Source organism: Streptomyces sp. Q2, assembly GCF_056820935.1.
The window spans coordinates 56531-112325 of record NZ_JBXEJE010000009.1 but is presented as its reverse complement, the minus strand read 5'-3'; the positions used below and the strand labels follow the sequence as shown (position 1 = coordinate 112325).

The window sequence follows — 55795 nt, the reverse complement described above, 5'->3', positions numbered from 1 at the left end:
CCAGTGCCTGGAGCAGCTCGGCGAACCGGCGGCGGCGCTCGCGGAGTACCGAGCGCTGCTGCCGTACTACGAGAACCAGTACGTGGCAGGCGACCCCGAGCTCGCCCACGACGTCCGCCGCCGCATCGGCCACCTCCTCCTCGCCCTCGGCGACCGCGCCGCCGCCCACGACACGCTGGTGCGGCTGCTGCACGACGCGGAACGGCTGCGAGGCCCCGGTCACCCCTTCGCGGCGGAGATCCGCCGGACCCTGGAGTGGCTGGGGCAGGTGCGCGGCTAGATGTGCCGCCAGGCGGGCGGCGCGATTTTGCCAGGCCCTGAGAGATCCTTGTGAGCCTCCGGGGGCGACGTTTTCCGAACACGTAGGCGGGCGGGATAGGTTGCGATCCGCTTCACACGCGCCGCGCGCGCCCTCTGCGCGCGCCCGTCACGAGGAAACTCGTCACACAGCTCGGCGCACATCGCACAGCCAGTCGGTACAGCCCATTCGCACAGCCAGTTCGTACAACCAGTTCGGTACAACCAGGGGTGGGGTCACACATGTCCGGCCATCGTCAGTCCAAGAAGCGCAGATATCTCACGTGGGCCGTCGCGGGAGCCGCCGTCGTCGCCGGAGCCGGCATCGCCGCGCAGACCTCGATGGCCGCCACGACCTGGCCCGCGCAGCGCACCTACACAGGCCGGGCCTTCGACACCTGCGCCGCACCGTCCCTCGCCGCGATGAAGGCCTGGCACACCGGCTTCTACGGCGCCGCCGCGGTCTACATCGGCGGCAAGAACCGGGGCTGCTCGCAACCCAACCTCACCGCCTCCTGGGTGAAGTCCGTCAGCACCGTCGGCTGGAAGCTCATCCCGCTCTATGTCGGCGCCCAGCCGCCGTGCCAGACGGGCTCCAGCCCCGAGAAGATCACCGCGAGCACCGCCGCCTCCCTCGGCGCGAGCGACGCCGCCGACGCCGTGGCCAAGGCTTCCGCGCTCGGCATGAAGGCGGGCAGCCCGGTCTTCCTCGACATGGAGTCGTACGACATCACGAACAAGGCGTGCAACGACGCCGTCCTCACCTACGTCCGGTCCTTCGACAAGGCGCTGCGCGCCAAGACGTACCGCACCGGCTACTACGGCTTCACCAGCTCCAGCGCGAAGGCGATCGCGAAGGCGACCGACAAGACCGATCTCCCCGGCAACATGTGGTACGCGCTGTGGGACAAGCAGAACACCACGACCGCGGACTGGCCCTTCGGCGCGACCCAGTGGACGAACCACAGCCGCGGTCACCAGTACATGGTCAACAGCAAGGAGAGCCGAGGCGGCTACACGATCACGGTGGACCGGGACGCCTGGGACGGGCCGGTGGCCATCACCGGCTGACGGTCGCCGTGGCCCCGGAGCCGCGGCGGTGCCCGAAGTCCTGGTGAATCGTTGGTCGAATGGGTTGGCCAGAGCTTGCCCACTGCCTACCATCGATCACCGCAAGACCTTGTGCACCGCCGCACAAACTCCTCGGGAGGCTTCCTTGCACCGCCGCCGTCGCACCGCGCTCCTCCTCTCCGCCGCGATCGCCGCGGCCCCTCTCCTCACCGCCTGCGGAAACGATGCGCATCCCGGCGCAGCGGCCGTCGTCGGCGGCCAGCGGATCACCGTCTCCCAGCTGGAAACCCGGGTGAGCGAGGTGCGCGCGGCGCAGCGGGCGGCGGTGCCGGACGACGCACAGTACGAGCAGGCCATCGCCAAGACCGGCACGCTCACCCGCGACACCCTGCACAACATGGTCCTGGAGCGGGTGCTGCAGCGCGCCGCCGAGGACGAGGGCGTGACCGTCAGCCGCAAGGAGATCCAGCAGATGCGCAGCGGCCTGGAACAGCAGACCGGCGGCGCCGAGGCCCTGGAAGCGGCCTGGCTGCAGCAGTACGGCATCGCCCCCGAGCGCCTCGACGAGAACCTCCGCCTCCAGCTGGAGGCCCAGAAGCTCGCCACCCAGCTCGGCACGAACACCGGCGACCCCGCCTTCTGGAACGCACTGGCCAAGGCGTCCAAGGAACTGAACGTCGACCTCAACCCGCGCTACGGCGCCTGGGACGTCGACAAGAGCAGCCGCGTCGACACGAAGACGCCATGGCTGCGGGAGGTCACGGCGACGGGAACGCAGCAGACGGCATGAGCGGGGACGCGGCGGGCGGCATGACCCCACCACCGGGTCGTTCATACGATCGCACTACGCCCCCCTGCCCTGTGGATAACTGATCGCCTCGTCGGCGAGGTGCGTTAGCTTCGAATCGTGAACGCAACCAGCTCCGAAGCCGCCACCGGCCGCATCGTCCTCCTCACCACCAGCCACCGCGTCGCGCCCGGCCTGCTGTCCTGGCCCGCCTGGCAGGCGCTGCACGCCGCCGACCGGGTGCTGTGCGCGGACGGCGCGCACCCGCAGCTGCCGTATCTGCGCGAGGCCGGGACAGCGGTCGACGAGACGTCGCCGACCGCCGAGGAGCTGGTCGACGCGTGCGCCGGAGGGCGGACGGTGGTCGTGGTCGCCACCGGCGAGGGCGAGCCGGCCCTGACGGACGGCCTGGCACGCCTCGCGGGCTCCGGCCGCGTCCACATGCCCGAGCTGGAACTGCTCCCCGCCTCCTACGACCTGCCGGGCGCCCGCCTCCTCGACCTCGTCCAGGTCATGGACCGCATCCGAACCGAATGCCCCTGGTCGTCCCAGCAGACCCACAAGGGCCTGGCGAAGTACGGCATCGAGGAGGCGTACGAACTCGTCGAGGCCATCGAGGAGGGCGACCGCGACGAACTGCGCGAGGAACTGGGCGACGTCCTGCTCCAGGTCGTCTTCCACGCCCGTATCGCGGAGGAGGACCCCGACGCCCCCTTCTCCGTCGACGACGTCGCCGGCGGCATCGTCACCAAGCTCATCCACCGCCACCCGCACGTCTTCGGCGACGAGACCGCCACGACCCCCGAGGAGGTCAAGGAGCACTGGCTGCGCACGAAGGCGATAGAGAAGCAGCGCGAGTCGGTGACGGACGGCGTCCCCCTCGGCCAGCCCGGCCTCGCCCTGGCGGCGAAGCTGGCATCGAGAGTGCGCACGGCGGGCCTGGACGTGCCGCTGCCCCGGTCCGAGGGCATCGGCTACGACCTGCTCGCCCTGGCGGTACGGGCGGAGGCGGAGGGGGTGGATCCGGAGGCGGCCTTGCGGGCGGCGGCTCGGGTCTATCGGGATGCGATCAGGGAGACGGAGGGCTGACGCCCATCAAGCGGAGGTGAACCGGACGGGGAGGTCCCGAAGTCCACGCATGATGAGCCCGCCCCGCCAGCGCAGGTCGGCAGGGTCGGCCGCGAGCCGGAGGTCGGGCAGGCGGCGCAGGAGTGTCGTGAGCGCGGTACGGCCTTCGAGGCGGGCCAGGGGCGCGCCCAGACAGTAGTGGATGCCGTGGCCGAATCCGAGGTGCTGGTTGTCACTGCGGGACAGGTCGAGCGTGTCCGGCTCGGCGAACCGTGCAGGGTCACGGTCCGCGGCAGCGAGGACGACCAGCACCGGGTCACCGGTGGCGATGCGCTGCCCGCCGATGCTCAAGGGCTCGACGGCGTAACGCCAGGTGGCCAGTTCCACAGGGCCGTCGTAGCGGAGCAGTTCATCGATACCGGTGTCCACCAGTTCGGTCTCACCGCGCGCGATCGACTCCTGGAACCGAGTCAGCTGTCCGGGGTTGCGCAGAAGTGCGTATGTGCCATTGCCGATGAGGTTGATGGTGGTCTCGAAACCTGCGAACAAAAGCACGAAGCACATCGCGGCGGCTTCGTTCTCGGTGAGGTGTTCTCCATGATCGGAGGCGCGGATGAGATCAGAGATCAGGTCGTCGCCGAGGTCGTTGCGCTTGCGGTGGATCAGGTCGGCGAGGTAACCGCGGATCTTCTTGACGGAGCGGGCGACGCCACCGCGCGGACCTCCTCCGTGCCGGATCATCATCCCGGCCCAGTCCCGGAAGTCGTCCTGATCCTCGCCGGGGACGCCGAGCAGGTCGCAGATCGCGTAGATAGGGAGGGGAAAGGCGAAGTCGTGGATGAGGTCGGCCTCCCCCCGCGGCGCGAACTGATCGATGAGATCGTCGGTCAACTGCTGCACGCGGGGCGCGAATTCCGCCACACGGCGTGGGGTGAACGCCTTGGAGACGAGGCGGCGCAGCCGGGTGTGGTCCGGCGGGTCGATATTGAGCAGATGTGTCATGAGATTGGCGCTGCGCTCACCGGGGATACCGGTCCGGCTCTTGCCGTGGGCGTCTTCGGCGTGATGAGCGGGGTTCTTCGAAAGGCGCCCGTCCGCGAGAGCTTGGCGCGCATCCGCATAGCGGGTCACCAGCCACGCCTCGACTCCGCTGGGAAGCCGTGTCCAGTGCACGGGGGAGTGCTCACGCAGCCAGGCATAGGCAGGGTACGGATCGGTGGCGAACTCCCAGGTGAAGAGTTCGGGGGCGGTGTTCGGGACGTTCACCTGATGACCGTATCGGGAGCCGGGGCGTGGACGCGCCGCCGCCGAGACGCGGGAGGACGGGGGAGGGAGGTATCGGGATATGGGCGAGGACGTGCGCGGCGCCAGGGAACTGCTCGCCAGGGGGAGAGAGGCCCTTGCGGGACAGGAGGAAGCGGAACCGGACACCATGGACGTCTCGGACCTCACCTTGATCGCCTGGGAGGAACTGCGGGACTTGGCTCTCCCGCAGATGGCATACGTGATCGACCTTCTGGACATCACGGTGAAGCCGCTCGGAGAGGTCCGGAAGCGATCCGGGGTCACGTGCAGGGTGACGGAATGGCACGCGCGGACCGGGACGCCGGTTCCCATGGAAGTGCCGGAGCTGGCGTGGCCTGCCGTCGAGGAACTGATGGCCGCTCACTTCCAGCGTCGCCAGTTCGCGAGAAGTGCGGTGGACGTGCGGACGCAAGTGAACGGAACCCTCTACCGGTTGCGTACCGGTTGCCTCTGGGACGAGCTTCCCGAGCGATACGGCCCATGGGCACTCGCCAAGGACAGGCAGAACGCATGGTTCAAAAAGGGCTTTTGGCCCGTCCTCGTGAACCATCTGAATCTCAGCGGCGGAGCCACGCCGGTTCGGCACGAGCCACTCGTCCCGGCCACCGAGGTCACGGGCCGCATCACTCGGGAACTGGTCAAACGTGACGCGCCCTCAACTCTGTGACTTTCACGTGATCTACGCGGCATTAACTTGTGACAAGTGTTCGACTGCCTATACGTTCACGGATCAGCGCGGCGCCGAGCCTCACCCGCCGCCTGATCACCGTTGTCTTGCGAAAGGTTTCCGCATGCTCTCCGGGAACGGCCGCCATCGTCGCCCCCGCCAGGCTCCGGCCATCCTCGTGGCGGCAGGAGTGACCGGCTCCGCCATCGCCATTCCGCTTCTCGGCGCCACCGGCGCGAGCGCGGCGACCGGCACCACGTGGGACCAGGTGGCGAACTGCGAGACGGGTGGCTCCTGGAGCGAGAACGCCGGAGACGGGTACTACGGCGGACTCCACATCGCACAGGAGGACTGGGAGCAGTACGGCGGTCTCGACTTCGCCTCGCGCCCCGACCAGGCCAGCCGCAACCAGCAGATATCGGTCGCCGAGAAGATCCTCGCGGACCAGGGTGTCGGCTACTGGTCCACCTGCGGACTGCTCAACGGGCTCAGCAAGGACTCCGCGGCGGCAGACGTCGACACGGGCGTGGCGGACGGCGCGACGTCGGACAGCGGCGAATCATCCGACTCGCCGGGGTTGTCGGACTCGTCCGAAGTGTCGACGGGCCCGTCGACGGACGCGTCGCCCAGTCCGTCCGGCTCCGGTGCCCCGTCGGATGATTCCGGCAAGACCGACGAGACGGGCAAGATCGGCAATTCGGCCAAGTCCGACTCGTCGCCCGGTTCCGGCTCGGGTTCGGGTGACTCGCAGGACTCGCGGGGTTCCGACAGCTCCGTCACGGACGCGACGAAGCAGGGCGACTCGGACAAGTCATGGCAAGAGGGCGGCTCTTCGGCCCTCGTCGACACCGGCTCCCTCAGCGCCGGCCGGCACCGTGGCGGCAGCGCCGACGAGACCGTCGCCGACACAGGCACCGGCGAGGCCGGCAGTGACACCTCCACGGGCCGTCACGCCGTCCGCGCCGACTCGTACACCGTCCGCGCCGGAGACACTCTCGCGTCCATCGCCGACTCCCTTGGCCTCCAGGGCGGGTGGCGTGAGCTCTACGCGGAGAACAGGCAGGCGATCGGTGCCGACCCGAGCGTCATCGCGCCCGGTCAGACCCTCTCTGTCGGTGTCGAATCGGGTGAAAACTAGCGGGAGTTCGCGTCACACTTCGCACTGAATGTCCGCTTTGGTGAAAGTGTGGGATGACTCTCAGAAGCCCTGATCGTCTTTGAAATTCCGCGGATCGCGTGTCTACCGTCGTCACCGCTCGCCAACACGAGCCCCGGCTGCCGCAACGCCGAATCCTGCCAGCGGCCGTACGGGAACAGTCGTCGCGTCAAGCGCCGTAGGCAGGAGCGGGGGACCCAAGGTAAGTGCCGGGACCAGCAGTTGAGCTGGATCCGGCTTGGGGTGAAGCCGTGCCGCGCACGAAACAGCGCGAGGCACGGCCGGGCAACTCAACCGGCCCGAACCCGACAGCTCACCTCGCAGGCGTCGGTGAGGGGATCCACCATGCTGTTTTCCGCCAAGGGCAAGCACCGCCGTCCGTCCAAGGCCACCCGGGCCATCGCCATCGCCGGTGTCACCGGCGCCGCCGTCGCCGCCCCGCTGATGGCGGCCGGCAACGCCTCCGCCGCCACCGCCTCCGAGTGGGACACCGTCGCCCAGTGCGAGTCCGGCGGCAACTGGTCCATCAACACCGGCAACGGCTACTACGGCGGTCTGCAGTTCTCCGCCTCCACGTGGGCCGCGTACGGCGGCACGCAGTACGCCGCGCAGGCCAACCAGGCCTCCAAGGCGCAGCAGATCGCCGTCGCCGAGAAGGTCCTCGCCTCCCAGGGCAAGGGCGCCTGGCCGAGCTGCGGCGTGAACCTGTCGAGCTCCGCCTACAACGGCAGCACCGACACCTCGTCGAACAGCTCCAGCAGCTCCAGCGGCTCGAGCAGCGACTCCTCGGAGACCACGACCCGCTCTTCGGAGCAGCAGGCGTCCCGTTCCACGGACCGTCCGGCCGCGAAGAAGACCGTCACCACCCCGACCGGCAAGAAGGTCAAGAAGGGTGACGGCGAGTACAAGGTCGTCAAGGGCGACACCCTCAGCTCCATCGCCGAGGAGCACGACGTCAAGGGCGGCTGGGCGAAGCTGTTCGAGCTGAACAAGGACATCGTCGAGGACGCCAACCTCATCTACCCGGGCCAGCAGCTGCACCTGAAGTGACACGCGGCTCGTAGCCGAACCACAGCGCTCTCATGGACGAGGCCTCCACAGTGGAGGCCTCGTGAGGGCCACCCCCGTCCCCACGGGCTCCCCGCTCCGGTGCGTCTTCCCCCGTACGCACCGGGGCGGGGCTTTTTTGACCCCTCGCTTTGTTCCGTTCGGAAACAATTTCCTCTCGGTCTGCCCAAGAGGTGGTCGGGCGGCTGGCCGATCGCCCCGGGGCGGTTAGGCTCGTCTCGCGGAGCCGACCGCGGCTCCCCGCACCACGGGCCCCACGGCCCGCGTAACCGCGTCACATCCCAGAAGGAGATGCTCGTGCCGTCCATCGACGTCGTCGTAGCCCGGGAAATCCTGGACTCCCGAGGCAACCCCACGGTCGAGGTCGAGGTCGGCCTCGACGACGGCAGCACGGGTCGTGCCGCCGTTCCGTCCGGCGCCTCCACGGGTGCCTTCGAGGCCATCGAGCTCCGCGACGGTGACCCGAACCGCTACCAGGGCAAGGGTGTCGAGAAGGCCGTCCTCGCCGTCATCGAGCAGATCGGCCCGGAGCTCGTCGGCTACGACGCCACCGAGCAGCGTCTGATCGACCAGGCGATGTTCGACCTGGACGCCACCGACAACAAGGGCTCGCTCGGCGCCAACGCCATCCTCGGCGTCTCCCTCGCCGTCGCCCACGCCGCCTCCGAGGCCAGCGACCTCCCCCTCTTCCGCTACCTGGGCGGCCCGAACGCGCACCTGCTGCCCGTTCCGATGATGAACATCCTGAACGGCGGCTCGCACGCCGACTCCAACGTGGACATCCAGGAGTTCATGATCGCGCCGATCGGCGCGGAGTCCTTCTCCGAGGCCCTGCGCTGGGGCACCGAGGTCTACCACACCCTCAAGAAGGTGCTGAAGAGCAAGGGCCTGTCCACCGGCCTCGGCGACGAGGGCGGCTTCGCCCCGAACCTCGGCTCCAACCGCGAGGCCCTCGACCTCATCCTCGAGGCCGTCAAGGAAGCCGGTTACACCCCCGGTGAGCAGATCGCCCTGGCCCTGGACGTCGCCGCCTCCGAGTTCTACAAGGACGGCGTCTACTCCTTCGAGGGCAAGGACCGCTCCGCCGCCGAGATGACGGAGTACTACGAGGAGCTCGTCGCGGCCTACCCGCTCGTCTCCATCGAGGACCCGCTGTTCGAGGACGACTGGGCGGGCTGGAAGGTCCTCACCGACAAGCTCGGCGACAAGGTCCAGATCGTCGGCGACGACCTGTTCGTCACCAACCCGGAGCGCCTGGCCCGCGGCATCGACGAGGGCGCGGCCAACGCCCTGCTCGTCAAGGTCAACCAGATCGGCTCGCTGACCGAGACCCTGGACGCCGTCGAGCTGGCCCAGCGCAGCGGCTTCAAGTGCATGATGTCCCACCGCTCCGGCGAGACCGAGGACGTCACCATCGCCGACCTCGCCGTCGCCACCAACTGCGGCCAGATCAAGACCGGCGCCCCGGCCCGCTCCGAGCGCGTCGCCAAGTACAACCAGCTGCTGCGCATCGAGGAGATCCTCGACGACGCCGCGGTGTACGCCGGCCGCAGCGCGTTCCCGCGGTTCAAGGGCTGAACGTAAAGGGCCAAGGCTCGAGTGAGCCCTAGCCAGTCGTACGTACGTCCCCGTACCCGGTCCCGTACCGTGTCCGGGGACGTACGTGCGTGTGAGACGGGAGGCGGGGGAACATGGCCGTGAAGGACCGGGACCGTTTCTCCACCGCGACCAGGATCAAGCTGCTCGGCGAGCAGACCGCGGCCCGTGTCTACCGCTCCCAGACCAAACGGCAGGCCCGCCGCTCCCGGCTCACCGGCCGGGCCGCGCTGCTGGCCATGGTCCTGTGCACGCTGATCGTGGCGCTCGCCTATCCCATAAGGCAGTACGTCTCCCAGCGCGCCGAGATCGCCGACGTGCAGCGCCAGCGGGAACAGGCCCGGCAGCGGGTCGAGCAGCTGCGCGACCTCAAGGCGCGCTGGCAGGACGACGCGTACGCGGAACAGCAGATCCGGCAGCGGCTGCACTACGTCATGCCGGGCGAGACTGGTTACATCGTCATCGACCCGGACGCGGCCAAGCAGTCGCGCGCCGACCTGGGCGCGGCCGACCGCCCCTGGTACGCGAACGTCTGGGACGGCGTCGACAAGTCCGACGCCTCCGACCAGTGAACCGACCGATGGAAAGACAGGCATGCAAACGCCCCCGCCGACCACCCCGCGCACCGAGCCCACCGACGCCGACGTCGAGGCATTCAAGCAGCAGCTCGGGCGTCCGCCGCGCGGTCTGCGCGCGATCGCGCACCGCTGCCCGTGCGGCCGGCCGGATGTGGTCGAGACGGCCCCCCGCCTCCCCGACGGCACGCCGTTCCCGACGCTGTACTACCTGACGTGCCCCAAGGCGAACTCCGCCATCGGCACGCTCGAGGCGAACGGCGTGATGAAGGAGATGACCGAGCGGCTGGAGACCGACCCGAAGCTCGCCGCCGCCTACCGCGCCGCGCACGAGGACTACATCCGCCGCCGCGACGAGATCGAGGAGCTGAAGAGCTTCCCCAGCGCGGGCGGTATGCCGGACCGGGTGAAGTGCCTGCACGTCCTGGTCGCCCACTCCCTGGCGGCCGGCCCCGGGGTCAACCCGCTGGGCGACGAGGCGCTGGAGATGCTGCCGGAGTGGTGGCGCAAGGGGACGTGTGTGACGTCCGTACCAGACGCGCAGGACGCTCAGGACGTTGATGACGTCCAGGACGCTCAGGCTCGCGAGGAGGCAAAGTGACCCGGGTCGCCGCCGTCGACTGCGGTACGAACTCCATCCGGCTCCTCGTCGCCGACGCCGACCCGGCCACCGGCGAGCTGGACGAACTGGACCGCCGTATGACGATCGTCCGCCTCGGCCAGGGCGTCGACCGCACCGGCCGGCTCGCCCCCGAAGCCCTGGAGCGGACCTTCGCCGCCTGCCGCGAGTACGCGACGGTCATCAAGGAGCACGGCGCGGAGCGGATGCGTTTCGTCGCGACCTCCGCCTCCCGGGACGCGGAGAACCGGGACGAGTTCGTACGCGGGGTGCTGGACATCCTCGGAGTCGAGCCGGAGGTCATCACCGGCGACCAGGAGGCGGAGTTCTCCTTCACCGGCGCCACCAAGGAACTGACCGGCCGCGACGACCACGCCAAGCCCTACCTCGTCGTGGACATCGGCGGCGGCTCGACCGAGTTCGTCGTCGGCGACGACCACGTCCGCGCGGCGCGCTCGGTCGACGTGGGCTGCGTCCGGATGACCGAGCGGCACCTGGTGCGGGACGGGGTGGTGAGCGACCCGCCCTCGCAGGAGCAGATCGCGGCGATGCGGGCCGACATCGAGGCGGCCCTCGACCTCGCCGAGCAGACGGTCCCGCTGCGGGAGGCACGCACCCTGGTGGGCCTGGCCGGCTCGGTGACGACGGTCTCGGCGATCGCCCAGAACCTCCCCGAGTACGACTCCACGGCCATCCACCACTCCCGCGTCACCCTCGACAAGGTCCGCGAGATCACCGAGTGGCTGCTCGCCTCCACCCACGCCGAGCGCGCGGCGGTCCCCTCCATGCATCCGGGGCGCGTCGACGTCATCGGGGCGGGCGCCCTCGTGCTGCTCTCGATCATGGAGCGGATCGGCGCGGAGGAGGTCGTCGTGAGCGAGCACGACATCCTCGACGGGATCGGCTGGTCTTTGGCCTGACCGCCTACAGGTTGCGGTACACGTCCCGCCGGTCGCCTACCTTGACGACGAGGATGACGAGCTCACCGTCGTTGATCTGGTAGGCGACCCGGTAGCTGCCGACCCTGAGCCGGTAGAGCCCGGACGGGCCGGTGAGTTTCCTGATGTCGGCGTCCTGGCGGTACGGGTCGTCACCGAGTGCGGTCAGCGCGGTCAGGATGCGCATGGCGTCGGGCCGGCTGACAGCCCGGAGTTGCCGCTGCGCCGCCGTGGTGAACCGGAAGGCGTACTTCACGCCGCATCGTCGTCCTGCTCGGTGAACAGGTCCGCCAACAGCTCGGCCATCGTCACTGTGGGACCGCCCTCGGCCAGCACCGCTTCGGCTTCGCGCGCCAGCATGACGTCGGCCGCTTCCTCCAGTGCCTCGAAGTCGGCGATCGGAACCACGGCTGCCACCGGAGCGCCGTTACGCGTGATGACGGTCGGAACGCCTTCCTCGGCCCGGTTGATGTGGTCGGCGAGGTGGGCGCGGGCTTCCCGCACGGTCACGGTGTTCTCAGTCATGGGATCAGTGTACGCGAATGCGTGTACACGCGACCATGTTCGGGGAGTCGCGTTCGTGGGCGATGCTCGACGGCATCGCGTGGTCCCTCGCCTGATTCCCGACTCCCCTGGCTCGACGACCTCTACGACCGGCTGGCGCCGGTCGTGCTGTCCTGGAGCGGCGAGACCCGCGCGACATTCGTCGACAAGCTCGAGGAGTGGGATCGTTCCGCGCAGGAACTCCGGGCGGCGCAGAAGTGGCTGCACGAGGTCGTCACCACCGGCCACACCACCTACTCGGCCGCGCACCGGGCGGTGCTGCGCGGCTGGGGAGCGGCCTGATGGGCACCCGCCGCCGTCCGGCGGCGGCACCATCGACGTCAAGCCGTCCCACCTGCGTCAGGTGGCGGGCGGCTTCGCGGGTCAGCAGACCCCGTTCGACAAGGCGGCCAAGGACCTCGTCACCGCTCTCAAGGAGTATCCGGAGGACGCCGGCGGACAGGGCACGGCGGCCCAGGCGTTCGCGACCGCGTACCTTCCCGGACGGACAGCCGTCGGCGAGCGAGGCTGGAAGCGGAAAGGAGCAGCGGCCGGCCGTGACTACCTACACCGGTGCCGTCTTCGACAACGGGATCGTGGCGGGCCTCCTGGAGGTCCTCGCCTCGGCCCGCGAGCGAGGCGGGACGGCACCGTTCGCCGACGAGATCGCCCGCGTCAACCGCACACTCGACAGCTGCGCCGCCGCACGGTGGGCCATGCCGAACGCCACCTTGGCAGCCCTTCTCGATCTCCTCGCCGAGGATCTGCGGGCCGCTCCGGGCCGGGACCTGCCGCCGGGCTTCCTCCAGAGGCTCGACGAGGCCGCGGGGGGCCGGAACCGGTCGGATTTCCTCACGGACACGGCCCTCCGGCTGCGTACCTCGCAGCGCGAGGGGATCGCCCGGTTCGAGGACCTCCCGATGTCCGCTTGGGAGGCGGAGTTGCGGTACGCCCACCTGCGGGACTTCTCCTGGTGGGTCGAGTCGGACGAGTACGGGACCTTCGAGGAGGGGGTGCTCGCGGGCGTGACCAGCGAGCACCCGGGCGGCTGCGCGCACCTGCTTCCCGCGCTGATCGCGGAGTCGCACGCGGCTCTGCTCCTCGACGCGGACGCGCGGTCCGTCGCCGGTCTGCGCTCCGTGGTCCCGTGGGCCACTCCGCCGATCCTGCGCGATGTGCTGCGACTCGCCTCCGCGCATCTGCTCGACGCGCACTGAGCATCGGCTCGGCGCACGCGAATGAGAGGGCGCCGCGCACCGGTCGCCGCTGCTCGGTGGCACTCTGCTGAGCAGGTCGGATGCCCGTTTGAGCATGGCTGAGGGGCCGTCGTGGGGCACTCCGTGCCACCCCGCCGAGAAAGTTCGTGAAGTTCTTCACAAGGAATTCGGCCCTGCTGAGGGACGAAGATGCCGCCGTTGACCCTTCCGGGGCCCCAACGCCCGTCTGAACGTGTTCAAAAGGGGCGGGCGTGGGTGTGTGACGGAGGTGCTTGAGGGGTGCGTTTCGGGGGTCTCACGGAGTGGGTTCAGGGTCAGAGAGGCAGCTCACGCGGCATTGACAACGCCGCGCCCTACACGCTGGTTCCTACTCGGCGCCATGACGTGGATCACGCGAGCGGCGGAGGATAGCACACACGGCCAGGAAGCTTGTGAAGGGGCGCACGAGCGACCCCCCTGGGACGGGTGGATACTCGATGGCATGAGCACCACGGAGCGTCCCAGGATCCTCGTAGTAGGCGGTGGGTACGTAGGCCTGTACGCAGCTCGGCGCATCATGAAGAAGATGCGCTACGGCGAGGCGACCGTCACGGTCGTCGACCCCCGGTCGTACATGACCTACCAGCCCTTCCTCCCCGAAACCGCCGCCGGCAGCATCTCCCCGCGCCACGTCGTCGTCCCGCTGCGACGCGTGCTGCCCAAGGCGGAGGTCCTCACCGGTCGGGTCACCACCATCGATCAGGACCGCAAGGTCGCCACGATCTCCCCGCTGGTCGGCGAGGCGTACGAGCTGCCCTTCGACTACCTGGTCATCGCGCTCGGCGCGGTCTCCCGCACCTTCCCGATCCCCGGCCTCGCCGAGCAGGGCATCGGTATGAAGGGCATCGAGGAGGCCATCGGCCTGCGCAACCACGTCCTCGAGCAGCTCGACAAGGCCGACTCCACGAACGACGAGGAGATCCGCCGCAAGGCGCTCACCTTCGTCTTCATCGGTGGTGGCTTCGCGGGCGCGGAGACCATCGGCGAGGTCGAGGACATGGCCCGCGACGCGGCCAAGTACTACAACAACGTCTCCCGCGAGGACATGCGGTTCGTCCTCGTCGACGCCGCCGACAAGATCCTGCCGGAGGTCGGCCCCAAGCTCGGCCAGTACGGCAAGGAGCACCTGGAGGGCCGTGGGGTCGAGGTCTACCTCTCCACCTCCATGGACTCCTGCGTCGACGGCCACGTGGTGCTGAAGAACGGCCTGGAGGTCGACTCCAACACCATCGTGTGGACGGCCGGCGTCAAGCCGAACCCGGCCCTCGGTCGCTACGGCCTCCCGCTGGGCCCCCGCGGTCACGTCGACTGCGAGCCGACCCTCCAGGTCAAGGGCACGGACTACATCTGGGCCGCGGGCGACAACGCCCAGGTCCCGGACATCGCCGCCCGCAAGGCGGGCAACGAGAACGCCTGGTGCCCCCCGAACGCGCAGCACGCCCTCCGTCAGGCGCGCGTCCTCGGTGACAACGTGATCTCCGGTATGCGTGGCTTCCCGCAGAAGGACTACTCGCACTCCAACAAGGGTGCGGTCGCGGGTCTGGGCCTCCACAAGGGCGTCGCGATGATCGTCATGGGCAAGATGAAGATCAAGCTCAAGGGCCGTCTCGCCTGGTACATGCACCGTGGCTACCACGGTCTGGCCATGCCGACCTGGAACCGCAAGATCCGCGTCTTCGCCGACTGGACGCTCGCCATGTTCCTCAAGCGCGAGGTCGTCGCCCTCGGTGCCCTGGAGACTCCCCGCGAGGAGTTCTACGAGGCCGCCAAGCCGGCGCCGGTCGCCGCCGCGAGCAAGGCCGAGGAGAAGCCCAAGGCCGAGCAGGCCAAGGCCTCCTGACCTCCGGTCACTGAACGCCCCGAAGGGGCCGCCCGCCATCCGTGGTGCGGGCGGCCCCTTCGGCGTTCCCGGCCCGCGACCCGAGCCGACCCGACCCGACCCGACCTGACGCGGGGTGGGCGACGGGCGGCCGGCGAGCAAAGTCCATGCGGTGTGCACGCATTTTGCGAAGCCGTAACGCGAACGGGGGACTGCGTCCCGGCCCCATAGGTGTTTACGTGGGTGTTGGACATTCCGGGATTTCCTCGTCACGGAGGTGTACGCCATGGCAGACGCCGCGCTGCGGCTCAAGAGCCTCGTCGAACAATTGCTGGGTGTGCCGCTGCACGTGCGCATTCGCGCCTGGGACGGTTCGCAGGCGGGGCCGCCGGGCGCGCCGACACTCGTCGTGCGCAATCGCCGGGCCGTGCGTCGGCTGCTGTGGAAGCCGGGCGAACTGGGTCTGGCCCGCGCCTGGGTCGCCGGGGACCTGGACGTCGAAGGGGACCTTTACGCCGCCCTCGACCTGATCTCGGGCCTCGTCTGGGAGCGCGACGGGGACGCCCGCGGGGTCGTCCGCTCCCTGCGCGACCCCGAGGTGCGGGCCGCCGTACGCGGACTCGTCGCCCTCGCGGGCCCCCCGCTGCCGCCCGCCCCGCCCCGCGAGGAGGTCCGCAGACCCCGCCGCCACCTGCACACCAAACGCACCGACAAGCGGGCCATCAGCCACCACTACGACGTCGGCAACGACTTCTACGAGATCGTCCTGGGGCCCAGCATGGTGTACTCCTGCGCCTACTGGCCGGCCCCCGAGGCGGACGGCGGCACCCTCGAAACCGCCCAGCGCGACAAGCTCGAACTCATCTCCCGCAAGCTCGGCCTGGCACCCGGCCAACGGCTCCTCGACGTCGGCTGCGGCTGGGGTTCGATGGCCATCCACGCGGCCCGCGAGCACGGCGTGAGCGTCGTCGGCATCACGCTCTCCCAGGAGCAGGCCGCCTACGCCCGTAAGCGCGTCGCCGACGGGGGACTCACCGACCGAGTCGAGATCCGGGTACAGGACTACCGGGATGTGGACGACGGACCGTACGACGCGATCTCCTCCGTCGGGATGGCCGAACATGTCGGGGCCGAGCGGTACCTGGAGTACGCCGAGGTGCTCCGCCGGCTCCTCAAGCCCGGAGGGCGGCTGCTCAATCATCAGATCGCCCGCCGGCCCGAACGGGACGACGAGGCGGCGTACAGCGTCGACGAGTTCATCGACTCCTATGTCTTCCCGGACGGCGAACTCGCCCCCGTCGGCACCACCGTCACCCAGCTCGAACGCGCTGGTTTCGAGGTGCGGGACGTCGAGTCGATCCGTGAGCACTACGCCCTCACCCTGCGCCGCTGGGTCACCAACCTGGAGGGGGAGTGGGCGCGTGCGGTCCGGCTCGCCGGTGCCGGGCGGGCCCGGGTCTGGCGGCTGTACATGGCCGCCTCCGCGCTCGCCTTCGAGCACAACCGCATCGGCGTCAACCAGGTCCTCGCCGTCCGGACTCCCGAGTCCGGTGTCTCGGGGCTGCCGTTGCGGTCCCGTACCTGGAACTGAGCGCACGCACGACCGGGGCCCCGTCCTGGTGAGAAGGACGGGGCCCCGACTGCCGTACCGCTACTCCGACTTGATCGCCGTCAGCATGTTCAGCCGGCCCGCCCGCCGGGCCGGCCACAGCGCCGCGAGAACGCCGACCGTCGCCGCCAGGAGCAGGAAGAGCGCCATCCGGGCCCACGGCAGGACGAGTTCGTACGTCGCCAGGCTCGTGCCGAGGAGTTCCCCGGCCGCCCAGCCGAAGAACACGCCGAGGCCGATGCCGAGCACCCCGCCGAAGAGGGAGATGACCAGGGACTCCAGGCGGACCATCCGCTTGATGCCCTTGCGGTCCAGTCCGATGGCGCGGAGCATGCCGATCTCCTGGGAGCGTTCGAAGACCGACATGGCCAGGGTGTTGATGACGCCGAGGACCGCGACGAGCACGGCCATGGCCAGGAGGCCGTAGAGCATGTTCAGCATCAGCGTGAACATCTGCGCGATCTCGTTGGAGAGGTCCTTCTTGTCCTGGACCTTGATGGCCGGGTTGGAGCCGAGGGCCTTCTCCAGTTCGTCCTTCGTCGCGCTCGACGCGCCGTCGGACGTCTTGACCATCACCTGCATGTCGGCCGGGTCGGTCTGGTGCGGGGAGAGCGTGGCGTTGTCCAGGATGATGCCCTGGATCATCTCGTTGCCCTCGTAGACCCCGGCGACGCTCAGTTCCTGCTTCTTGCCGTCCTCGTAGGCGACGGTGAAACGCGAACCGGCCTTCCAGCCGTGCGACGTGGCCGTCCTGTCGTCCACGACGACCTGTGTGCCCCCCACCTTGAAGGTGCCGCTGTCCACCTTGAGTTCGGTCAGCTCGGTGATCGCGCTGCCGGTGACGCCGGTGAGGTACTCGGTCTCGCCGTCGATCCGGGAGGGCGCGTTGCGCAGCGGGCTGGTGGCGGTGACGTCGTCGACCCGGCCCAGCTTCTTCTCGACGTCCGGGGACAGCTCGTTGCCGTTCGCCATGGACACCACGTAGTCCGCGCGGATCGCGGCCGAGGCCATCTTGTCGATCGCCTTCTGCAGACTGCCCGCCATCACCGTCATGCCGGTGATGAGGGTGAGGCCGATCATCAGGGCGGAGGCCGTGGCGGCCGTACGGCGCGGGTTGCGCACCGAGTTCTGGCGGGCCAGCTTGCCCGAGACGCCGAACACGCGCAGGACCGGTGCCGCGGCCGCGATCAGCGGGCGGGACAGCAGCGGGGTCAGGATGAAGACGCCGATGATCAGGAGGACGGCGCCCAGACCCATGGGGGCCTGGCCGTCGGAGCCGGACATCGTCGTGGCCGCGAGGACGACCGCGATGCCCGCCCCCGAGAACAGCGCGCCCAGCGTGTTGCGCAGCACCAGCGACTTGCCGGTCGCCGGTGCGTGCACGCTGCTCATCGCCGCCACCGGTGGGATCTTCGCCGCCCGGCGGCCCGGCAGCCAGGCCGCCAGCATGGTGACCAGGACACCGACCGCGAGGGCCGTGAGGACCGTGCCGGGCGTGACGAGCAGTGGCCCGTCGGGGACGGTCGCGCCGAGCGAGCCCATCAGCGACCGCAGCCCGGCCCCGATGCCGACACCGGCGGCCAGGCCGGTCACCGCGGCGACCACGCCGACCACGAACGCCTCGAGGAGGACGGAGCGGGTGACCTGCCGGCGCGAGGCACCGACGGCCCGCAGCAGGGCCAGTTCCTTGGTGCGCTGGGCGACCAGCATGGTGAAGGTGTTGGCGATGATGAACGTGCCGACGAACAGCGCGATGCCCGCGAAGACCAGCAGCCCCTGCTTCAGGCCGGACATCGAGGCGGAGATCGCCTCCGCCTGACTGTCGGCCAGTTCCTGTCCGGTCGTGGTCTCGACGGTGTCCTTCGGCAGCGCCTTGTCCAGTGCGGCCTTCAGCGCCGTCTGGCTGACGCCCGCCTTGGCCGTGACGTCGATCTGGTCGTACGTGCCCGTCTTGCCGAACAGCTGCTGGGCCGTGGCCGTGTCGAAGAGGGCGAGGCTGCCGCCGGCGGCGACGTTGCCGTCGTCGGTGGTGAAGATGCCGGTGATCTTCGGGTCGAGCACCGGGCCGTTCACCGAGATCCGCACGGTGTCGCCGACCTCGTATCCGGCGCGCCTCGCGGTCTCGGAGTCGATGAGGACCTCGTTCCTGCCGCTCGGCGTGTGCCCGCTGACGAGCGGATACCGGGGGTCCTTCGCGCCCCAGTAGTTGCCGCCCTGCGACTGGAAACCGCCGCCGATCAGCTTGCCGTCCTTGTCGGCGATGGCGGTGAAGCCGTTGACGACGCCGATGGCGGAGGCGGCCCCCGGAACCTTCGCGCTCTGGTCGAGCAGCGCCTCGGTCAGCTCGGCCCTCTTGCCGACGGTGTCGCCCTTGTCCTCCTGGAGCTCGGCCTCCACGGCCACGTCGACCTGGTCGAAGCCCTTGGCCGAACTCTTCTGGTAGGCCTCGGAGATGGTGTTGGTGAAGACCAGGGTCCCGGACACGAAGGCCACGCCGAGCATCACGGCGAGCACGGTCATGAGCAGTCTGGCCTTGTGCGCGAGTACGTTGCGCAGGGCGGTGCGGAACATCAGCTGGTACGGCCCTTCGCGTCGAACTGCTTCATGAAGTCGAGGACCGACTCCGCGCTGGGGCCGTGCATCTCGTCGACGATCCGCCCGTCCGCCAGGAACACCACCCGGTCCGCGTACGCCGCCGCCACCGGGTCGTGGGTCACCATCACCACCGTCTGTCCGAGCTCCCGTACGGAGTTGCGCAGGAAGCCCAGCACCTCGGCGCCGGAGCGCGAGTCGAGGTTTCCGGTCGGCTCGTCGCCGAAGATGATGTCGGGCCTGGACGCCAGGGCGCGGGCCACGGCGACGCGCTGCTGCTGGCCGCCGGACAGCTGGGAGGGTCGGTGGCTGAGACGGTCGGCCAGGCCGACCATCCCGATCACCTTCTCCAGCCACTGCCTGTCCGGCTTGCGGCCCGCGATGTCCATCGGGAGGGTGATGTTCTCCAGGGCCGTCAGGGTCGGCAGCAGGTTGAACGCCTGGAAGATGAAGCCGATCTTGTCCCGGCGCAGCTTGGTCAGCTGCTTGTCCTTCAGTGAGCCCAGTTCGGTCTCGCCGATGCGCACCGAACCGGAGGAGAAGGAGTCCAGGCCGGCCACGCAGTGCATCAGGGTCGACTTGCCGGACCCCGAGGGGCCCATGATCGCGGTGAACTCGGCCTGCCGGAAGTCGACGGAGACCCGGTCGAGGGCGACCACCTGGGTCTCGCCCTGTCCGTAGATCTTCGACAGATCCGTGGCACGCGCGGCCACGGTGGTGGCCCGGCCGGCGATGGATGCGGTGGTCACGAGTGGGCACTCCAGAAGGACGAGGGATGGTCGGAGGGACGACATCCATCGTCCGGGCCGCGAGCCGCCGTGTAGTCACCCGCTGTTCCGGTTCTGAAGGCAGCCTCGGGTCGGACCGGGGGCCGCCGTGTCATACCTGGGGATGACAGTCACCCCTGACTCATGCAGAGAACAGGTGGAGCCCCCTCGTTCGGGCGGTGAAATTCCGTCATTCCGCATGCGGGGCCGGGGGGCGCGCGCAAGGCTGTTGGCAAGTGTGGATGGCCTGTACCGGGTGCTGATGCCCCCTCAGGCATCAATAAAATAAGACAACATGGGTCCGCCCTGCCGATGTTGCGGGGAAGTATCCCGCTAGGCTCGGAACCTCGATGCGGAGCCCATGGCCTGCCCGGATGGTGGAATGCAGACACGGCGAGCTTAAACCTCGCTGCCCCTTCGCGGGCGTGCCGGTTCAAGTCCGGCTCCGGGCACTTCCGAGACCTGTGCACCCTCCATTGAAGAGTTCACCGCTCGACCGTTGACAGCGGGCGCATGCGGTCGGAAACTCATGTCGCGGACTCAGTGAAGAAAACTTCACCACGCGAACAAGGATCGCAACAGGGAGGCTGGTCGATGCGCACCACCGTCGGCATCATCGGAGCGGGCCCCGCCGGCCTCCTCCTCGCCCGGCTGCTCCACAACGCCGGCATCGACGCGGTCGTCCTGGAGAGCCGCGACCGCGCCTACGTGGAACAGCGGCAGCGGGCCGGAATCCTGGAACAGGGCACGGTGGACGTACTGCGCGCGGCCGGCGCCGGGGAACGCATGGACCGCGAGGGCCTGCGCCACGACGGCATAGAGCTTCGGTACGCCAAGAAGCGCCACCGCGTCGACTTCCCCGCCCTCACCGGCGGCCGGTCGGTGATGGTCTACGCCCAGACCGAGGTCTGCAAGGACCTCATCGCCCTCCAGCTCAAGGAGGGCGGCCCGCTGCTGTTCGAGGCGGAGGCGCTGGCCGTCGAGGGCGCCGACAGCGGCAGCCCGCGCGTCCGGTTCCGGCACGAGAGCGTCGAGGACGTCCTGGAGTGCGACTACGTCGTCGGCTGCGACGGCTTCTGGGGAGTGGCCCGCACGGCGGTACCCGCCCCGGTGTCCCGGACCTTCGAGCGGACGTACCCGTTCGGCTGGCTCGGCATCCTCGCCGACGTCCCGCCCTCCCACGACGAGCTGGTCTACGCCCACCACGACCGCGGCTTCGCCCTCCTGTCCATGCGCTCCCCGTCCGTCTCCCGGCTCTACCTCCAGGTGCCGGAGGGCACCGACGCCGAGGCGTGGCGCGACGACGACATCTGGGCGGAACTGGAGCGCCGCTTCGAGACAGCCGACGACTGGCGCCTGGAGCGCGGCCCGATCACCCAGAAGTCGGTCACCCCGATGCGCTCCTACGTCCACGAGCCGATGCGGCACGGCCGCCTCTTCCTGGCCGGGGACGCGGCCCACATCGTGCCGCCCACGGGAGCCAAGGGCCTCAACCTCGCCGTCGGCGACGTCGTCACCTTCGCGAGGGCGCTGGCGTACCAGCAGGAGACCGGCTCGGACGAACTGCTCGACGCCTACTCCGAGACCTGCCTGCGTCGCGTCTGGCAGGCCGAGCGGTTCTCCTACGACATGACGACCCTCCTGCACCGGGCCCCCGGCGCCACGCCCTTCGAGGACCGCCTCCAGCTCGCCCGGCTGGAGCGGCTCGCGTCCTCCCGGGCCGCCGAGACCGATCTGGCCGAGGGGTACACGGGTTTCCCGTTCGGGTGAGGCGGGGCGCGGAAGAGTGAGGACCGCCGTGCGCGGGAATCATGGGGCCGCGTAGCGTGTTGCGCAGCACAACGAGGGAAAGATCCTCCCCAAGCACTAGGGTCATTCCTTTGCCTACCTATTACTCTTGAGCCCAAGGCCCACACACGGTGGCCATGGAGGAGTGAAATGAGGAGCAGCAACCCGGTCTTCTCGCGACGGGGGTTCAGCCGCGACAACGGCTACGCGGGCTTCAACACCGCGCCGCAGGCCGGGGGCGCAGCTGTAGGCACCCAGGGCAACCCGTACGCGCAGCCGCAGGCCGGCAACCCGTACGCGCAGAACCCGTACGCGCAGCAGGACCTTCAGCACGGCGCACCGCCGCAGGCCCCGGTCACCACCGGCCGCATGACGATCGACGACGTCGTCCTGCGTACCGGCACCACGCTCGGCGTCCTGATCGTCACGGCCGCGCTCGCCTGGGCCCTGCTGCCGGTCGACGACGCCAACATCAGCCGTTCGTACGGCATCGGCATCGGCGCCGCGCTGATCGGCATGGTCCTGGCCTTCGTCCAGTCCTTCAAGCGCAAGGCCTCGCCCGCGCTGATCCTGACGTACGCCGCGTTCGAGGGTGTCTTCCTCGGCGTCCTGTCCAACATCGTCGACAGCCGGATCGCCGACGGCGCGGCCATGCAGGCCGTGATCGGCACCATGGCGGTCTTCGCCGGCGTGCTGGTGGCGTACAAGGCGGGCTGGATCCGCGTCAACCGCCGGTTCTACGGCTTCGTGATGGCGGCCGCGCTCGGCTTCGTCCTGCTGATGATGGTGAACCTGCTGTTCGCCGTCTTCGGCGGCGGTGACGGCCTCGGCTTCCGCAGCGGCCCGCTCGGCGTGATCTTCGGCGTCGTCGGCATCCTGCTCGGCGCCTGCTTCCTCGCCCTGGACTTCAAGCAGGTCGAGGACGGCATCGCGTACGGCGCGCCGCGCGAGGAGGCGTGGCTGGCGGCCTTCGGGCTGACGCTCACGCTGGTCTGGATCTACATGGAGTTCCTGAGGATCATCGCGATCCTCAACAGCAGCGACTGACACGCACCGCGTGCGTGAAAGGGCCCCGGGTTCCGTCCCGGGGCCCTTTTCGTGTGCGCGCCTAGAGGAGTTTGCGCGCCGCCCTCCTCAGGTCGTACTCGTGGACGATCGCCTTCGCGTGGCCGTACGCGAGGTCGTGTTCGTGGCGAAGCCAGCTGACCTTCTCCTCGAAGCGGAAGAGAGAAGGGCCGTCTTCGACAGTGCGGAGCCAGTCGGACACTTCACGACCGGTGCAATGGGGGATGCGGGCGAGCATGTTGCGGTGGGTCTCCTCGGAGAGGACGTGGGACATCGGCGCCTCCGGACGCAAAGGGGATGTAAGCCGGTCCTTCAGGTCACCGTGCCTGAGCGTTCGCCCGTTGGCAACAGTCCCGGTGGGACGCGTACGCTCGCGGCGTGGTGGATACGACGCGTCTGTGCCGTGCGGTGGATCACTTCGCCGATCGTCTTCGGGCCGCCCCGCAGAGCCGTCTGCAGCGGGGCGCTGCCGCTGAGGCTCTGGGGCTGGCCAGGGAGTTCGCCCGGTGGGCGCAGGAAGTGGAGGAACCCGGGACCGAGCCCCGGCAGATGCCGGACGCGGGGATGTTCGCCGCAGCCGATCAAATCACCGTCGCCGTACATGACTTGGCCCTCGTACTCACGGACGAGGGCCAGGTCGATGACGCGGTGCGGTTGGTGGAGGAAGCGCAGAAGCGGGCGGGCGTGTGAGCCCGTGTGAGCCCTAGAGGGACGCTATGACCCGGTCGGCCAGGATGTAGACGTTCTCCTCGCCGCACGCGAAGGTCAGGGTGTAGGCCCCGGAGATGCCCGAGCCGCCCAGCAGGGTCGGTGTCTGGCCGGCGTGCAGGGCCGACGCCAGGCGTTCCGCCGTCTCGCGGTGGCCCGGCGTCATGCACAGGGTGGTGCCGTCGGCGAAGACGTAGACGTCGAGGGTGCCCAGGGGGCCCGGGCGGACGTCGGCGAGTTCGACCTGGGACGCGGCCAGTTCCTCCAGCGTCGCCACCGTGCGCTCGTGGTCGTTCACGACCGGCGACGAGACCGGCACGAAGTCCGGGTGGGAGGGGTGGCGGCGGCGGGCCGCGGCCAGTTCCGCGGACTCTCCGCCGGGGGCGTGGCCGCCCGCGCACTCGTCGGCATCGGCGCCGTGCTCGGCGACCGGCTCCAGGCCCACGAAATCGGCCTGCCGGGGCAGGAACAGCTCACTGTCGGGCAGACCCAGCAGGGAGGGCGCGTCGGAGGCGTCACGGGCCTCCTGCGCGGCCCAGAAGGCACGCGCCTCGGCGAGCTCGCGCTCACGCTCCTCGGCGAGGGCCTCGGCCACGGCGGCACGTATCTCGTCGACGTCGGTGAAGTGGCGGGCGGCCGGCACCCGGCCCCGCGCCGCGGCGGCGTTCCCCTCGGCGAGCTCGGCGTGCAGGGCGGCGACCTGCCGGCGCAGCACCATGAGGGTGCGCAGGACGGCGACGCCCACGGCGCCCGTGGCGACCGTGGTGACCAGCAAGGCGATCGGCATGGCGCTCACTGACGTACTCCCGGTTCAAAGTCGACCCCCGACTTCCTACATCAGCTTGAAGGGCGGACTAACCCGCTGTCAGTGCGTAACGTCACGAAACGGGCATGCGTTTGGGGCTGGTGTCGGGGGTGAAGTGGCCCTGACCTGCACACCTCCCTCTTCGAAGGGAGATAGGTCACATCCTGAGGGAGATTGGATCACAAATCGGCCCAGAACCCGGGTGGTTCAAGGGTTCTGGGCCGAAGTGTGACGCTGGGTCCCCGCGTGACCACGGGGGGTTGGTCAGCTCAGGCGCTCGATGACCATCGCCATGCCCTGGCCGCCGCCGACGCACATCGTCTCCAGGCCGAACTGCTTGTCGTGGAACTGGAGGGAGTTGATGAGCGTGCCGGTGATGCGGGCGCCGGTCATGCCGAAGGGGTGGCCGACCGCGATGGCGCCGCCGTTGACGTTCAGCTTCTCGGGGTCGATGCCGAGGTCGCGGTAGGAGGGGATCACCTGCGCGGCGAACGCCTCGTTGATCTCGACCAGGTCGATGTCGCCGATGCCGAGACCGGCGCGGCGCAGCGCCTGCTGGGACGCCTCGACCGGGCCGAGGCCCATGATCTCGGGGGAGAGGCCGGAGACGCCGGTGGACACGATGCGGGCGAGCGGGGTCAGGCCGAGCTCGCGGGCCTTGGTGTCGCTCATGATGACGAGGGCGGCGGCGCCGTCGTTCAGCGGGCAGCAGTTGGCGGCGGTGACCATGCCGTCGGGGCGGAAGACCGGCTTGAGGCCCTGGACGCCCTCCAGGGTGACGCCGGCGCGCGGGCCGTCGTCCTTGGAGACGACCGAGCCGTCCGGGAGGGTCACCGGGGTGATCTCGCGCTCCCAGAAGCCGTTCTTGATGGCTTCCTCGGCGAGGTTCTGGGAGCGGACGCCGAACTCGTCCATGTCCTGGCGGGTGACGCCCTTCCAGCGGGCCAGGTTCTCGGCGGTCTGCCCCATCGCGATGTAGGCGTCCGGGACGAGGCCGTCCTCGCGCGGGTCGTGCCAGGTGGTGCCCTCCTGCTGCGCGACGGCCTCGGTGCGGGCCTCGGCCTCGGCGAAGAAGGGGTTGCGCGTGTCGGGGAGGCTGTCGGAGTTGCCCTTCGCGAAGCGCGAGACCATCTCGACACCGGCCGAGATGAACACGTCGCCCTCGCCGGCCTTGATGGCGTGCAGGGCCATGCGGCTCGTCTGGAGCGAGGAGGAGCAGTACCGGGTGACCGTGCAGCCGGGGAGGTGGTCCATCCCCATCTGTACGGCGACGATGCGGCCCAGGTTGTTGCCCTGCTCGCCGCCGGGCAGACCACAGCCGAGCATCAGGTCGTCGATGTCCCTCGGGTCCAGCTCGGGGACCTTGGCCAGGGCGGCCTGGATGATCGTGGCGGTGAGGTCGTCGGCGCGCAGGTCCTTCAGGGAGCCCTTGAAAGCGCGGCCGATGGGGGAGCGGGCGGTCGAGACGATCACGGCTTCGGGCATGACGGCTCCATTGACGTACGGGGTTGTGCAGGGCTGTGTGGGAAGTTACCCGTACGTATGGTCAGGGTCACGCTTCGGGCAGTGTGACCCTGACCGCAATTTACTAAGCGCTTGCTTGGGTCTCCGGTTCGACCGCCGCGACCCGCCGCCTACGGCGCCGCTTGAGCAGTGCCCACGGCCCCTTCGGCCCGGTCGGCATCGCGGCCGCGACCTCCGTGCCCGGCTCCGACACCGCCTCGGCGGCGGCCCGCGCGACCGGCAGGAATCCCTCGTGGCGGGAGGCGTCCGGACGCTCCTCCTCGGCCGGCCACAGGCCCAGCGCGGCGCACACCGTCGGCAGGACGGCCATCGCCGCGGTGGCGTAGCCCTCCGCCGAGGGGTGGTAGTTGTCCGGGCCGAACAGCTCGCGCGGGTTCGCCGCGAACTCGGGACCCAGCAGGTCGCCGAGCGAGACGGTACGGCCGCCCTGCTCGACCGCGCCGATCGTCTGCGCGGCCGCCAGCTGCCGGGAGGCCCGGCGGGCCAGCCAGCGCAGCGGCTGCTGGACGGGCTCGATCGTGCCCAGGTCGGGACAGGTGCCGACCACGACCTCCGCGCCGGCCGTGCGCAGCCGTCGTACCGCCGACGACAGATGGCGCACCGAACGGGTCGGCGGCATCCGGGTGGTCACGTCGTTCGCGCCGATCATGATCACGCAGACGTCCGGGATCCGGGCCGGGTCCGCCAGCGTCAGCGCCACCTGGCGGTCCAGGTCGTCGGAGGTCGCCCCGGGGAGGGCGACGTTTCGGAGGACCACCGGGCGTTCGGCCACCGCCGCGAGCCCCGACGCCAGCAGCGCGCCCGGCGTCTGGCCGCTGCGGCGCACGCCCTGGCCGGCGGCCGTGGAGTCGCCCAGCATCACCAGGCGCAGGGGCGGTTCACCGGCGGTCGTGTAGGAACTGCCGTACCGGCCCTCCGCCTGCGGGACGTGCGGCGCCCTCCCGTTGCCCACCTGGCGCCGGGCCAGGTGCACCTCCGCCAGCACCAGACCCATCGCCGCCGCGCCGACCAGACCGATACCACCGCCGCCGTACGCGGCGCCGGCCGCGATCCGCCGGGCCACCCTCGCCCTCGACATGCTCGTCATGCGTCGCCGCCACCTCCTCGTGTCCGTACATCCACTCCTTGCCCCGTACGGACGGTCGCCCAATCTCAACGGGGAGTGAACGACCGTCACGGATCCCTGGGAGGCCATAGGCTGGCGGAACCAATCACGACCACTTTTTTGCAAGCATCCGGAGACAACGGTGCAATTCCACGACTCGATGATCAGCCTCGTCGGCAACACCCCGCTGGTGAGGCTCAACAGCGTGACCAAGGGCATTCGGGCTACCGTCCTGGCCAAGGTGGAGTACTTCAACCCCGGCGGTTCCGTGAAGGACCGCATCGCCCTGCGCATGATCGAGGCGGCGGAGGAGAGCGGGGCGCTCAAGCCCGGCGGCACGATCGTCGAGCCGACCAGTGGCAACACCGGTGTCGGACTGGCCATCGTGGCCCAGCAGAAGGGGTACAAGTGCATCTTCGTGTGCCCCGACAAGGTGAGCACCGACAAGATCAACGTGCTGCGGGCGTACGGCGCCGAGGTCGTCGTCTGCCCGACCGCCGTGGACCCGGAGCACCCCGACTCCTACTACAACGTCTCCGACCGGCTGGTCCGTGAGACGCCCGGTGCGTGGAAGCCCGACCAGTACTCCAACCCGCACAACCCGCTCTCCCACTACCACTCGACCGGCCCCGAGCTGTGGGAGCAGACCGAGGGGAAGATCACCCACTTCGTGACGGGCGTGGGCACGGGCGGCACCATCTCCGGCACCGGCCGCTACCTGAAGGACGCCAGCGACGGCAAGGTGAAGGTCGTCGGCGCCGACCCCGAGGGCTCCGTCTACTCCGGCGGCTCGGGACGGCCGTACCTCGTCGAGGGTGTCGGTGAGGACTTCTGGCCCACCGCCTACGACCGGACCGTCGCCGACGAGATCGTGGCGGTGTCGGACAAGGACTCCTTCCAGATGACCCGCCGGCTGGCCAAGGAGGAGGGCCTGCTGGTGGGCGGCTCCTGCGGGATGGCCGTCGTCGCCGCGCTGAAGGTCGCCGAGCGGCTCGGGCCGGACGACGTCGTGGTCGTCCTGCTGCCCGACAGCGGGCGCGGCTACCTCAGCAAGATCTTCAACGACGAGTGGATGGCCGACTACGGCTTCCTGGAGGACGAGGGCCCCAGCGCCCGGGTCGCGGACGTCCTCAACGACAAGGTGCACGGTGCCATCCCGTCCCTCGTCCACATGCACCCGGACGAGACCGTCGGCCAGGCCATCGAGGTGCTGCGCGAGTACGGCGTCTCGCAGATGCCGATCGTCAAGCCCGGCGCCGGTCACCCGGACGTGATGGCCGCCGAGGTCGTCGGCTCCGTCGTCGAGCGCGAGTTGCTCGACGCCCTGTTCACCCAGCGTGCCTCGCTCGAGGACCCGCTGGAGAAGCACATGTCCGCCCCGCTGCCCCAGGTCGGCTCCGGTGAACCGGTCGGCGACCTGATGTCCGTACTGGGCGCGGCCGACGCGGCGATCGTCCTCGTCGAGGGCAAGCCGACCGGCGTCATCAGCCGGCAGGACCTGCTGGCCTTCCTGGCCAAGGGCGGGAAGTAGCGCAAACGTCCGGTGAACTGCGGGTGTCCAGGGCGAACTTGCTGTGGGACACGCGAAGCGTGGACTTCGCAGAAGTGGTACGAGGGCGTCACGTCCACGCAGCACCCGCTTAACACGGGTCCGGCACATTAGTGGTTGTCGGCAGGGCGGGAGCGGCTCCCCGCCCAGGCCGGCACCGAAACGGCGTCACGGACCTCCGGAGCGGCTCCCGGACCTCCACAGACGCCTAGGACGCGGAGTCTGGCCCTGACCCGGCCCGCGTCCCTCGCGGGGACCGCCGTCGTCCCGCCCCCCGGCAACGGGGGTGCGGCGGTCCCCGCGCATAGCCTTTTCCAGCGGGTCTGCTCTGCGGGAGTGTTCAGCGGGTCTGCTCAGCGGGCCTGACTGGTCGACCAGCTTCCCAGCAGCGCCAGCCTCTCCTCCGTCTCCGAACCGGGTTCCGGCGTGTAGACCACGATCGTCTGCTCCGGGTCCGCCGGGACCGTGAGCGTCTCGTACGGGAGGGTGAGCAGTCCGGCCACCGGGTGGCGGACGCGCTTCACACCGAACCGGCACTCCCTGACCTCGTGATCCGCCCACAGCCGGCGGAAGTCCTCGCTCTTGAGGGAGAGTTCACCGATCAGCGCGGCCATCCCCAGGTCGTCGGGGTGGTGGCCCGCGTTCAGATGCAGCTGGGCGACGTTCACCGCGGCCACCGCGGCCCAGTCCGGGAACAGGTCGCGGGCGGCGGGGTCGAGGAAGACCTGACGGGCGACGTTGCGCTCACCGGGCGCCATGAGGCTGAAGCCGCTCAGGGCGTCGGCGAGGGCGTTCCAGGCCAGGACGTCCAGGCGGCGGCCGAGCACGAACGCCGGGACGCGCTCCATGCCGTCCAGGATCAGCTGGACGCCGGGGCGGACGCGGGGCGCGGCAGGGCGGTGGCCTTTCGGCCGGGTCGGCCGGGCCACCGTACGCAGGTAGGCGTGCTCCGTCTCGTCCAGGCGCAGGACACGCGCGACCGCGTCCAGGACGGCGTCCGACACGGACGGCCCGCGTCCCTGTTCCAGCCGGATGTAGTAGTCGACGCTCACCCCGGCCAGTTGTGCCACCTCCTCGCGGCGCAGTCCGGGGACCCGGCGCCGTCCGTAGGAGGGCAGCCCCACCTCCTCGGGCTGGATACGGGCCCGGCGTGAGCGCAGGAAGTCTCCGAGTTCGCCGTCCATGGTGCGAGCCTAGGCGAGGGCCGGACCGGGAGCCTGGTACTGGCAGACCCAGGAAAAGCTCATCCCTGGGTGGCCCGGGCGGCGCGGACGAGGGTGAGTGGTGTCGCCGGACGGACCGGCGACCGAACACCCGGGAGTCCTTCATGTCGTACGAGAACCTGGCCGGACGCACCGCCGTCGTCACCGGAGCCGCCAGCGGGATCGGCGAGGCCGTCGCCGTGCTGCTGGCCGGGCAGGGGGCGCGGGTCGCGCTGCTCGCCCGGCGCGCGGAGCGGCTGGAGGCGATCGCGGAGAAGATCCGGGCCGACGGGGGACAGGCGCTGGCCGTGGTCGCGGACGTCACCGACGACGGGTCGGTGGAGGCGGCCGCGGCCCGGATCCACGAGGCGTACGGGCCCGTCGACCTGGTCGTCAACTCCGCCGGCGTCATGCTGCCCAACCCGATCGAGGCGGGCCGCATCGACGAGTGGCAGCGGATGCTCGACACGAACGTCACCGGCGTCCTCAGGGTCGTCCGCGCCTTCACCGGCGACCTGGTGGCGACGGCCGCGGAGGGCCGTACCGCGGACCTGGTGAACATCTCGTCCGTCGGCGCGCACCTCACGTTCCCCCACTACGCGGTGTACTGCGCCACCAAGGCCGCGCTGACCCACCTCTCCCAGTCGCTGCGCACCGAGTTCGGGCCGCGTGACGTCCGGGTCACCAACGTCGAGCCGGGGCTGACGGACACCGAGCTGAAGACCCACATCGACAACGCGGAACTGTCCGGGCAGCTGGACGGGATGTTCGACACGCTGGGCGGGCTGGCGTCCGAGGAGGTCGCCGACGTGGTGGCCTACGCGGCGAGCCGGCCGCGGCGGGTCAACCTGCGGCAGATCATGGTGCTGCCCACCCGGCAGGCCTGAGCCTGTGCCGGCGGGTCAGTCCTCCCAGTCACTGTCCTGGGAGGGCCCGCGCCGCCGGCTGCCGAACAGCCCCGGATTGGTGCGGGCCGCCTGCACGGCGTTCACCCCGACGATGCCGATCCAGGCGACGAGCAGGCCCGGGAGGTGGCCGATGCCGCCGCCGATCGCGGACAGCGGGATCGCCAGCACCAGCGAGACGATGCCGAAGCCGAAGCGCTCGCCCCAGGAGTCGGTCGGCTTCGGCGACCGGGAGCCCCGGGCCACCACCATCTGCCGCTCGGCCATCTGCCGGCGCAACCGGCGCTCCACGGCGCCGTCGATCCGCTGGTCGACCTTCTCCAGGAACGAGTCGACCAGCGCGGACTCGTACTCCTCGCCCAGTTCCCTGCGTGCCTGCAGGGTGGCGTCGAGTTCCTTCTTGAGTTCCGTGTCCCGCGCGTCCATTCCGGTCATGCGATCCACGGTAAGGAGCCGGGACGCGCGCCGCACTGGGGTTATCCCCCCGGTTCGCGCGGGGGTGCTCAGGCCCCCTGCGCCAGCCCGTGCTGCTCGGCGTACGCGTTCGCCACGTCCTCGGGGTCCTTCTTGTCCTTGTCCACCTGACGGTTGAGTTCGGTGAGGTCTGCCGTGGTCAGGACGTTGCCGAGCTCGGCGAGGGCCTTGCGAACCGTGGAGTCGGCCTTGCGGTCGGCGATGAGGGGGACGACGTGCTGGCCGGGGATGAGGTTCTTCGGGTCGGTCAGGACCACCCAGTCGTTGGCCACGATGTCGGTGTCCGTGGTGAACAGGTTCGCCACGTCCACGTCGCCCTTCTTCAGGGCCCCCTTGACCAGCGGGCCGGAGGAGTCGAGCGACGTGAACTCCTTGAACTCCACCCCGTAGACGTCCTTCAGGCCGACCACGCCCACCTGGCGGGTCTTCACCTCGGGCGCGGCGCCGATGACCAGCTCGCCGTTCTCCTTCCTGAGGTCGGCGAGGGAGGTCAGGCCGTACTTCTTCGCGGTCTCCCGCGTGACGACGAAGGCGTCCGAGTCCTCGGCCATGCCGTACGGCAGCACCTGGAGGCCGGCGGGGAGGGCGATGGCGAGGGCGTTCTGCATCTCGCCCTCCTCGGTGGCCTTCGCCTTGGGGGCCAGGTAGTGCAGGAGGGCGCCCTGGTACTCGGGGAGGAGGTCGATGTCGCCGCCCTTGAGGGCGGGGATGAGGATCTCGCGGGTGCCGAGGTTGGGGCGGACCGTGGTCTTCACACCGGCCGCTTCGAGGACGGCCGCGTAGAGATACCCGAGCACCTGGTTCTCGGTGAAGTTGGCGGTGCCGATGGTGACGCCGCCCTTGCTGGAGCCGCCGCCACCGGAGGTGGAGCCCTGGCTGTCGAGGGAGGTGATGCCGCTCGCGCAGGCGGAGAGGGCGGGGACGGAGGCGGCCGCGAAGAGGCCGCCGAGGAGCGTACGACGATTCATGGCGGGGTTCCCTAGGCGGTGCGGTGGCGGAGGAGGAAGCGCTGGAGGCCGGCGAGGCAGAGGTCCAGGGCGACGGCCACAGCGGCTACCAGCACCGCGCCGCCGAGCACCTGGACGAGGTCGCGCTGGGCGAGGCCGTCGAAGACGTAGCGGCCCAGGCCGCCGAAGGAGACGTAGGCGGCGATGGTGGCCGTGGCCACCACCTGGATGAGTGCCAGGCGCAGGCCCGTCATGATCAGGGGGAGGGCGAGCGGGAACTCCACCTGGAGGAGGACCTGGTGGCCGCGCATGCCCTGTCCGCGCGCCGCGTCCTTCACGTCCGGGTCGACGGCGGTCATGCCGGCGTAGGTGTTGGTGACGATCGCGGGGACCGCGAGGGCGACCAGGGCGACGTACACCGGGGTCATGGACAGGCCGCTGGCCAGGAAGACCAGGACGACGAGGCCGACGGTGGGCAGGGCGCGGCCGAAGGACGCGAGGTTGATCGCGAGGAACGCGCCGCGGCCGGTGTGGCCGATCAGCAGGCCCAGCGGCAGGCCGATGACGGTCGCGATGAGGGTCGCCAGGAGCGAGTACTGGAGGTGCTCGGCGAGGCGGTGGGCGATGCCGTCCGGGCCGGACCACTGGGTGCCGCTGGTCAGCCAGCCGCCGAGGTTGGAGAAGAGTTCGTACATCTCAGGCTCGCCGCCTCTTCCACGGGGTGAGGACGTACTGGAGGGCGACCAGCAGCGCGTCCGCGACGACGGCGAGGAGGAGGGTGAGGACCACTCCCACGATCACCGGGGTCGGGTAGTCGCGCTGGAAGCCGTCGGTGAAGAGCTGGCCGAGGCCGCCGTCGCCGATGTAGGTGGCGACGGAGACCAGGGAGATCGACATGACCGTCGCGATCCGGACGCCCGCCATGATCACGGGGAGCGCGAGCGGGAACTCGACGGTGAGGAGCGTGCGCAGGGGGCGCGTGCCCATCGCCTTCGCGGCCTCCTTGGTCTTGGCGGGGACCGAGTCCAGGCCCTCGACGGTGTTCCGGAGCAGGACGACCAGGGTGTAGACCGTCAGGCCGATGACGGTCGTGGTGCGGGTCAGGCCGCTGACCGGCAGCAGGAGCACGAAGATCGCGATCGAGGGGATCGTGAACAGGACGTTCGACGCGCCGAGCAGGAAGCCGCGCAGGGGGCGCGCCCGGTGGGCGAGCACCGCGAGCGGGAGCGAGATCAGCAGGCCGAGGAGGACGGCGGTGAGAGCGGCCTGGAGGTGGGAGATCGTGAGGGTGGTGAGGTCGTCGGTGTGGCCGGATATCCACGACCAGTCGATGGTCATGCGGCCACACCCGTCTGTGTGCGGGCCTGGGTGTGGGCCTGGCCGGCGTGGGTGTGGATGTCGTCGCGGGACGAGACGCCGGTGAGGACGCCGTGTGCGTCGACCCGGGCGATCAGGCCGGTGGGGGAGGCGACGGACTCGTTGAGTGCCGCGAGGAGCGAGTCGTCGTCCTTGAGTGGCCGTACGGGGATCTCGGCGTCCTCCGACGCCCAGAGCAGCGGCTTGTTCGCCGCGTCGAGGACGAGGGCCCAGGTGCCGCCCTCGGGTGCCGGGCCCTGCGGGACGTCGAAGAGGGTCTTCAGCGAGAGCAGCTTCAGGCCGCGTTCGGCGCCGAGGAAGTCGGCGACGAAGTCGTCGGCCGGGCGGGCCAGCAGCTCGGTGGGCGTGGCGCACTGCACCAGGTGCCCGCCGGTGCGGAAGATCGCGATCTGGTCGCCGAGCCGGACCGCCTCGTCGATGTCGTGGGTCACGAAGACGATGGTCTTGCTCAGCTCCTTCTGAAGTCTGACGAGTTCGTCCTGGAGCTGGGTGCGCACCACCGGGTCGACCGCGCCGAACGGCTCGTCCATGAGGAGGACCGGCGGGTCGGCGGCGAGCGCGCGGGCCACGCCGACGCGCTGCTGCTGGCCGCCGGAGAGCTGGTGCGGGTAGCGGCGGCCGGACTCGGCGGTGAGGCCGACGGTTTCGAGGAGTTCGGCCGCGCGGGCCCGTGCCCTGCGGCGGCCGTGGCCGAGCAGGAGCGGCACGGTCGCGATGTTGTCGAGCACCGTGCGGTGCGGGAAGAGGCCCGACTGCTGGATGACGTACCCGATGGAGCGGCGCAGTTCGGCCGCGTCCTGCCGGGTGACGTCCTTGCCGCCGACGCGGATGGTGCCGGAGGTCGGCTCGACCATCCGGTTGATCATCCGCAAGGGTGGTCGTCTTGCCGCAACCGGAGGATCCGACGAGGACGGTCACGCCTCCTTCCGGCATGTCGAGGGTGAGGTCGTGGACTGCTGTCGTGCCGTTGGGGAAGCGCTTGTGGACCGCGTCGAACTGGATCATGAGTTGTCCCTTGCCCGGCTGTATAACGTCATGCAGAATTCTCGGTAGATGAATAGGTTGACAACGCCCCGGTGTTAATCCGAGGTAACGGATGACCGGGAAGCAAGATCAGGTGTCCGTGTCGAGGAGGTTTTGGGCTTGATGTCGTCTCGGATCGTGGACACGCCGTGGACTGCCGGCTCGGGGCTGGTCGTCCTCGACGGGGTCGCCCTCGGCGTCGCGGACGTCGTACGCCTCGCCGACGGGGCCGCGCGGCCCGTTCCGGGCAGCGAGGCGACGCGCCGGGTCGAGGAGTCCTGGGACGCCGCCCGCCGGATCGCCGCCACCGGACGCGTCTACGGCCGCTCCACCGGCGTCGGCGCCAACCGGAACGAGGACGTGCCCACCGACGCGGCCGCCGAGCACGGTCTGCGACTGCTGCGCAGCCACGCCGGAGCCATCGGCGAGGAACTCCCGGCCCGTCAGGTCCGCGCGATGCTCGCCGTCCGCGCCAACCAGCTGCTGGCCGGCGGCGCGGGCCTGAGGCCCACCGTCGTCACGGCCCTGTGCGAGGCGCTGGAGAGCGGGGCGTACCCGGTCGTGAACGAGTTCGGCTCCGTCGGCACCGGCGACATCGCCGCCCTCGCCCAGGCCGCCCTCGCCCTGGCCGGCGAACACCCCTGGCGGGGCACGGGCGCGCCCGAGGCCCAGCCGCTCGACAACAACGACGCCCTGGCCTTCATCAGCAGCAACGCCCTCACCCTCGGCCAGTCCGCCCTCGCCCTGCACGAACTGCGCGGCCTGCTGGAGGCCACCCAGGTCGTCGGCGCCCTCTCCCTGCTCGCCGTGGACGGCTCGCACGAGGCGTACGCCGCCCCCGTGCACGCCGCCCGCCCGCACCGCGGCTCCAGCGAGGTCGCCCGCCGGATGCGGGAGCTGATCGGCGCCGCGGACCGGCCGACCCCGCCGCTCGGCCGGATCCAGGACCCGTACGGCTTCCGCTGCCTGCCCCAGATCCACGGCCCGGCCCACGACGCGGCCGACGCCCTGGAGGACGTCCTCGCGATAGAGATCAACGCGGCCGCCGAGAACCCCCTGATCTGCGCCGAGGACCTGGCCGCCTACCACCACGGCGGCTTCTACCAGGCCCAACTCGCCCTCTCCCTGGACCACTTCAGGCTGGCGATGACGCAGGTGGCGCGGCTGTCCACGTCCCGCCTGTCGTCCCTGAACGAGCCCGGCTTCACGCGGCTGCGGCCCTTCCTCGCCGACCACGAGGCCGCCTCCTCCGGCGTGATGATCCTCGAGTACGCCGCCGGAGCCGCCCTCGGGGACCTGCGGGCCTTCTCCGCGCCCGCCTCCCTGGGCCACGCTGTACTCTCCCGGGGCGTCGAGGAACAGGCCAGCTTCGCCTCGCTCGCCGCACGTCAGACACTGCGCGCGTGCGGCGCGTACCGTCTCGTCGTCGGCTGCGAACTCGTCGCCGCCGTACGGGCGCTGCGCCAGCGCGACCTCAGGCCCGACCCGGACCTTCCGGTGGGCCGCGCGCAGGAACTCGCCGAGTCGGTGCTCGACGAGGACCCGGCCGACCGGCCGCTCACGCACGACGTGACGAGGGCGGCCGCACTGCTCGACCGGTTCACGGACATCTGGAGGGGGAGCGAGGCATGAGCGCGGACACGGAGGCGGGTGCGGTGGACACGAAGGCGGGTGCGGTGGACACGGAGTCGGGTGCGGGTGTGCCGGACGCGGGTGTGGCCGTGCCGGACAGCCCCGCCGCGCGGCTGCAGGCACTGTTCGAGGGGCACCGGCTGACGCCGACCCAGCGGCGCATCGCGCACAGCATGGTGCGGCGGGCCGCCGACGTGCCGTTCCTGTCCAGCGTGGAGCTGGCCGAGCTGGCCGGGGTCAGCCAGCCCTCCGTCACCCGCTTCGCGGTCGCCCTCGGCTTCGACGGCTACCCCGCCCTGCGCAGGCACCTGCGCGAGGTCGCGCCCACCGAACAGACGGCCGCCTCGGCGTCGTACAACGAGTACCAGCAGGCCGTCGAGGCCGAGATCGAGAACCTGCGGCACCTCGCGGAGGTGCTGGCCGACCCGCGGCCCGTGCAGAAGGCGGGGCGCCTCCTCGCGGCCTCGCGCCCGCTTCCCGTGCTCGGGCTGCGGGCGGCGGCCTCCCAGGCGTACGGCTTCGCGTACTTCGCCGCCAAGGTCCATCCGGACGTACGGCTGCTGAACGAGGGCGGCACGATGATCCACGACCGGATCGACGCCGCCGTACGCGCGGGCGCCTCGACCCTGCTGTGCTTCGCGCTGCCCCGGCATCCGCGCGAGGTCGTGGACACCCTGGCGTACGCGAAGGAGGCGGGTCTGACGGTCGTCAGCGTCGCCGACTCGGCCTTCGCGCCGGTCGCCAAGGTCTCCGACCTGCTGCTGCCGGCCGCCGTCGGCACCGGGCTGGCCTTCGACACGGCCTGCGCGCCGATGCTGCTGGGCCGCGTCCTGCTGGAGGCGATGTGCGACGACCTGCCGGACGCGCAGGCGCGGCTGGAGGAGTTCGACGCGAGGGCGGCGGCGCGCGGGCTGTTCGTGGAGTGACGGTGACCGCGTGACCGCGTGACCCGTCTCCGCCCGACGGCTCGCCGTCCGTCCGGGCCCGGCCTCTCATGGGGACGATTCGCGGATTGAGCGCCTGTTTCGCCGTGTGACTCGGGCGAGATCTTGTGGGTGGTGTGGGCTTCGTGGCGTGCTACACGCTGGAAGGCCGCTCACGCCGTCCCGGCACCCTTGGCCGCCGGTGCCGGAACGGGCCGCTCAGTGGGTCTTCACGCCCAGAGCGGTCAGCCGCTCCCGCTGCTGGGCGGAGAGCTGCGCCCGTCGTCCGGCCGTGATCGCCACCGCCCGCGGCGATACCGACGTCGGTCCCGTCAGAGGGGCTCGCCGGGGCCGTTCCGGGCCACCGAGAGGATGGCCTCCCGCATCTGCTCGGCATACAGCCGCATGTTCTTGTAGGCGATGTCGGTGTCCGGGTAGCGGGCGGCGAAGTACAGCCCCTCGTGGAGCCTGTTGAACCAGGTGCACACCCTGTCCCCGTAGGACACTCTGACCAGGCCGTACGCCTTCAGCTCGGTCCAGCGCTCTGATCCGGGGATATGCCGGGTGTCGATGAACGAGACGATCGAGTACAGGTCCGGCGACGTCGGGCGGAAGTCCGAGCCGAGCAGGCGCAGCACCCGGCCGATGGGCATGCGGGCCATCGACCTGTTGGCGTGCACCGCGGTGTGCACCATATCCAGGACGCACCGGAAATCGACTGCCTGTGCCGTGTGGATCTCGATCGGTGCGCCGCCGACGTACCAGCCCACGGAGTCCCGCCATTCGGACTTCGCGCGTGTGTGGAACGGCACGACTGTCCGGAAGGCGGGTTCGCCGCCGATCTTGTGGACGACGAGGCTCGTGGCGGCCAGGAGGCCGGCCGGAACTCCGCCGAAGGGCCGGCAGGCCTCGTCGAACGCGGCGATTTCGTCGGCGTCGACGAGCATGTCGTGCATGAGTTTCTGCGTGGGTAGCGGGCCGCCGGGATCCAGGCCGAGATCGATGGGGAAGTTCGGCAGGTCACCGCCGCACAGGTCGATGAACTCCCGCCAGCGGGCGACGATTTCGTGCGTGTCGTCGATCCGGTCCGCGTCTGCCCGCTCGATTTCGCAGAAGTCCACGTAACTGCCGACCGGTGACGATTGAACGGGACGGCCCTCGACAGCCGCCGCGCAGAGCTCGTGGATCTCGGCGGGGATCTGTTGGATGGAGTACCCGTCGACGTTGCTGTGGTCGAAGGCCATGTACACACTCGTGCCGTCGTCCCGGACGATCGCCGCGTAGATGAAGTTCGGCCAGCTGAGCGCGTTCGCCGCGACGTCGAAGCGGTCTTGGAGGTGCTGCACGAGTCTCTCCACGTCGGAGAACTCGCCGACCACCTCGCGATGAAGTACGACGGCCTCGGCATCGAGCGTGAACCGACGCAGTTCGTCGCCGGCCCAGCGGAAGCCGCTGCGCAGCGTCTCGTGCCGGAGGGTCCAGGTCCGCAGGGCGTCCTGCAGTACGTCGAGATCGATCATGCCCGGGATGTCGAACGTCGTGCCGAGCCAGGTCGGAACGAACAGGCCGTCCTCGCGCACCGACTTGGCCGTCCGGATGTGCGACTCCTGGACATACGCCGGCGGTCGGGAGTCTTCTGGCAGACCGGTCGCTGTCTCGATGGCCTCCTGGTCGAGCGTCCACTCGACGAGGAGGCCCGGCCGGGCCTCGCAATGCTGGATGTCGGTCATTCGCACGGCAGGCATCTCCGTTCACATGGGGTGCAGAGGAGCGGTGACTCGGACCGGACCGTCTCTTCGACGGCGTCAATGCGGTGCGGAGCTGCCGCGACACCAGCGAGCCCAGGCGTTCACCTGCGCGGCCCGGTGAGAAAGAAGAAGAGGCGGGCTGTCACCACCGCCGATGCGCCCCGCGCAGGCCCATGGAAGGCGATGACGGCACCCGCCAGGACGAGGGCGCCCACGTACGAACGGGTGGCTGCCGGGGCCTTGGCCGGTTCTGGAGGTTCGTCGGCGGTGTGGTGGAAGCGGCGCCCGGCTGAAGACCGGGGTATGGCTGTCGTGCGAGCGCCACTCGGTGTCCGGGGGCGGAAAGTCCGGGCAGGCGGCCCGGTGTTGCTGCTCCGGTGCGGTCGGCGCTGTCGTTCCGTCCGGAGCAGCCTTTGCCGGCGCGGCTGTCAGCGCGGCTTTCAGGGGGTGCAGACCGTCGTCGCCTCTCCGTCGGCCTGCAGTGTGGCGCACACGCGCGGCACGCGGGGGATGGTGAGGGTGAGGCGCTCTTCCACATTGGCGCGCACGGTCTGCTGCAGGTCCAGCAGCACGGTCTCCCCGACGGTGATCCTCGCTCCCACTGTCTTGTCCACGTTGCAAACGACCGTGAGGGTGACCGTGCTGGTCAGGTCACCGTCTGTCTTCTGGATGGCGGCTTGGCAGGGCAGCTGCTGCTGGGGAGCGGCCTGCGCGGGCACGGCCGCGAAGAGGGGCGTGGCAGCCAGTACAAGGGTGGCGGCTGAACGGCGTATGAGGTGAGACATGTGGCCTCCTAGGGGCTTGGCAGGCCGGGTCGGGGCGCGGTCTGCCCTCATTGCCACGGCGAAAATTCCTCTTTGTGGCATTCGTGAAGATATGATCACGCCCCTGGGGAGCCTGCAACACGGATGCGCCATAAGGCTCCTGACCGAAGGACCGCCACTTCGAAGCGCTCCACTGTGCTCGGTGGCACCCGGCTCACGCTGTTCCTCAGCCTCACCACCGACGGCATCCACGACCTCCCGGGCAGCGACAGCACGACAGGCCACTACTCCCACGGGGCCGACGGCCCCACGCCCGCCCAGCTGCAACGCCATCCTCAACTCCGGAAGGACAACAGCTTCTCAGGCTCGTCTCACGATTCCTCGCTAATCTGTGCGACCAGAAATCGTGCTGAGACGACGAGGAGGCGGATCGTGTCACGCGGAGTTCGCGAGGGTCGCGGAGGTCAGGGACTGGCTCGGGTGGCCGTCGTGGTACGGGCGGGAGCCGCGCCGATGGGGTGGCTCGGCGTGTTCGCGGCGGGCATCGGCCTACTGGTGCCGGGCATCACGGGCCGGCGGATCGGGGTGATGGCCGGGGCCGTCCTGTTCGTCGTCGCCGCGGCCGTCGTGTCGTACCGCGGCCGCAAGCGGTACGCCGGGCTGGCGAGCTCCGCCGTCCGCGCCGGGAAGCACGACGTGCTCCAGGACCGTGCGGTGAGCGCGCGCAACTGGCGCCGGGGGCACCGCTGGTGGCTGCTGCTCGCCTTCCTCGCCGCGCTGGGCAGCGCGTTCGCCGTGCCCGCCGTGGGCGGCATGCTGCTCGCCGGATGCGGTACGGGGCTGTGGCTGAAGGCCGCCTGGCTGGGGCGGCGCGAGCAGGCCGAGGACGCGCTGCTGTGGGTGCGTGTCGACTGGCTCGCGGCGAACGGCGGCCGTCCGGCCGGGAAGACGGTCACGTCCTATCGCAGTACGGGCATCGCGGCCGGCGACGCGGCCCCGGGTGGAGCGCGCCGCCGCACCGCGGCCCTGGTCTAGTCAGGCCTGGTCAGACCTCCAGGTCCTCTTCGATCCTCTTCAGCTGGTGGCGGGCCATCGCCAGGTTGGCCCGCTTGGCGTCCAGCACCAGGTAGAGGAAGAGACCGTTGCCGCCGCGGCCGCTGATCAGCCGGATCAGGTGGTACTGGTCGGAGAGGGTGATCAGGATGTCCTCGATCTGGGCCTTGAGCCCGAGGTGTTCCATGGTGCGCATCTTCGAGCGGACGACGTCGGTGTTGCCGGCGGCGGCGACGTTGAGGTCGAAGCCCTTGCTGCCCCCCAGCGTCCCCAGCGCCATGCCGCTGGTGTAGTCGACGAGCGCGACGCCGGTGGCGCCCTCGATGGAGGCGAGTGCTTCTTTGAGTGTGGTTTCGGTGTTGGCCATGACTGTTCCTCGGTTCCTTTCAACTTTCGCTTGTGGTGCGTGCGTTGGTGGTCGTCGTGGTCGTGGTCGTGGTGGCCCGTGGTGTGCGCGGGGCTCTGGTCCGGGCGGTGGTCGCGGCCTTCGCGGGTGCCTTGGCGGGAGGCTTGGCGGGAGTGGCCGGGTCGGCCGCGGCGGCCGGAGGCGCCAGGGGTGCCGTCGCGGTGTCGGCGAGCTCGCCGATACGGGCTCCCGACCGCCGGCCCTCCAGGTGCAGGCGGCCGACGTTGACGCGGTCCTGGGCGAGCAGCGTCAGCACGGCACCGTGGCCCGCCGCGTAGGTGGCCACGTAGCCGTAGACCCCGCGCACGAGCAGCTCGCGGAAGTCCCCCTGACCGGTCACGTCGGCCAGCTGCGCGGCGAGGCCCCGGGCGGTCGTGACGAGCGCGGCCACGTCCGCCGGGTCGACGCCGGGGGTGTCCTGGGCCAGGACGAGACCGTCGGCGCCGGTCGCGAGGGCGCCGGTGAGCTGGGGCACGCGGGCTCTGAGCCGGCGCAACTCCTCCAGGATGTCGGCCTCCGCTGCCATCAGGTCGCTCCTCTCGGCGCGGGGCCGCTGCTGCTGCCGTTGCCTTTCAAAGGGCCTCCAGCGCATCCCTGAGCCTCTTCAGCAGCGTGATGTGGGGGTCGGTGACGTCGACGGGGATTCCCGCGAGCGGGTCCGGTGCCGCGGGTGCTTCCGGTGTGCCGGGCGTCTCGGATGCCTCGGGCGCCTCGGACGTGCCCGGTGTCTCGGACGTGCCCGGTGTCTCGGACGTGCCCGGTGTCTCGGCGGGGGCAGGTGGGCGGGGTCTGACCACGCCGGCCGCCGCCAGGCGCCGTAGGTCCACGAGCGTGTGGAACGCCGGGCGGCCCAGCTCCCGCGCGATGTCCTTCGCCGTGCGGACGTCGTCCAGCTCGGCCAGGACCGCCCGCTGGCGGAAGGTGGGCGCCGGGGGCGCGGCGCGGTGCGTCCGGGTCAGCGGGCCCTCGTCGGTCGTCGGGTCGGGCCAGATGCGGTGCAGCATGTCCCGGCGGCGGAGGGTCTCGCGCTCCAGGGCGGCCACGGGCACCGGGCACCCGCAGGCGGGCGCGGGTCCCGCGTCCTCGCCGTCCTCGGTGCTGTAGCGGAAGCGGCCCGGCGTGCTGCTGGGTGCGAGGGCGAAGTACGCGGCGTCGTACAGCGCGGTCAGCCGGCACAGTTCCAGCGCGCCCGGGGTGAGGTGCCCGTCGTCGACCAGGAGGTGGCCGGCGCGGTGCCGGTCACCGGTCTCGGCCAGCGCCTGCCGCCAGGCGCCGGCGTCCAGGGTGCCGCGGGCGGTGAGCAGGACGTCGAGGCCCGGGGCGGACGGGCTGTCGGCGTGCACCACCCGGCCCTCGGCGAGGTGGAGCGTGCCGCGCTCGCGGACCAGGACGCCGGAGGCCCGTTCGGCGGCCAGCCGGGTCAGCATGGGCGAGACGCCGCCCCAGCCCCGGTCCCGGACCGCCGCTCTTTCCCGTACCGGCAGCCGGGGTGGCGGGGTGGTCTGTACGGCGGTCATCCCAGCACCAGCCGTCCGGCCATCTCGCCGAGCCGGATGCGGGCCAGCGCGAGGTTGCCCTCCGAGCGGGCCAGCCACAGGTGCAGACACACGCTGCTGTCGAAGGGCGTCCGAACGAACCGCAGCACGTGATAGCTGTCCCGGTTGCTGATGATCAGGTCCTCGACGGGCGGATCGATGCCGTCGTCGTGTCGTGGCTCGCCGGTCCTGCCGTCCTCTCCGTCCGCACCGGTGTCGGGTGCGAAGGCGTGCTGCTCGGCGGCGAGCCGGGCGAGCTCCGCGGCCTCCACCGCGGCCGTCTCCTGGTCGCCGCCCGGGGATTCCCCGACGACGCCCAGGGCCAGCCCGCTCGTCCAGTCGACCAGTGCGGCGCCCCGGGCACCGGGCAGTCGCATGGCTTCGAGCAGGCACTCGTCGATTCCGGGCACCGTTGTTCCCCTCCCGCCTGGGGTTCGGCTGAGTGACGCCGAAGCTACGCAACGTGTGTGTGCAGGGTGAGGGTTCTGGCATTTTCCGGTGGAACATGCGGCGAGTGACTAAGGTGGGTCAACTGACCCTTTTTTCCCAGGCCAGTTGATCACCAGATCCCCCGGAGCGCGTCAACGGCGTCCAAGTGCGCGGAGTGTGGTCAGTGCGCCCGCGTGCGCCCCTCCCGACTCGGCCACGATCTCCTCGACGGTCTGCGCGTCCCGTACGGTCGCGAAGGCGATGCCCCCGGCCCCGTCCGGCGCGAAGCCGTAAATCCCGGGCCGGGCGAGCGAGTTGTACGCGTAGTGGTGCGCGAAGTAGTACGCCCCCGTGTCCAGCGCCGCCGCGTAGTCGCCCTGTTCGAGGAGCGGCAGCGCGTACCCCTGGGCGAGCAGGTCGCCCGTGAAGCACGCCGGCCCGGCGATGTCCTGCACCACCTCGGGCCCCTCCTTCGGCCGCCCCTTGCCGTCGTACGCGGCGATCCTCAGCGGCCACGCCCCCGGCGCGTACACCGTCCGCGTCGCCACCTGCACGCCCGCGTGCGTCACCGCGACCGGCCGCCCGCCGGCGCTCTTGGCGTACTCGACCCGCGCCACCACCGTCCCGTGCTTGGCCAGCAGCGACCGCCCGAACTCGGTCACCAGCCCGTACCGCCCGTCGAACAGCCCCGGCACCGCCTCCTTCAGCACCCGCGCGTAGTCCGCGTACGTCGGTGTCGTCACGTCCGACGTGAAGTTCACCGGCAGCCCGCCGCCGATGTCGATCGTGTCGATCTGCGGGCGCCCGATCCGCCGGTTGATCTCCTCCGCGAGCGCGTACGTCGCCGCCACGCCCTCGGCCATCAGCGACAGCGGGACGCCCTGCGACCCGGAGTGCGCGTGCAGCCGGGACAGCCAGGGGCGCTCGGCGTACGCCCGCACCACCCACTCGCGCGCCCCCTCGTCCCGCAGTGCCACCCCGAACTTCGAGGTCGCCGTGGCAGTGGAGAGCGCTTCGATGGCCCCGGCCCCGACCTGCGGGTTCACCCGGATCCCGAGGGGGGAGCGACTGACCGCCGACCTCATCAGGGTGTCGATGCGGTCCAGCTCCTGCGGATTGTCGGCGTTGACGGCGATCCCCAGCGCCAGCGCCTCCCTCAGTTCGGCCGGCGTCTTGGCGGGCGAGTCGAGAACCGTCCGGTCCGGCGGCAGTCCCGCCGCCCGCGCCAGGGCCAGCTCGCCCGGGCTCGCCACCTCGACGCCGATGCCCTCCTCGTGCAGTAGCCGCAGCACCGGCACCAGCGGGGTCGCCTTCACCGCGAAGGCGTGCAGTACGGGCGTGCCCGGCGCCGTGACCTCGTCGAACGCCGCCCGCAGGGCCGCGGCCGACTCGCGGATCCCGGTGACGTCGAGCAGGCCGACGATCGGCACGTCCGGCCGGAGCAGCCCCTGCTCCACGGCCGCGCGGACCGCCTCGTCCCGGCGGACGACCCGTTCCCCGTCGGTGTCGCCGCTCGGATCACCGGCGTTGCTGTTGTCCTGGTCCACGACGTCTCCGTCCTGTCGCTGCCCGCGCCCGGGTGCCGGGCCGGCTGCCCATGTGTGTGTCCCTGCGTCTCTCCGTCTGTCCCTGTGACCCTCTGTCCAGCGAAACATCCGTGCCCACCCGTGCCGACGCAAGAACGTATTGACTAGTTCTATTCAGAGAGTCAGGATGTGAATATCGACAGTAAGAATCCGTCGGGAGCAATCCACCAGGAGCCAGGAGGCAGACCATGTCAGGACCCCGCCCCGTACGAGCGCCGCGCGGTACGGAACTGAGCGCCCTGGGATGGCAGCAGGAAGCCGCCCTGCGGATGCTGCAGAACAACCTCGACCCGGAGGTCGCCGAGCACCCCGACAAGCTCGTCGTCTACGGCGGCACGGGCAAGGCGGCCCGCGACTGGCGCTCCTTCGACGCCATGGTCCGCACGCTACGGACCCTCAAGCAGGACGAGACGATGCTCGTCCAGTCCGGCCGCCCGGTCGGCGTCATGCAGACCCACGAGTGGGCCCCGCGCGTCCTCATCGCCAACTCGAACCTGGTGGGGGACTGGGCGAACTGGGAGGAGTTCCGGCGCCTGGAACAGCTCGGCCTGACCATGTACGGGCAGATGACCGCCGGCTCCTGGATCTACATCGGCACCCAGGGCATCCTCCAGGGCACCTACGAGACCTTCGCCGCCGTCGCCGCCAAGAAGTTCGGCGGCACCCTCGCCGGGACGATCACCCTCACCGCCGGCCTCGGTGGCATGGGCGGCGCCCAGCCGCTCGCCGTGACCATGAACGACGGCGTCGCGATCTGCATCGACTGCGATCCGCGCGCCATCGAACGCCGTATCGAGCACCGCTACCTCGATGTGCGGGCCGACTCCCTGGAGCACGCCCTCCAGCTCGCCGTCGAAGCCCGCGACGCCCGCCGCCCGCTGTCCATCGGCCTGCTGGGCAACGCGGCCGAGCTGCTGCCGCGCATGCTCGCCGAGGGCGCCCCCGTCGACATCGTCACCGACCAGACCTCGGCGCACGACCCGCTGGCCTACCTGCCGACGGGCGTCGACTTCGACGACATGGCGTCCGCCGCGGCCAAGGACCCGGCCGGCTTCACCACCCGCGCCCGCGAGTCGATGGCACGTCACGTCGAGGCCATGGTCGGCTTCATGGACGCCGGCGCCGAGGTCTTCGACTACGGCAACTCGATCCGCGGCGAGGCCCAACTCGCCGGATACGACCGTGCGTTCGCCTTCCCCGGCTTCGTCCCTGCCTACATCCGCCCCCTGTTCTGCGAGGGCAAGGGCCCCTTCCGCTGGGCGGCGCTGTCCGGAGAGGCCTCCGACATCGCCAAGACCGACAAGGCCATGCTCGACCTCTTCCCCGAGAACGAGTCCCTCGCCCGCTGGATCAAACTGGCGGGGGAGCGGGTCCACTTCCAGGGCCTGCCCGCCCGCATCTGCTGGCTCGGCTACGGCGAGCGCGACAAGGCCGGTGAGCGGTTCAACGACATGGTCGCGAGCGGCGAGCTGGCGGCCCCCCTCGCGATCGGCCGCGACCACCTCGACGCCGGCTCGGTGGCGTCCCCGTACCGCGAGACCGAGGCGATGCTCGACGGCTCGGACGCGATCGCCGACTGGCCCCTGCTGAACGCGATGGTGAACGTGGCGTCCGGTGCTTCCTGGGTGTCCATCCACCACGGCGGCGGCGTCGGCATGGGGCGGTCCATCCACGCCGGGCAGGTGACCGTCGCCGACGGTACGAAGCTGGGCGGGGAGAAGATCCGCCGGGTCCTGACCAACGACCCCGGCATGGGTGTCATCCGGCACGTGGACGCGGGGTACGACATCGCGGAGTCGGCGGCGGACGAGCGCGGTGTGCGGGTTCCTATGCGCGAAGGTGACGAGGCGTGATCCAGCGTGATGGCGGGCGTGGCGACAACTCCTCGGTGGGGGCGGAGGCTTCGTCGCCGGGCGCGGGTCCGGCTGTGCCCACCCTCCCCCACTCTCAACTTCGTTCGAGCGGGGGGACCCCCATCGCCCTGCGGAACGACTGCCCACAGCCTAGTTCGGCCGACCGCCCACAGCCCGCTGGAGCCGACTCCCCGCAGCCTTGTGGGGTCGACTCCCCGCAGTCTCGTGCGGCCGACCGCCCACAGCCTGGTGGGGCCGACGCCCGACAGCCTGGTGGGGCCGACTCCCCGCAGCCTCGTGGAGCCGACTCCCCGCAGCCTGGTGGGGCCGACCGCCCGCAGCCTCGTGGAGCCGACTCCCCGCAGTCTGGTGGGGCCGACCGCCCACAGCCCGCTGGAGCCGACTCCCCGCAGCCTGGTGGGGCCGACTCCCCGCAGCCTCGTACGGTCGACGCCCGACAGCCTGGTGCGGCCGACCGTCCGCAGCCTCGTGCGGTCGACGCCCGACAACCTGGTGGGGCTGGCGGCACGAGGGCTGGGGCGGGCGGTGGTTCCTTCCAGGAAATGTGGCGCGAGCTGCGCCCCATCGGTCGGCATCCGGAGTCCGGCGGCTACCGCCGCTTCGCCTGGACCGGTGCCGATGCCGAGTGCCGGGCCTGGTTCCAGGCGCAGGCCGAGGCGCGAGGGCTGACGTACGAGGTGGACCGGAACGGGAACCAGTGGGCGTGGCTCGGGGATCCCGGTGCCGGGGACGCCGTCGTCACCGGGTCGCACCTCGACTCCGTGCCCGATGGCGGGGCCTTCGACGGGCCCCTCGGGGTCGTGTCCTCCTTCGCCGCGCTGGACGAGCTGCGCGCGCGGCAGGTCACGTGCACCAGGCCCCTCGCCATCGTGAACTTCGGGGACGAGGAAGGGGCCCGGTTCGGGCTCGCCTGCGTCGGCTCGCGGCTCGCCGCGGGGGAGCTCGGCGTCGAGCAGGCGCACCGGCTGACCGACGGGGACGGAGTGACCCTGCCGCGTGCCATGGAGGCCGCCGGGTACGACCCCGACGCCATCGGGCCCGACCCGGAGCGCCTCGGCCGTATCGGTGCCTTCGTTGAACTGCACGTCGAGCAGGGGCGGGCGCTCGACCTCAGTGGCGACCGGGTCGGCATCGCCAGTGCCATCTGGCCGCACGGACGGTGGCGGTTCGACTTCCGGGGCGAGGCCAACCACGCCGGGACGACCCGGCTGCTCGACCGGCGCGACCCCATGCTGTCGTACGCCGAGACCGTGCTCGCCGCCCGCCGTGAGGCGCAACTCGCCGGTGCCGTGGCCACCTTCGGGAAGATCGCCGTCGAGCCGAACGGCGTCAACGCCATCCCCTCCCTGGTGCGCGGCTGGCTAGACTCCCGCGCCGCCGACCAGGCGACCCTCGACACGGTCGTGGCCGGCGTCGAGAGCGCCGCCCGGGAGTACGCCGCCGCACACGGCGTCGCCCTCGACGTCGTCCGTGAGTCCTTCACGCCCGTCGTCGAGTTCGACCACGCCCTGCGCGACGAACTGGCCCGCATCCTGGGCCAGGACACCGACCTGAAGGTCCCCGTCCTGGGTACCGGTGCCGGACACGACGCCGGAATCCTCTCCGGCAGCATCCCGACCGCCATGCTGTTCGTGCGCAACCCCACCGGCGTCTCGCACTCCCCGGCCGAGTACGCGGCGGAGGACGACTGCGTGGCCGGAGTGAGCGCACTAGCCGACGTACTGGAAGGGCTGGCCTGCAGGTGACGCCGACGGAGCAGACTCGTACGTACTGGCTGGAGCACGCCTGGCTCGACACCCACGTCGAGCCGGGGGTCACCGTCGAGGTCACGGACGGCCGCGTCACCGCCGTCCGCACGGACACCCCCACCCCGCCCCCCGGCGCCGAAACCCTCCGCGGCCTGACCCTCCCGGGCCTGGCGAACGCCCACTCGCACGCCTTCCACCGCGCGCTGCGCGGCACCGTCCAGGTCGGCTCCGGCACCTTCTGGACCTGGCGCGAGGCCATGTACTCCGTCGCCGACCGGCTGACCCCGGAGACCTACCACGCCCTGGCCCGCGCGGTGTACGCGGAGATGGCGCTGGCCGGCGTGACGGCCGTCGGCGAGTTCCACTACCTGCACCACGCCCCGGGCGGCACCCCGTACGCCGACCCGAACGCCATGGGCGAGGCCCTCGTCGACGCCGCGTCCGAAGCCGGCGTCCGCATCACCCTCCTCGACACCGCCTACCTTTCCTCCGGTTTCGGACAGCCGCCCAACACCCACCAGCTCCGCTTCTCCGACGGGAGCGCGGAAGCCTGGGCGGAACGCTGTTCAGTTCTCAAGGACCGGGATCACGCGCGGATCGGGGCCGCCATCCACTCCGTACGGGCCGTGCCCGCACGGCAGTTGGCGACGGTGGCCCGGTGGGCCGAGGAGCGGCGGGCCCCGCTCCATGTGCACCTGTCCGAGCAGACCGCCGAGAACGACGCCTGCCGGGAGGCGCACGGCCGCACGCCGACGCGGCTCCTCGCCGACCATGGAGTGCTGGGGCCGCGCACCACCGGCGTCCACAACACGCACCTCACGGACGAGGACATCGCCCTGCTCGGCGACTCGGGAACCGGCACCTGCATGTGCCCGACGACCGAGCGCGACCTGGCCGACGGCATCGGCCCCGCAGCCGCCCTGCAGAGGGCGGGCTCCCCGCTCTCCCTCGGCTCCGACAGCCACGCCGTCATCGACCTCCTCGAAGAGGCACGCGCGATGGAGCTGAACGAGCGCCTGCGCACCCGCACCCGCGGTCACTGGACGGCCGCCGCCCTGCTGCGGGCCGCCTCCGCCGACGGCCACGCCGCCCTCGGCTGGGACGAGGCGGGCACCATCGGGCCCGGCGCGCTCGCCGACCTCACGACGATCGCACTCGACTCGGTCAGAACAGCGGGGCCGCTGCCCAGGCTCGGCGCCGAGACGGCCGTATTCGCGGCGACCGCGGCGGACGTACGGCACACGATCGTGGGCGGGCGGCACGTCGTACGCGACGGGGCGCACACGCTCGTACCGGATGTGCCGCGGGCACTGGAGGCCGCGATCGACGCCCTGCGCTCCTGAACCCCACCGACGCCCACGCCCACGAGGACACGATGAGCAGCACTGTCATCACCAACATCGCCACGCTGGTCACCAACGACCCCTCCCTCGGATGGGGATCCCCCCGCTCGAGCAAATTCGAGAGTGGGGGAGGATCCCCCCTCGGTCTGATCCAGGACGCGGCTGTCGTCATCGACGGCGACCGCATCGCGTGGACCGGTGAATCAAGCAAAGCACCCGCCACTGACAATCACGTCGACGCCGCCGGCCGCGCGGTCCTCCCGGGCTTCGTCGACTCCCACTCCCACCTGGTCTTCGCGGGCGACCGGACGGCGGAGTTCAACGCCCGTATGTCGGGGCGCTCGTACACGGCCGGAGGCATCCGTACGACGGTCGCGGCCACCCGCGCCGCGAGCGACGACGACCTCGAACACAACCTCACCCGCTACCTCGCCGAAGCCCTCCGCCAGGGCACGACCACCTTCGAGACCAAGTCCGGCTACGGCCTGACCGTCGCCGACGAGTCCCGCGCGCTGCGCATCGCCGCCGCCCACACCGACGAGGTCACCTACCTCGGCGCCCACATCGTCTCCCCCGACTACTCCGACGACCCCGCCGCGTACGTCGCCCTCGTCACCGGAGAGATGCTCGACGCCTGCGCGCCGTACGCCCGTTGGATCGACGTCTTCTGCGAGAAGGGCGCCTTCGACGGCGACCAGGCCCGCGCGATCCTCACCGCGGGCAAGGCGAAGGGGCTCCACCCGCGCATCCACGCCAACCAGCTGTCCTACGGCCCCGGCGTGCGACTGGCGGTGGAACTCGACGCGGCCAGCGCCGACCACTGCACCCACCTCACGGACGCGGACGTCGACGCGCTGGCCGGTGGCAACACGGTGGCGACCCTGCTCCCCGGCGCCGAGTTCTCCACCCGCGCCGAGTGGCCGAACGCCCGCCGCCTCCTGGACGCCGGCGTCACGGTCGCCCTCTCCACCGACTGCAACCCGGGCTCGTCCTTCACCTCCTCCGTGCCCTTCTGCATCGCCCTGGGGGTACGGGACATGGGAATGACGCCGGACGAGGCGGTGTGGTCGGCGACGGCGGGAGGCGCGCAGGCGTTGCGCAGGGAGGACGTCGGCCGCCTCACACCGGGGGCGTACGCCGACCTGACGCTCCTCGACGCGCCGAGCCATGTGCATCTGGCGTACCGGCCGGGGGTGCCGTTGGTGAGCGGGGTGTGGCGGCGCGGCGTGCGAGAGGTCTGAGCTTCGCTCGCGTTCCGCCTGCCTGCGGCCCTGCGTTCGCGGGTACCCCCGAAGTACTCGCAACTCACGACAGCAGGGCCGCAGGGACGGCAGACGACCCACAGGGGTCGCCGAGTCGATGACCCGCGCATGATCGAGAATGCCTGGACGCTGTCCGGCTGTGTTGGCACTGCGTCCACAGTTCCTTGGCGTTGCGTCTATTTCCGCTCGGAAAGTGCCCGCAGCCGGTATTCCGTGGGCGTGATCCCGTAGGCGGCTCGGAAGGCGCGGCTGAAGTCGGAGGCCCGGGGGATTCCCCAGCGGGCGGCGACGGCGTGGATCGGTGTCCCGCGCAGCGAGGGATCCCCGAGGTCGCGGCGGGCGTTCTCCAGCCGCCGGCTGCGGATCCAGGCCGCGACCGTTTCGCCCCGCGACCGCTGCTCGAAGATGCGGTGCAGGTAGCTGAGGGAGATGTGGTGCGCGGCGGCGATCACGGGTGGCGTCAGCTCCGGATCGTGCAGGTTTTGCAGGATGAAGGCCCGGATGCGTTCCGCCAGGGCCCGTCGGCGGGTCTCCGGCGGCAGCGCGGCCTCGGCGTCCAGCGCTTGGGACATCCAGGCCGACACCAGGTCGAGTACGACCGTGCCCAGGCGGGGCGCGTCGGACGGCTGGAGCGTGTCGGCCCGCCGCTCCAGGCCGACGAGGAAATCCGTCAACAGGGCGCCGACGCCCTCTCTTCCCGACAGGCCTCTTGCCAGCAACTGCCGTATCCGGTGCGGCGGCAGAGGCAGGAGCGCCTTGGGGAAGTCGACGGCCACTCCCCGGACGAGACGGCGGTCCCCGACGTCCACCGCCCGGTCGTCGTGGGGCCGGAGGTCGTACGGCAGCGAGCTGTCGACCAGATGCAGGTCGCGTGGGCCGAACGTGTCGGTCCGCCCGGCGTGGTCGAGGGCCAGTCCTCCGTCGAGCAACAGTGTCAGGTGATACAGCTCCGGGTCGGACTGGCGCACCATTTTCTGGCTGCGCCGGTAGCGCGTCGGCAGGAACGACGTCGGCCACACGGTCACCGGCCCCAGCTCCATCAGCCGGATCTCCGCCCAGAAGTCGGGGGCATGGGCACTGATCACGTCGCTCGAGCGCGTCCGCCCGACCAGTTCCCGCCAGTGATCGAACCTGTCTTCCGCGGGCACGTCCTCACTCCGGAACACGGTCCCGATCATCCGAGTCCAGTCTCCCCCATGAGCGTCACCCCAAGAGACCCGACTTGACGCCGCGTATGAGGTGGGCCAAGGGGGCGGTGGTGGTGGTGAGTTCGGTGTCCGGGGCGTCGCTCTCGCGGAGGTGGAGGGTGGTGGGGGTGGCGGTGAGCTCGACGCAGGTGTTGCCGTCCCCGCCATCGGAGAAGGTGGACTTCTGCCAGTGCAGGGTGTGGTCCATGGCGTGCCTCACAGCTCCTTCGTCAAGCGGTGGATGAAGTCCCGCGACGCAACGGGGTCCAACGCCGCCTTCTCCACCTTACGGAAGAGCGTTCGAAGCCGAGCCAACTGGGGCTCCGCGTCGATGAACGCGGTTCCGGTGGGGGCGTCACGCAGGCCGGTGTCCAGCCGGGGGACCGCGCCGCCCGTGTACATCATCGACGCCCCGGCTCCGGCGAAACCGTCCTGGTCGGTGGGGATGATGCGGACGGTGACGTGCCCCTGCTCGATCTGGTCAAGGATCTGCCGGAGTTGAGCGTGAGACGTCTGTCGGTCGGCGACGCGGATGCGCAGGGCGAACTCGTGGATGAGTGTCTCGTACGGAGTGGGTTTCTCGCCTTCGATGACGGTCCGCCGTCGCATCCGGTGTTCCACCCGAGGGCTCAGCTCGCGCTCGGGCAGGCCGGGGACCATGTACGTGTAGACCGCGCGAGCGTACTCGGCCGTCTGCAGCAGCCCGGGCACATGCGTGATCACCACCTCGCGGAGGAACGTCGCGTGGTGTTCGACCTCGGCGACGTCCAGGAACACCGGGGGCAGTACTCCCCGGTACTCCTCCCACCAGCCTCGTGTGCGGTCGGTCGCCATCGCGGCCAATGCCTCGATCAACGCCTCGTCGGTACAGGCGTAGTGGGCGGCGAGGCGCCGTACGCGTTCAGCGCTCACGCCCGCGACGCCGGACTCGATCTGGCTCATCTGGACCGCGTCGGCCCCAAGCAGTGCTGCGGCTTCCCGGGCTTTCATGCCCGTCGCCTCACGGAGTTTGCGCAGTTCAGCGCCTAGTCGCAGCCTGCGGGCCGTGAGATGCCTCTTCGGCGGCAACCGGCTCCTCCTCGTTTCAACTGCCCTGCGTGCGTACCTCGTTCGGGGGCCAGAATACGACAGCGGCTTACGTCTTCCTAATGTTAGGAAATACCGTCAGTGACGCGATGTTCACGTGGAGGGACCTGATGACGGCGATCCAGTACTTCTGGCGGCACCCGCTGGCCGAGCAGGTGCGTGAGGAAGGTCGTGAGGAGGGGCGCGCCCAGGAGCGAGCGGCGGTCATCCTGCGCACTCTCCAGTGGCGCCGGATCGACGTCCCCGACCAAGTCCGCGACCGTGTCCTCTCCTCCACCGACATGGACGAGCTCGACACCTGGCTCGATCGCTCCTACCTGGTCACCGACGCGTGGGAGCTGTTCACTGACGGCTCTTGAGTCATACGGCTGCACGGAGGGGGTGGCTCACCCCGCCCCCGCCCGCCACCGTTGCCCCGCGCCCCCGCTCAACGGCTCCAACGAGAGCCCTCCGCCCACCGGCGTGAGCGCCGTCGCGATGGCGATGTCCGGGCGGATCACGCCGTCCTCGTCCACCGTGAACCTGAGGTTGTCGCCGTTGCGGCCCTCCACGGACTCGCACTGCCAGACGCCCACGCCCTTGTCCACGCCTCCCCGGCTGTCGAGGCAGAAGTCGGGGTCGGCGGACGACTGAAGGACACCGCGGTCGGTGTCGACGCGCCAGCGTTGGGTGGCGGAGGCGTCGCACGGGGCCGTGACGACGTCCGTGCGGTTCTCGAAGGGACCCAGGACGTCCAGGCAGCGACCCGAGGCGAGGTTCACCACTTGGGCGTACGTCCCTCCCGGAGGGCGGAACGGCGGCTGGGTCCGCGACGGCGACGGTGCCGGACTCGTCGCCGTCCTCGTCGGGGTCGGACTCCTCGTCGGTGAGGGGGACGTGCTCGTCGCCGACGGCGACGGTGTCGCCGAGACCGTGGCCGTCACCGTCACCGGAGGGGGACCCGACGGCGTCGTCACCGCCGCGCCCGCCGACTCCCGCGGCGCCGGACCACCGCCCTGCGAGAGCAGGAACATGACCAGCGGGGCTACCGCCACGCCGAGCGCCGCCGAGGTCAGCACCAGGCGACGGGACGGCTGCCGGGCGCCGGACGGCGGCGTACGGGACTCCACGCCTCGTGCTCCTGCCCCGCGCGCCGCGTAGGCCGTCCCCGCCCACGGCAGCAGCCCCTCCGCCAGCGCTGTCCGCGGCGCGTCCCGCAGCGCGGACAGTTCCTCGTGCGCGGTCGTGCAGTGGGCGCAGTGCGCCATGTGGGCGTGCAGGTCAGGACTCTCACGCGGGCTGTCCGGTCGTACGGACTCCTCGATGAGCCGGCGGAAGTCGCCGCACCGCGGATCGTCGGAGGCGGAGAGGCGGGAGCGCAGACAGGAGCGGGCCAGCAACTGCAGGGCCTGGTCCGTGCCGTACGTCACGTCCTCGCGCGTCAGACCCAGGTAACCGGCCGTGATGACCGGGCTCTCCCGCTCCACCACCCCGTACCAGATGAGCCCCTGGGCCCGCGACGGCAGCGACTGGAACGGGCCGAGGAGGGGTGGGACGGGGCCGTCCGCGCGCGCCGTGTTCAGGACCAGGAGCAGGCCGGCGTCGAGGCCGGCCGAGCGTTCGTCCGTGGCCCAGGAGGCGGCCACTCGCGCGGTCAGCAGCAGGAGCCGGTGCCGCCACGGGACGCCGGGGTCGATGCCGCGTGCCGTCTCGCGGGCCGCGAACGTGAAGGCCTGCGCGGCCAGGTGACGGGCGGTGGAGTCGCCGGTGGCGCACAGGCGCGCGTAGGCAAGGACCGGGGTGCGGTGGCGGGCGCGGAGTTCCTGGAGGGCCAGGTACGCGGTGTTCGGGTCAGCGCGCAGCAGTTCGGTGAGGCGTGCGTCGGACACGCCTGTGTACGGGCCACCCCCGACCACGTCGTCGTCGGTCCCGTCGGCCCCAGCCATCCACCGCCTCCTCGCCCCCGCGAAGCCAGTCAACCCGGACATCCTGACGTACCAGCCAGTCTGTGAAGGGTGACCATAGTGATGGACGGGACCCCGTGAGAAAAGGGGTTCCTCCGGGTAACAGCAAGCTTTCGGCCGCGCCCCCGCTGCCGTCGTGCGACCGCCGCAACCGCCGCAACCCGGCCCACACGGGCCGGGTCGCTCAGTCACCGTCGACGGCGCGTGGCGGCGCCCGCCGTCACTCCTCGACCGTCAGACCCTTCCGCAGCCGCACCAGCGTCCGCGACAGCAGCCGCGACACGTGCATCTGCGAGATGCCGAGTTCGTCGCCGATCTCGGACTGGGTCATGCCCGCGACGAAGCGCAGCGAGAGGATCTTGCGGTCGCGGGAGGGGAGCTCGGCGATGAGCGGCTTCAGCGACTCCACGTACTCGATACCTTCGAGCCCGTGGTCCTCGTAACCGATGCGGTCCGCGAGGGCGCCCTCGGAGTCGTCCTCCTCGGGCTGGGCGTCGAGCGAGGAGGCGGTGTACGCGTTCGACGCCGCCATGCCCTCGACGACCTCGTCCTTGGACAGGTCGAGGCGCTCGGCGAGCTCGCCCACCGTGGGGGCGCGGTCGAGCTTCTGGGCCAGCTCGTCGCCGGCCTTGGCCAGGTCGAGGCGGAGTTCCTGGAGCCGGCGCGGTACGCGCACGGACCACGACGTGTCGCGGAAGAAACGCTTGATCTCACCGATGATGGTTGGCATCGCGAAGGTGGGGAACTCCACACCACGGCTGAGTTCGAAACGGTCGATCGCCTTGATCAGGCCGATGGTGCCGACCTGGATGATGTCCTCCATCGGCTCACTGCGGGAGCGGAAGCGGGAGGCGGCGAACTTGACCAGGGCGAGGTTGAGTTCGACGAGCGTGTTGCGGACGTACGAGTACTCGTGGGTGCCCTCCTCAAGCGACTCGAGGCGCGCGAAGAGGGTCTTGGACAGGGCGCGTGCGTCCACCGCCCCCACCTCGTCGTACGGGGGGATGTCCGGGAGTCCTGCGAGTAGGTCGTCCTGCCCGATGGGATCCAGATGTTCCGGGGCGGATGTCG

The 55795-nt window shown here is 70.6% G+C and carries 53 protein-coding genes, 1 tRNA gene, 2 pseudogenes and 1 riboswitch (2 of these 57 cut by a window edge); of the genes and pseudogenes, 29 read left to right on the top strand and 27 right to left on the bottom strand.

What is annotated here, in order from left to right; genetic code table 11:
- From ACWBNA_RS12045 to ACWBNA_RS12030, 4 genes are all read left to right on the top strand, one after another.
- A protein-coding gene (locus tag ACWBNA_RS12045; protein WP_482704391.1) for a protein kinase domain-containing protein crosses the window boundary here: on the top strand, positions 1-280 show its 3' end. Its footprint begins 1214 nt before the window's first position; only the last 280 of its 1494 coding nucleotides appear in the window; its start codon lies off the left edge, out of view; it ends in the stop codon at positions 278-280.
- Between the two features lie 260 nt (positions 281-540).
- Positions 541-1368: a glycoside hydrolase domain-containing protein gene (locus tag ACWBNA_RS12040; RefSeq protein ID WP_482704285.1), complete on the top strand. Its 828-nt coding sequence runs from the start codon at positions 541-543 to the stop codon at positions 1366-1368.
- 145 nt (positions 1369-1513) lie between these two features.
- A complete protein-coding gene (locus ACWBNA_RS12035; protein WP_482704284.1) occupies positions 1514-2158 on the top strand; it encodes a SurA N-terminal domain-containing protein in 645 nt (214 codons plus the stop codon).
- Between the two features lie 117 nt (positions 2159-2275).
- Entirely contained in the window at positions 2276-3244 is a 969-nt protein-coding gene (locus ACWBNA_RS12030) for a nucleoside triphosphate pyrophosphohydrolase (protein ID WP_482704283.1), read from the top strand.
- Between the two features lie 6 nt (positions 3245-3250).
- On the opposite strand, the gene ACWBNA_RS12025 is transcribed toward ACWBNA_RS12030, so the two are convergent.
- Positions 3251-4489 (bottom strand): cytochrome P450 family protein, encoded by a 1239-nt coding sequence (locus ACWBNA_RS12025; protein ID WP_482704282.1) that lies wholly within the window; start codon positions 4487-4489, stop codon positions 3251-3253.
- 79 nt (positions 4490-4568) lie between these two features.
- Here ACWBNA_RS12025 and ACWBNA_RS12020 point away from each other — a divergent pair, with 79 nt between their 5' ends.
- The 7 genes from ACWBNA_RS12020 (at position 4569) to ACWBNA_RS11990 (ending at position 11129) form a co-directional block, all read left to right on the top strand.
- On the top strand, positions 4569-5195 hold the full coding sequence (locus ACWBNA_RS12020) for a transposase (RefSeq protein ID WP_482704281.1): 627 nt from the start codon (positions 4569-4571) through the stop codon (positions 5193-5195).
- A 124-nt stretch (positions 5196-5319) separates the two neighbouring features.
- A complete protein-coding gene (locus ACWBNA_RS12015; protein ID WP_482704280.1) occupies positions 5320-6333 on the top strand; it encodes a transglycosylase family protein in 1014 nt (337 codons plus the stop codon).
- Between the two features lie 182 nt (positions 6334-6515).
- A riboswitch (cyclic di-AMP (ydaO/yuaA leader) is annotated at positions 6516-6693 on the top strand.
- Positions 6694-6696: 3 nt separating this feature from the next.
- Entirely contained in the window at positions 6697-7401 is a 705-nt protein-coding gene (locus ACWBNA_RS12010) for a transglycosylase family protein (RefSeq protein ID WP_482704279.1), read from the top strand.
- Between the two features lie 309 nt (positions 7402-7710).
- Positions 7711-8997, top strand: a complete 1287-nt coding sequence (eno, locus tag ACWBNA_RS12005) for a phosphopyruvate hydratase (RefSeq protein ID WP_482704278.1) — start codon at positions 7711-7713, stop codon at positions 8995-8997.
- A 113-nt stretch (positions 8998-9110) separates the two neighbouring features.
- Positions 9111-9587, top strand: a complete 477-nt coding sequence (locus tag ACWBNA_RS12000; protein WP_482704277.1) for an FtsB family cell division protein — start codon at positions 9111-9113, stop codon at positions 9585-9587.
- A 22-nt stretch (positions 9588-9609) separates the two neighbouring features.
- Complete coding sequence (locus ACWBNA_RS11995; RefSeq protein WP_482704276.1) at positions 9610-10191, top strand: DUF501 domain-containing protein; 582 nt, start codon at positions 9610-9612, stop codon at positions 10189-10191.
- Positions 10188-11129, top strand: a complete 942-nt coding sequence (locus ACWBNA_RS11990) for a Ppx/GppA phosphatase family protein (RefSeq protein WP_482704275.1) — start codon at positions 10188-10190, stop codon at positions 11127-11129. Before ACWBNA_RS11995 ends, ACWBNA_RS11990 begins: the two co-directional genes overlap by 4 nt.
- A 4-nt stretch (positions 11130-11133) precedes the next feature.
- On the opposite strand, the gene ACWBNA_RS11985 is transcribed toward ACWBNA_RS11990, so the two are convergent.
- Positions 11134-11403, bottom strand: coding sequence for a type II toxin-antitoxin system RelE family toxin (locus ACWBNA_RS11985; protein ID WP_482704274.1), 270 nt, complete (start codon positions 11401-11403; stop codon positions 11134-11136).
- Positions 11400-11672: a type II toxin-antitoxin system Phd/YefM family antitoxin gene (locus ACWBNA_RS11980; protein ID WP_482704273.1), complete on the bottom strand. Its 273-nt coding sequence runs from the start codon at positions 11670-11672 to the stop codon at positions 11400-11402. Before ACWBNA_RS11980 ends, ACWBNA_RS11985 begins: the two co-directional genes overlap by 4 nt.
- 111 nt (positions 11673-11783) lie before the next feature.
- Here ACWBNA_RS11980 and ACWBNA_RS11975 point away from each other — a divergent pair.
- The 4 genes and pseudogenes from ACWBNA_RS11975 to ACWBNA_RS11960 form a co-directional block, all read left to right on the top strand.
- Positions 11784-11993 (top strand): annotated as a pseudogene (locus tag ACWBNA_RS11975) (WXG100 family type VII secretion target); the annotation flags it as partial.
- A gap of 254 nt (positions 11994-12247) precedes the next feature.
- Positions 12248-12907 (top strand): hypothetical protein, encoded by a 660-nt coding sequence (locus ACWBNA_RS11970; RefSeq protein ID WP_482704272.1) that lies wholly within the window; start codon positions 12248-12250, stop codon positions 12905-12907.
- A gap of 481 nt (positions 12908-13388) precedes the next feature.
- The gene (locus ACWBNA_RS11965) at positions 13389-14786 is read left to right on the top strand and encodes an NAD(P)/FAD-dependent oxidoreductase (protein ID WP_482704271.1); all 1398 of its coding nucleotides are present in this window, start codon (positions 13389-13391) and stop codon (positions 14784-14786) included.
- A gap of 265 nt (positions 14787-15051) precedes the next feature.
- On the top strand, positions 15052-16356 hold the full coding sequence (locus ACWBNA_RS11960; protein ID WP_482704270.1) for a class I SAM-dependent methyltransferase: 1305 nt from the start codon (positions 15052-15054) through the stop codon (positions 16354-16356).
- 60 nt (positions 16357-16416) lie between these two features.
- Here ACWBNA_RS11960 and ACWBNA_RS11955 read toward each other — a convergent pair whose 3' ends face one another.
- Both ACWBNA_RS11955 and ACWBNA_RS11950 read right to left on the bottom strand, forming a co-directional pair.
- Positions 16417-18945, bottom strand: a complete 2529-nt coding sequence (locus ACWBNA_RS11955; protein WP_482704269.1) for an ABC transporter permease — start codon at positions 18943-18945, stop codon at positions 16417-16419.
- Complete coding sequence (locus tag ACWBNA_RS11950) at positions 18945-19715, bottom strand: ABC transporter ATP-binding protein (protein WP_482704268.1); 771 nt, start codon at positions 19713-19715, stop codon at positions 18945-18947. Before ACWBNA_RS11950 ends, ACWBNA_RS11955 begins: the two co-directional genes overlap by 1 nt.
- Positions 19716-20101: 386 nt before the next feature.
- Here ACWBNA_RS11950 and ACWBNA_RS11945 point away from each other — a divergent pair.
- The 3 genes from ACWBNA_RS11945 to ACWBNA_RS11935 all read left to right on the top strand — a co-directional run bounded on the left by ACWBNA_RS11945 (position 20102) and on the right by ACWBNA_RS11935 (position 22568).
- Positions 20102-20185: transfer RNA gene (locus ACWBNA_RS11945), tRNA-Leu, on the top strand.
- A 142-nt stretch (positions 20186-20327) separates the two neighbouring features.
- Positions 20328-21503, top strand: coding sequence for a 4-hydroxybenzoate 3-monooxygenase (locus ACWBNA_RS11940; protein ID WP_482704267.1), 1176 nt, complete (start codon positions 20328-20330; stop codon positions 21501-21503).
- A gap of 168 nt (positions 21504-21671) precedes the next feature.
- A complete protein-coding gene (locus ACWBNA_RS11935) occupies positions 21672-22568 on the top strand; it encodes a Bax inhibitor-1/YccA family protein (RefSeq protein ID WP_482704266.1) in 897 nt (298 codons plus the stop codon).
- A 61-nt stretch (positions 22569-22629) separates the two neighbouring features.
- Here ACWBNA_RS11935 and ACWBNA_RS11930 read toward each other — a convergent pair whose 3' ends face one another.
- Positions 22630-22860 carry a DUF4287 domain-containing protein gene (locus ACWBNA_RS11930; protein ID WP_482704265.1) on the bottom strand — a complete coding sequence of 77 codons (231 nt, stop codon included), beginning with the start codon at positions 22858-22860 and terminating at the stop codon, positions 22630-22632.
- Positions 22861-22964: 104 nt separating this feature from the next.
- On the opposite strand from ACWBNA_RS11930, the gene ACWBNA_RS11925 reads away from it, so the two are divergent.
- A complete protein-coding gene (locus ACWBNA_RS11925; protein ID WP_482704264.1) occupies positions 22965-23276 on the top strand; it encodes a hypothetical protein in 312 nt (103 codons plus the stop codon).
- Between the two features lie 13 nt (positions 23277-23289).
- Here the strand turns inward: ACWBNA_RS11925 and ACWBNA_RS11920 are convergent, their stop codons facing one another.
- The 3 genes from ACWBNA_RS11920 to ACWBNA_RS11910 all read right to left on the bottom strand — a co-directional run bounded on the left by ACWBNA_RS11920 (position 23290) and on the right by ACWBNA_RS11910 (position 26710).
- Positions 23290-24090, bottom strand: a complete 801-nt coding sequence (locus ACWBNA_RS11920; RefSeq protein WP_482704263.1) for a hypothetical protein — start codon at positions 24088-24090, stop codon at positions 23290-23292.
- 273 nt (positions 24091-24363) lie between these two features.
- Positions 24364-25584, bottom strand: coding sequence for an acetyl-CoA C-acetyltransferase (locus tag ACWBNA_RS11915; RefSeq protein WP_482704262.1), 1221 nt, complete (start codon positions 25582-25584; stop codon positions 24364-24366).
- A gap of 103 nt (positions 25585-25687) precedes the next feature.
- The gene (locus ACWBNA_RS11910; RefSeq protein ID WP_482704261.1) at positions 25688-26710 is read right to left on the bottom strand and encodes an SGNH/GDSL hydrolase family protein; all 1023 of its coding nucleotides are present in this window, start codon (positions 26708-26710) and stop codon (positions 25688-25690) included.
- 160 nt (positions 26711-26870) lie between these two features.
- Here ACWBNA_RS11910 and ACWBNA_RS11905 point away from each other — a divergent pair, with 160 nt between their 5' ends.
- A complete protein-coding gene (locus ACWBNA_RS11905; protein ID WP_482704260.1) occupies positions 26871-28259 on the top strand; it encodes a cystathionine beta-synthase in 1389 nt (462 codons plus the stop codon).
- 371 nt (positions 28260-28630) lie between these two features.
- On the opposite strand, the gene ACWBNA_RS11900 is transcribed toward ACWBNA_RS11905, so the two are convergent.
- The gene (locus tag ACWBNA_RS11900) at positions 28631-29461 is read right to left on the bottom strand and encodes a helix-turn-helix transcriptional regulator (RefSeq protein ID WP_482704259.1); all 831 of its coding nucleotides are present in this window, start codon (positions 29459-29461) and stop codon (positions 28631-28633) included.
- 143 nt (positions 29462-29604) lie between these two features.
- On the opposite strand from ACWBNA_RS11900, the gene ACWBNA_RS11895 reads away from it, so the two are divergent.
- The gene (locus ACWBNA_RS11895; protein WP_482704258.1) at positions 29605-30366 is read left to right on the top strand and encodes an SDR family oxidoreductase; all 762 of its coding nucleotides are present in this window, start codon (positions 29605-29607) and stop codon (positions 30364-30366) included.
- Positions 30367-30381: 15 nt separating this feature from the next.
- Here the strand turns inward: ACWBNA_RS11895 and ACWBNA_RS11890 are convergent, their stop codons facing one another.
- The 5 genes and pseudogenes from ACWBNA_RS11890 to ACWBNA_RS11870 all read right to left on the bottom strand — a co-directional run bounded on the left by ACWBNA_RS11890 (position 30382) and on the right by ACWBNA_RS11870 (position 34187).
- On the bottom strand, positions 30382-30819 hold the full coding sequence (locus ACWBNA_RS11890) for a hypothetical protein (RefSeq protein WP_482704257.1): 438 nt from the start codon (positions 30817-30819) through the stop codon (positions 30382-30384).
- A 68-nt stretch (positions 30820-30887) separates the two neighbouring features.
- Positions 30888-31826 (bottom strand): ABC transporter substrate-binding protein, encoded by a 939-nt coding sequence (locus ACWBNA_RS11885; protein WP_482704256.1) that lies wholly within the window; start codon positions 31824-31826, stop codon positions 30888-30890.
- Between the two features lie 11 nt (positions 31827-31837).
- Positions 31838-32500, bottom strand: a complete 663-nt coding sequence (locus ACWBNA_RS11880) for an ABC transporter permease (RefSeq protein ID WP_482704255.1) — start codon at positions 32498-32500, stop codon at positions 31838-31840.
- Position 32501: 1 nt separating this feature from the next.
- The gene (locus ACWBNA_RS11875; RefSeq protein ID WP_482704254.1) at positions 32502-33143 is read right to left on the bottom strand and encodes an ABC transporter permease; all 642 of its coding nucleotides are present in this window, start codon (positions 33141-33143) and stop codon (positions 32502-32504) included.
- Positions 33140-34187 (bottom strand): annotated as a pseudogene (locus ACWBNA_RS11870) (ABC transporter ATP-binding protein). The gene ACWBNA_RS11875 and the pseudogene ACWBNA_RS11870 overlap by 4 nt, the downstream one beginning before the upstream one ends.
- A 141-nt stretch (positions 34188-34328) precedes the next feature.
- Between ACWBNA_RS11870 and ACWBNA_RS11865 the strand changes: the two are divergent.
- Entirely contained in the window at positions 34329-35837 is a 1509-nt protein-coding gene (locus ACWBNA_RS11865; RefSeq protein ID WP_482704253.1) for an aromatic amino acid ammonia-lyase, read from the top strand.
- Entirely contained in the window at positions 35834-36763 is a 930-nt protein-coding gene (locus tag ACWBNA_RS11860; protein WP_482704252.1) for a MurR/RpiR family transcriptional regulator, read from the top strand. Before ACWBNA_RS11865 ends, ACWBNA_RS11860 begins: the two co-directional genes overlap by 4 nt.
- Before the next feature lie 329 nt (positions 36764-37092).
- Here ACWBNA_RS11860 and ACWBNA_RS11855 read toward each other — a convergent pair whose 3' ends face one another.
- A complete protein-coding gene (locus tag ACWBNA_RS11855; protein ID WP_482704390.1) occupies positions 37093-38490 on the bottom strand; it encodes a condensation domain-containing protein in 1398 nt (465 codons plus the stop codon).
- Between the two features lie 458 nt (positions 38491-38948).
- Positions 38949-39293 (bottom strand): hypothetical protein, encoded by a 345-nt coding sequence (locus tag ACWBNA_RS11850; RefSeq protein ID WP_482704251.1) that lies wholly within the window; start codon positions 39291-39293, stop codon positions 38949-38951.
- 459 nt (positions 39294-39752) lie between these two features.
- Between ACWBNA_RS11850 and ACWBNA_RS11845 the strand changes: the two genes are divergently transcribed.
- Complete coding sequence (locus tag ACWBNA_RS11845) at positions 39753-40307, top strand: hypothetical protein (protein ID WP_482704389.1); 555 nt, start codon at positions 39753-39755, stop codon at positions 40305-40307.
- Positions 40308-40317: 10 nt separating this feature from the next.
- Here ACWBNA_RS11845 and ACWBNA_RS11840 read toward each other — a convergent pair whose 3' ends face one another.
- The 5 genes from ACWBNA_RS11840 to ACWBNA_RS11820 all read right to left on the bottom strand — a co-directional run bounded on the left by ACWBNA_RS11840 (position 40318) and on the right by ACWBNA_RS11820 (position 44350).
- The gene (locus ACWBNA_RS11840) at positions 40318-40692 is read right to left on the bottom strand and encodes a roadblock/LC7 domain-containing protein (RefSeq protein WP_217242361.1); all 375 of its coding nucleotides are present in this window, start codon (positions 40690-40692) and stop codon (positions 40318-40320) included.
- A 19-nt stretch (positions 40693-40711) separates the two neighbouring features.
- Positions 40712-41257 (bottom strand): roadblock/LC7 domain-containing protein, encoded by a 546-nt coding sequence (locus tag ACWBNA_RS11835; protein ID WP_482704250.1) that lies wholly within the window; start codon positions 41255-41257, stop codon positions 40712-40714.
- A 46-nt stretch (positions 41258-41303) separates the two neighbouring features.
- A complete protein-coding gene (locus ACWBNA_RS11830; protein ID WP_482704249.1) occupies positions 41304-42248 on the bottom strand; it encodes a hypothetical protein in 945 nt (314 codons plus the stop codon).
- Positions 42245-42676, bottom strand: coding sequence for a hypothetical protein (locus ACWBNA_RS11825; protein WP_482704248.1), 432 nt, complete (start codon positions 42674-42676; stop codon positions 42245-42247). The genes ACWBNA_RS11830 and ACWBNA_RS11825 overlap by 4 nt, the downstream gene beginning before the upstream one ends.
- 171 nt (positions 42677-42847) lie before the next feature.
- Entirely contained in the window at positions 42848-44350 is a 1503-nt protein-coding gene (locus ACWBNA_RS11820; protein WP_482704247.1) for a type III PLP-dependent enzyme domain-containing protein, read from the bottom strand.
- Positions 44351-44469: 119 nt separating this feature from the next.
- On the opposite strand from ACWBNA_RS11820, the gene hutU reads away from it, so the two are divergent.
- The 4 genes from hutU (at position 44470) to hutI (ending at position 50487) form a co-directional block, all read left to right on the top strand.
- Positions 44470-46134: a urocanate hydratase gene (gene hutU, locus ACWBNA_RS11815; RefSeq protein ID WP_482704246.1), complete on the top strand. Its 1665-nt coding sequence runs from the start codon at positions 44470-44472 to the stop codon at positions 46132-46134.
- A 563-nt stretch (positions 46135-46697) separates the two neighbouring features.
- Entirely contained in the window at positions 46698-47900 is a 1203-nt protein-coding gene (locus tag ACWBNA_RS11810) for an allantoate amidohydrolase (RefSeq protein WP_482704245.1), read from the top strand.
- Positions 47897-49246, top strand: coding sequence for a formimidoylglutamate deiminase (locus ACWBNA_RS11805; RefSeq protein WP_482704244.1), 1350 nt, complete (start codon positions 47897-47899; stop codon positions 49244-49246). The genes ACWBNA_RS11810 and ACWBNA_RS11805 overlap by 4 nt, the downstream gene beginning before the upstream one ends.
- A gap of 32 nt (positions 49247-49278) precedes the next feature.
- Positions 49279-50487: an imidazolonepropionase gene (gene hutI, locus ACWBNA_RS11800; protein WP_482704243.1), complete on the top strand. Its 1209-nt coding sequence runs from the start codon at positions 49279-49281 to the stop codon at positions 50485-50487.
- Positions 50488-50684: 197 nt separating this feature from the next.
- On the opposite strand, the gene ACWBNA_RS11795 is transcribed toward hutI, so the two are convergent.
- The 3 genes from ACWBNA_RS11795 to ACWBNA_RS11785 are packed head-to-tail and all read right to left on the bottom strand — an operon-like array spanning position 50685 to position 52685.
- Positions 50685-51686 (bottom strand): helix-turn-helix domain-containing protein, encoded by a 1002-nt coding sequence (locus tag ACWBNA_RS11795; RefSeq protein WP_482704242.1) that lies wholly within the window; start codon positions 51684-51686, stop codon positions 50685-50687.
- A gap of 25 nt (positions 51687-51711) precedes the next feature.
- Positions 51712-51903: a DUF397 domain-containing protein gene (locus ACWBNA_RS11790; protein WP_482704241.1), complete on the bottom strand. Its 192-nt coding sequence runs from the start codon at positions 51901-51903 to the stop codon at positions 51712-51714.
- An 8-nt stretch (positions 51904-51911) separates the two neighbouring features.
- The gene (locus ACWBNA_RS11785; RefSeq protein ID WP_482704240.1) at positions 51912-52685 is read right to left on the bottom strand and encodes a DUF5753 domain-containing protein; all 774 of its coding nucleotides are present in this window, start codon (positions 52683-52685) and stop codon (positions 51912-51914) included.
- Positions 52686-52870: 185 nt separating this feature from the next.
- On the opposite strand from ACWBNA_RS11785, the gene ACWBNA_RS11780 reads away from it, so the two are divergent.
- On the top strand, positions 52871-53140 hold the full coding sequence (locus tag ACWBNA_RS11780) for a hypothetical protein (RefSeq protein ID WP_482704239.1): 270 nt from the start codon (positions 52871-52873) through the stop codon (positions 53138-53140).
- A 27-nt stretch (positions 53141-53167) separates the two neighbouring features.
- On the opposite strand, the gene ACWBNA_RS11775 is transcribed toward ACWBNA_RS11780, so the two are convergent.
- Both ACWBNA_RS11775 and ACWBNA_RS11770 read right to left on the bottom strand, forming a co-directional pair.
- Complete coding sequence (locus ACWBNA_RS11775; RefSeq protein WP_482704238.1) at positions 53168-54706, bottom strand: ricin-type beta-trefoil lectin domain protein; 1539 nt, start codon at positions 54704-54706, stop codon at positions 53168-53170.
- 238 nt (positions 54707-54944) lie between these two features.
- Positions 54945-55795: the 3' portion of an RNA polymerase sigma factor SigF gene (locus ACWBNA_RS11770; RefSeq protein ID WP_482704237.1), read on the bottom strand. 55 nt of this gene lie beyond the right edge of the window; only the last 851 of its 906 coding nucleotides appear in the window; its start codon lies off the right edge, out of view; it ends in the stop codon at positions 54945-54947.

Coding starts and splice junctions, on each gene's coding strand:
- ACWBNA_RS12040 (WP_482704285.1), top strand. CDS start 541: ATGTCCGGCCATCGTCAGTCCAAGAAGCGCAGATATCTCACGTGGGCC.
- ACWBNA_RS12020 (WP_482704281.1), top strand. CDS start 4,569: ATGGGCGAGGACGTGCGCGGCGCCAGGGAACTGCTCGCCAGGGGGAGA.
- ACWBNA_RS12015 (WP_482704280.1), top strand. CDS start 5,320: ATGCTCTCCGGGAACGGCCGCCATCGTCGCCCCCGCCAGGCTCCGGCC.
- ACWBNA_RS12010 (WP_482704279.1), top strand. CDS start 6,697: ATGCTGTTTTCCGCCAAGGGCAAGCACCGCCGTCCGTCCAAGGCCACC.
- eno (WP_482704278.1), top strand. CDS start 7,711: ATGCTCGTGCCGTCCATCGACGTCGTCGTAGCCCGGGAAATCCTGGAC.
- ACWBNA_RS12000 (WP_482704277.1), top strand. CDS start 9,111: ATGGCCGTGAAGGACCGGGACCGTTTCTCCACCGCGACCAGGATCAAG.
- ACWBNA_RS11995 (WP_482704276.1), top strand. CDS start 9,610: ATGCAAACGCCCCCGCCGACCACCCCGCGCACCGAGCCCACCGACGCC.
- ACWBNA_RS11980 (WP_482704273.1), bottom strand. CDS start 11,672: ATGACTGAGAACACCGTGACCGTGCGGGAAGCCCGCGCCCACCTCGCC.
- ACWBNA_RS11965 (WP_482704271.1), top strand. CDS start 13,389: ATGAGCACCACGGAGCGTCCCAGGATCCTCGTAGTAGGCGGTGGGTAC.
- ACWBNA_RS11960 (WP_482704270.1), top strand. CDS start 15,052: ATGGCAGACGCCGCGCTGCGGCTCAAGAGCCTCGTCGAACAATTGCTG.
- ACWBNA_RS11955 (WP_482704269.1), bottom strand. CDS start 18,945: ATGTTCCGCACCGCCCTGCGCAACGTACTCGCGCACAAGGCCAGACTG.
- ACWBNA_RS11940 (WP_482704267.1), top strand. CDS start 20,328: ATGCGCACCACCGTCGGCATCATCGGAGCGGGCCCCGCCGGCCTCCTC.
- ACWBNA_RS11935 (WP_482704266.1), top strand. CDS start 21,672: ATGAGGAGCAGCAACCCGGTCTTCTCGCGACGGGGGTTCAGCCGCGAC.
- ACWBNA_RS11930 (WP_482704265.1), bottom strand. CDS start 22,860: ATGTCCCACGTCCTCTCCGAGGAGACCCACCGCAACATGCTCGCCCGC.
- ACWBNA_RS11915 (WP_482704262.1), bottom strand. CDS start 25,584: ATGCCCGAAGCCGTGATCGTCTCGACCGCCCGCTCCCCCATCGGCCGC.
- ACWBNA_RS11910 (WP_482704261.1), bottom strand. CDS start 26,710: ATGACGAGCATGTCGAGGGCGAGGGTGGCCCGGCGGATCGCGGCCGGC.
- ACWBNA_RS11900 (WP_482704259.1), bottom strand. CDS start 29,461: ATGGACGGCGAACTCGGAGACTTCCTGCGCTCACGCCGGGCCCGTATC.
- ACWBNA_RS11895 (WP_482704258.1), top strand. CDS start 29,605: ATGTCGTACGAGAACCTGGCCGGACGCACCGCCGTCGTCACCGGAGCC.
- ACWBNA_RS11890 (WP_482704257.1), bottom strand. CDS start 30,819: ATGACCGGAATGGACGCGCGGGACACGGAACTCAAGAAGGAACTCGAC.
- ACWBNA_RS11885 (WP_482704256.1), bottom strand. CDS start 31,826: ATGAATCGTCGTACGCTCCTCGGCGGCCTCTTCGCGGCCGCCTCCGTC.
- ACWBNA_RS11880 (WP_482704255.1), bottom strand. CDS start 32,500: ATGTACGAACTCTTCTCCAACCTCGGCGGCTGGCTGACCAGCGGCACC.
- ACWBNA_RS11875 (WP_482704254.1), bottom strand. CDS start 33,143: ATGACCATCGACTGGTCGTGGATATCCGGCCACACCGACGACCTCACC.
- ACWBNA_RS11865 (WP_482704253.1), top strand. CDS start 34,329: ATGTCGTCTCGGATCGTGGACACGCCGTGGACTGCCGGCTCGGGGCTG.
- ACWBNA_RS11860 (WP_482704252.1), top strand. CDS start 35,834: ATGAGCGCGGACACGGAGGCGGGTGCGGTGGACACGAAGGCGGGTGCG.
- ACWBNA_RS11855 (WP_482704390.1), bottom strand. CDS start 38,490: ATGACCGACATCCAGCATTGCGAGGCCCGGCCGGGCCTCCTCGTCGAG.
- ACWBNA_RS11850 (WP_482704251.1), bottom strand. CDS start 39,293: ATGTCTCACCTCATACGCCGTTCAGCCGCCACCCTTGTACTGGCTGCC.
- ACWBNA_RS11840 (WP_217242361.1), bottom strand. CDS start 40,692: ATGGCCAACACCGAAACCACACTCAAAGAAGCACTCGCCTCCATCGAG.
- ACWBNA_RS11835 (WP_482704250.1), bottom strand. CDS start 41,257: ATGGCAGCGGAGGCCGACATCCTGGAGGAGTTGCGCCGGCTCAGAGCC.
- ACWBNA_RS11830 (WP_482704249.1), bottom strand. CDS start 42,248: ATGACCGCCGTACAGACCACCCCGCCACCCCGGCTGCCGGTACGGGAA.
- ACWBNA_RS11820 (WP_482704247.1), bottom strand. CDS start 44,350: ATGTTTCGCTGGACAGAGGGTCACAGGGACAGACGGAGAGACGCAGGG.
- hutU (WP_482704246.1), top strand. CDS start 44,470: ATGTCAGGACCCCGCCCCGTACGAGCGCCGCGCGGTACGGAACTGAGC.
- ACWBNA_RS11810 (WP_482704245.1), top strand. CDS start 46,698: ATGTGGCGCGAGCTGCGCCCCATCGGTCGGCATCCGGAGTCCGGCGGC.
- hutI (WP_482704243.1), top strand. CDS start 49,279: ATGAGCAGCACTGTCATCACCAACATCGCCACGCTGGTCACCAACGAC.
- ACWBNA_RS11795 (WP_482704242.1), bottom strand. CDS start 51,686: ATGATCGGGACCGTGTTCCGGAGTGAGGACGTGCCCGCGGAAGACAGG.
- ACWBNA_RS11790 (WP_482704241.1), bottom strand. CDS start 51,903: ATGGACCACACCCTGCACTGGCAGAAGTCCACCTTCTCCGATGGCGGG.
- ACWBNA_RS11785 (WP_482704240.1), bottom strand. CDS start 52,685: ATGAAAGCCCGGGAAGCCGCAGCACTGCTTGGGGCCGACGCGGTCCAG.
- ACWBNA_RS11780 (WP_482704239.1), top strand. CDS start 52,871: ATGTTCACGTGGAGGGACCTGATGACGGCGATCCAGTACTTCTGGCGG.
- ACWBNA_RS11775 (WP_482704238.1), bottom strand. CDS start 54,706: ATGGCTGGGGCCGACGGGACCGACGACGACGTGGTCGGGGGTGGCCCG.